This window comes from Kibdelosporangium philippinense (assembly GCF_021390435.2).
Classification (GTDB): domain Bacteria; phylum Actinomycetota; class Actinomycetes; order Mycobacteriales; family Pseudonocardiaceae; genus Kibdelosporangium; species Kibdelosporangium philippinense.
In genome coordinates, this window is the sequence record NZ_JAJVCN010000001.1 from 2,922,043 (window position 1) to 2,979,594 (window position 57,552).

50 protein-coding genes are annotated in these 57,552 nt (G+C 64.9%); 29 read left to right on the forward strand and 21 right to left on the reverse strand.

Annotated elements, in window-relative coordinates:
- The first annotated feature begins 237 nt into the window (after positions 1–237).
- Positions 238–1,158, forward strand: coding sequence for a hypothetical protein (locus tag LWC34_RS13395; RefSeq protein WP_233725377.1), 921 nt, complete (start codon positions 238–240; stop codon positions 1,156–1,158).
- 182 nt (positions 1,159–1,340) lie between these two features.
- On the opposite strand, the gene LWC34_RS13400 is transcribed toward LWC34_RS13395, so the two are convergent.
- The 4 genes from LWC34_RS13400 to LWC34_RS13415 form a co-directional block, all read right to left on the reverse strand.
- On the reverse strand, positions 1,341–1,913 hold the full coding sequence (locus LWC34_RS13400; RefSeq protein WP_233725378.1) for a hypothetical protein: 573 nt from the start codon (positions 1,911–1,913) through the stop codon (positions 1,341–1,343).
- Entirely contained in the window at positions 1,910–3,046 is a 1,137-nt protein-coding gene (locus LWC34_RS13405) for a sugar efflux transporter (protein ID WP_233725379.1), read from the reverse strand. Before LWC34_RS13405 ends, LWC34_RS13400 begins: the two co-directional genes overlap by 4 nt.
- Positions 3,047–3,155: 109 nt before the next feature.
- Complete coding sequence (locus LWC34_RS13410) at positions 3,156–4,187, reverse strand: LLM class flavin-dependent oxidoreductase (RefSeq protein WP_233726431.1); 1,032 nt, start codon at positions 4,185–4,187, stop codon at positions 3,156–3,158.
- Between the two features lie 36 nt (positions 4,188–4,223).
- Complete coding sequence (locus LWC34_RS13415; RefSeq protein ID WP_233725380.1) at positions 4,224–4,598, reverse strand: PH domain-containing protein; 375 nt, start codon at positions 4,596–4,598, stop codon at positions 4,224–4,226.
- Between the two features lie 38 nt (positions 4,599–4,636).
- On the opposite strand from LWC34_RS13415, the gene LWC34_RS13420 reads away from it, so the two are divergent.
- Positions 4,637–5,575, forward strand: coding sequence for an HD domain-containing protein (locus LWC34_RS13420; protein ID WP_233725381.1), 939 nt, complete (start codon positions 4,637–4,639; stop codon positions 5,573–5,575).
- Here LWC34_RS13420 and LWC34_RS13425 read toward each other — a convergent pair.
- Positions 5,572–6,480, reverse strand: a complete 909-nt coding sequence (locus tag LWC34_RS13425) for an ADP-ribosylglycohydrolase family protein (protein WP_233725382.1) — start codon at positions 6,478–6,480, stop codon at positions 5,572–5,574. The two genes, LWC34_RS13420 and LWC34_RS13425, sit on opposite strands and share 4 nt — an antisense overlap.
- Positions 6,481–6,491: 11 nt before the next feature.
- On the reverse strand, positions 6,492–7,451 hold the full coding sequence (locus LWC34_RS13430; RefSeq protein WP_233725383.1) for a hypothetical protein: 960 nt from the start codon (positions 7,449–7,451) through the stop codon (positions 6,492–6,494).
- Between the two features lie 28 nt (positions 7,452–7,479).
- Here LWC34_RS13430 and LWC34_RS13435 point away from each other — a divergent pair, with 28 nt between their 5' ends.
- Entirely contained in the window at positions 7,480–7,854 is a 375-nt protein-coding gene (locus tag LWC34_RS13435; protein ID WP_233725384.1) for a YchJ family protein, read from the forward strand.
- On the opposite strand, the gene LWC34_RS13440 is transcribed toward LWC34_RS13435, so the two are convergent.
- Positions 7,844–9,031 (reverse strand): BNR-4 repeat-containing protein, encoded by a 1,188-nt coding sequence (locus tag LWC34_RS13440; RefSeq protein WP_233725385.1) that lies wholly within the window; start codon positions 9,029–9,031, stop codon positions 7,844–7,846. The two genes, LWC34_RS13435 and LWC34_RS13440, sit on opposite strands and share 11 nt — an antisense overlap.
- A 238-nt stretch (positions 9,032–9,269) precedes the next feature.
- Here LWC34_RS13440 and LWC34_RS13445 point away from each other — a divergent pair, with 238 nt between their 5' ends.
- Positions 9,270–9,662, forward strand: a complete 393-nt coding sequence (locus tag LWC34_RS13445; protein ID WP_372496484.1) for a PGPGW domain-containing protein — start codon at positions 9,270–9,272, stop codon at positions 9,660–9,662.
- Between the two features lie 124 nt (positions 9,663–9,786).
- Here the strand turns inward: LWC34_RS13445 and LWC34_RS13450 are convergent, their stop codons facing one another.
- Entirely contained in the window at positions 9,787–10,878 is a 1,092-nt protein-coding gene (locus tag LWC34_RS13450) for a chymotrypsin family serine protease (protein ID WP_233725386.1), read from the reverse strand.
- A gap of 224 nt (positions 10,879–11,102) precedes the next feature.
- A complete protein-coding gene (locus LWC34_RS13455) occupies positions 11,103–12,335 on the reverse strand; it encodes an IS110 family RNA-guided transposase (RefSeq protein WP_233723301.1) in 1,233 nt (410 codons plus the stop codon).
- Between the two features lie 204 nt (positions 12,336–12,539).
- Here LWC34_RS13455 and LWC34_RS13460 point away from each other — a divergent pair, with 204 nt between their 5' ends.
- From LWC34_RS13460 to LWC34_RS13475, 4 genes are read left to right on the forward strand one after another with little or no spacing between them, the layout of a single operon-like run.
- Positions 12,540–15,818 carry a DUF4132 domain-containing protein gene (locus LWC34_RS13460; protein ID WP_233725387.1) on the forward strand — a complete coding sequence of 1,093 codons (3,279 nt, stop codon included), beginning with the start codon at positions 12,540–12,542 and terminating at the stop codon, positions 15,816–15,818.
- A 7-nt stretch (positions 15,819–15,825) separates the two neighbouring features.
- Positions 15,826–19,083, forward strand: a complete 3,258-nt coding sequence (locus LWC34_RS13465; protein WP_233725388.1) for a DUF4132 domain-containing protein — start codon at positions 15,826–15,828, stop codon at positions 19,081–19,083.
- The gene (locus LWC34_RS13470) at positions 19,076–20,164 is read left to right on the forward strand and encodes an ATP-binding protein (protein ID WP_233725389.1); all 1,089 of its coding nucleotides are present in this window, start codon (positions 19,076–19,078) and stop codon (positions 20,162–20,164) included. The genes LWC34_RS13465 and LWC34_RS13470 overlap by 8 nt, the downstream gene beginning before the upstream one ends.
- Positions 20,161–22,071 carry a DUF5682 family protein gene (locus tag LWC34_RS13475; RefSeq protein ID WP_233725390.1) on the forward strand — a complete coding sequence of 637 codons (1,911 nt, stop codon included), beginning with the start codon at positions 20,161–20,163 and terminating at the stop codon, positions 22,069–22,071. Before LWC34_RS13470 ends, LWC34_RS13475 begins: the two co-directional genes overlap by 4 nt.
- Here LWC34_RS13475 and LWC34_RS13480 read toward each other — a convergent pair.
- Entirely contained in the window at positions 21,989–22,840 is an 852-nt protein-coding gene (locus LWC34_RS13480; protein ID WP_233722595.1) for an IS5 family transposase, read from the reverse strand. The two genes, LWC34_RS13475 and LWC34_RS13480, sit on opposite strands and share 83 nt — an antisense overlap.
- 3 nt (positions 22,841–22,843) lie before the next feature.
- Here LWC34_RS13480 and LWC34_RS13485 point away from each other — a divergent pair, with 3 nt between their 5' ends.
- The 7 genes from LWC34_RS13485 (at position 22,844) to LWC34_RS13515 (ending at position 29,808) form a co-directional block, all read left to right on the forward strand.
- On the forward strand, positions 22,844–23,320 hold the full coding sequence (locus LWC34_RS13485) for a DUF5682 family protein (protein ID WP_233725391.1): 477 nt from the start codon (positions 22,844–22,846) through the stop codon (positions 23,318–23,320).
- Entirely contained in the window at positions 23,317–24,420 is a 1,104-nt protein-coding gene (locus tag LWC34_RS13490; RefSeq protein WP_233725392.1) for a VWA domain-containing protein, read from the forward strand. The genes LWC34_RS13485 and LWC34_RS13490 overlap by 4 nt, the downstream gene beginning before the upstream one ends.
- 66 nt (positions 24,421–24,486) lie before the next feature.
- Positions 24,487–26,079, forward strand: a complete 1,593-nt coding sequence (locus tag LWC34_RS13495; protein WP_233725393.1) for an IS1182 family transposase — start codon at positions 24,487–24,489, stop codon at positions 26,077–26,079.
- Between the two features lie 202 nt (positions 26,080–26,281).
- Complete coding sequence (locus tag LWC34_RS13500) at positions 26,282–28,027, forward strand: YehQ family protein (RefSeq protein WP_233725394.1); 1,746 nt, start codon at positions 26,282–26,284, stop codon at positions 28,025–28,027.
- Between the two features lie 80 nt (positions 28,028–28,107).
- Positions 28,108–28,419, forward strand: coding sequence for a nuclear transport factor 2 family protein (locus tag LWC34_RS13505; RefSeq protein WP_233726433.1), 312 nt, complete (start codon positions 28,108–28,110; stop codon positions 28,417–28,419).
- 1 nt (position 28,420) lies between these two features.
- Positions 28,421–28,960, forward strand: a complete 540-nt coding sequence (locus tag LWC34_RS13510) for a hypothetical protein (RefSeq protein WP_233725395.1) — start codon at positions 28,421–28,423, stop codon at positions 28,958–28,960.
- A gap of 74 nt (positions 28,961–29,034) precedes the next feature.
- Entirely contained in the window at positions 29,035–29,808 is a 774-nt protein-coding gene (locus LWC34_RS13515; protein ID WP_233725396.1) for a DUF2199 domain-containing protein, read from the forward strand.
- A gap of 294 nt (positions 29,809–30,102) precedes the next feature.
- Here LWC34_RS13515 and LWC34_RS13520 read toward each other — a convergent pair whose 3' ends face one another.
- Positions 30,103–30,663: a DUF742 domain-containing protein gene (locus LWC34_RS13520; RefSeq protein ID WP_233725397.1), complete on the reverse strand. Its 561-nt coding sequence runs from the start codon at positions 30,661–30,663 to the stop codon at positions 30,103–30,105.
- A gap of 150 nt (positions 30,664–30,813) precedes the next feature.
- Complete coding sequence (locus tag LWC34_RS13525) at positions 30,814–32,517, reverse strand: Hsp70 family protein (RefSeq protein WP_233725398.1); 1,704 nt, start codon at positions 32,515–32,517, stop codon at positions 30,814–30,816.
- A 215-nt stretch (positions 32,518–32,732) separates the two neighbouring features.
- Between LWC34_RS13525 and LWC34_RS13530 the strand changes: the two genes are divergently transcribed.
- From LWC34_RS13530 to LWC34_RS13550, 5 genes are all read left to right on the forward strand, one after another.
- Entirely contained in the window at positions 32,733–33,650 is a 918-nt protein-coding gene (locus tag LWC34_RS13530; protein ID WP_233725399.1) for an IniB N-terminal domain-containing protein, read from the forward strand.
- Positions 33,650–35,227, forward strand: a complete 1,578-nt coding sequence (locus tag LWC34_RS13535) for a dynamin family protein (RefSeq protein ID WP_233725400.1) — start codon at positions 33,650–33,652, stop codon at positions 35,225–35,227. Before LWC34_RS13530 ends, LWC34_RS13535 begins: the two co-directional genes overlap by 1 nt.
- A complete protein-coding gene (locus LWC34_RS13540; RefSeq protein WP_233725401.1) occupies positions 35,224–36,303 on the forward strand; it encodes a hypothetical protein in 1,080 nt (359 codons plus the stop codon). The genes LWC34_RS13535 and LWC34_RS13540 overlap by 4 nt, the downstream gene beginning before the upstream one ends.
- 81 nt (positions 36,304–36,384) lie before the next feature.
- Entirely contained in the window at positions 36,385–38,676 is a 2,292-nt protein-coding gene (locus LWC34_RS13545; RefSeq protein ID WP_233725402.1) for a helix-turn-helix transcriptional regulator, read from the forward strand.
- A 144-nt stretch (positions 38,677–38,820) separates the two neighbouring features.
- Positions 38,821–39,564 (forward strand): 3-oxoacyl-ACP reductase family protein, encoded by a 744-nt coding sequence (locus LWC34_RS13550; protein ID WP_233725403.1) that lies wholly within the window; start codon positions 38,821–38,823, stop codon positions 39,562–39,564.
- Between the two features lie 51 nt (positions 39,565–39,615).
- Here the strand turns inward: LWC34_RS13550 and LWC34_RS13555 are convergent, their stop codons facing one another.
- On the reverse strand, positions 39,616–40,239 hold the full coding sequence (locus LWC34_RS13555; protein ID WP_233725404.1) for a hypothetical protein: 624 nt from the start codon (positions 40,237–40,239) through the stop codon (positions 39,616–39,618).
- Between the two features lie 147 nt (positions 40,240–40,386).
- On the opposite strand from LWC34_RS13555, the gene LWC34_RS13560 reads away from it, so the two are divergent.
- Together LWC34_RS13560 and LWC34_RS13565 are read left to right on the forward strand one after the other, a co-directional pair.
- Positions 40,387–41,871 carry an MFS transporter gene (locus LWC34_RS13560; RefSeq protein WP_233725405.1) on the forward strand — a complete coding sequence of 495 codons (1,485 nt, stop codon included), beginning with the start codon at positions 40,387–40,389 and terminating at the stop codon, positions 41,869–41,871.
- Positions 41,872–41,893: 22 nt separating this feature from the next.
- Complete coding sequence (locus LWC34_RS13565) at positions 41,894–43,186, forward strand: glucose/sorbosone family PQQ-dependent dehydrogenase (RefSeq protein WP_233725406.1); 1,293 nt, start codon at positions 41,894–41,896, stop codon at positions 43,184–43,186.
- Here LWC34_RS13565 and LWC34_RS13570 read toward each other — a convergent pair.
- Genes LWC34_RS13570 through LWC34_RS13580 form a run of 3 tightly spaced genes read right to left on the reverse strand, consistent with a single transcriptional unit; the run spans position 43,175 to position 45,982 of the window.
- Positions 43,175–44,137: an aldose 1-epimerase family protein gene (locus LWC34_RS13570; RefSeq protein WP_233725407.1), complete on the reverse strand. Its 963-nt coding sequence runs from the start codon at positions 44,135–44,137 to the stop codon at positions 43,175–43,177. The genes LWC34_RS13565 and LWC34_RS13570 overlap by 12 nt on opposite strands.
- Positions 44,138–44,177: 40 nt before the next feature.
- The gene (locus tag LWC34_RS13575) at positions 44,178–44,843 is read right to left on the reverse strand and encodes a response regulator (protein WP_233725408.1); all 666 of its coding nucleotides are present in this window, start codon (positions 44,841–44,843) and stop codon (positions 44,178–44,180) included.
- Positions 44,840–45,982 carry a sensor histidine kinase gene (locus LWC34_RS13580; protein WP_233725409.1) on the reverse strand — a complete coding sequence of 381 codons (1,143 nt, stop codon included), beginning with the start codon at positions 45,980–45,982 and terminating at the stop codon, positions 44,840–44,842. The genes LWC34_RS13575 and LWC34_RS13580 overlap by 4 nt, the downstream gene beginning before the upstream one ends.
- Before the next feature lie 152 nt (positions 45,983–46,134).
- On the opposite strand from LWC34_RS13580, the gene LWC34_RS13585 reads away from it, so the two are divergent.
- The 3 genes from LWC34_RS13585 to LWC34_RS13595 all read left to right on the forward strand — a co-directional run bounded on the left by LWC34_RS13585 (position 46,135) and on the right by LWC34_RS13595 (position 49,890).
- Positions 46,135–46,878 carry an ABC transporter ATP-binding protein gene (locus LWC34_RS13585; protein WP_233726434.1) on the forward strand — a complete coding sequence of 248 codons (744 nt, stop codon included), beginning with the start codon at positions 46,135–46,137 and terminating at the stop codon, positions 46,876–46,878.
- A complete protein-coding gene (locus LWC34_RS13590) occupies positions 46,878–49,301 on the forward strand; it encodes an ABC transporter permease (protein WP_233725410.1) in 2,424 nt (807 codons plus the stop codon). Before LWC34_RS13585 ends, LWC34_RS13590 begins: the two co-directional genes overlap by 1 nt.
- 160 nt (positions 49,302–49,461) lie before the next feature.
- Positions 49,462–49,890 (forward strand): GMC oxidoreductase, encoded by a 429-nt coding sequence (locus LWC34_RS13595; RefSeq protein ID WP_233725411.1) that lies wholly within the window; start codon positions 49,462–49,464, stop codon positions 49,888–49,890.
- Here the strand turns inward: LWC34_RS13595 and LWC34_RS13600 are convergent.
- Positions 49,877–51,877 (reverse strand): neutral/alkaline ceramidase, encoded by a 2,001-nt coding sequence (locus LWC34_RS13600; RefSeq protein WP_233725412.1) that lies wholly within the window; start codon positions 51,875–51,877, stop codon positions 49,877–49,879. The two genes, LWC34_RS13595 and LWC34_RS13600, sit on opposite strands and share 14 nt — an antisense overlap.
- Positions 51,878–52,351: 474 nt before the next feature.
- Between LWC34_RS13600 and LWC34_RS13605 the strand changes: the two genes are divergently transcribed.
- Together LWC34_RS13605 and LWC34_RS13610 are read left to right on the forward strand one after the other, a co-directional pair.
- Positions 52,352–52,975, forward strand: a complete 624-nt coding sequence (locus LWC34_RS13605; protein WP_233725413.1) for a pyridoxamine 5'-phosphate oxidase family protein — start codon at positions 52,352–52,354, stop codon at positions 52,973–52,975.
- Between the two features lie 103 nt (positions 52,976–53,078).
- Positions 53,079–54,104, forward strand: a complete 1,026-nt coding sequence (locus LWC34_RS13610) for a glycosyl hydrolase family 18 protein (RefSeq protein WP_233725414.1) — start codon at positions 53,079–53,081, stop codon at positions 54,102–54,104.
- Here the strand turns inward: LWC34_RS13610 and LWC34_RS13615 are convergent.
- Together LWC34_RS13615 and LWC34_RS13620 are read right to left on the reverse strand one after the other, a co-directional pair.
- On the reverse strand, positions 54,094–54,696 hold the full coding sequence (locus tag LWC34_RS13615) for an alpha/beta hydrolase (protein ID WP_233725415.1): 603 nt from the start codon (positions 54,694–54,696) through the stop codon (positions 54,094–54,096). The genes LWC34_RS13610 and LWC34_RS13615 overlap by 11 nt on opposite strands.
- Entirely contained in the window at positions 54,693–55,676 is a 984-nt protein-coding gene (locus LWC34_RS13620; protein WP_233725416.1) for a ring-cleaving dioxygenase, read from the reverse strand. Before LWC34_RS13620 ends, LWC34_RS13615 begins: the two co-directional genes overlap by 4 nt.
- Positions 55,677–55,771: 95 nt before the next feature.
- Here LWC34_RS13620 and LWC34_RS13625 point away from each other — a divergent pair, with 95 nt between their 5' ends.
- Positions 55,772–56,227, forward strand: coding sequence for a MarR family winged helix-turn-helix transcriptional regulator (locus LWC34_RS13625; protein ID WP_233725417.1), 456 nt, complete (start codon positions 55,772–55,774; stop codon positions 56,225–56,227).
- Between the two features lie 43 nt (positions 56,228–56,270).
- Positions 56,271–56,741, forward strand: coding sequence for an ATP-binding protein (locus tag LWC34_RS13630; RefSeq protein ID WP_233725418.1), 471 nt, complete (start codon positions 56,271–56,273; stop codon positions 56,739–56,741).
- Here the strand turns inward: LWC34_RS13630 and LWC34_RS13635 are convergent.
- Positions 56,722–57,057 (reverse strand): DUF6292 family protein, encoded by a 336-nt coding sequence (locus LWC34_RS13635; protein ID WP_233725419.1) that lies wholly within the window; start codon positions 57,055–57,057, stop codon positions 56,722–56,724. The genes LWC34_RS13630 and LWC34_RS13635 overlap by 20 nt on opposite strands.
- A 182-nt stretch (positions 57,058–57,239) precedes the next feature.
- Entirely contained in the window at positions 57,240–57,479 is a 240-nt protein-coding gene (locus LWC34_RS13640) for a hypothetical protein (protein WP_233725420.1), read from the reverse strand.
- Between the last annotated feature and the right edge of the window lie 73 nt (positions 57,480–57,552).

The window sequence follows — 57,552 nt, forward strand, 5'->3', positions numbered from 1 at the left end:
CACTTGACGCAGGGTCACGCGCGTCGGTAGTGTCCGATCCGCGACGGAGCAGTTTCCCGCCGGCTGACACCCGAGTGAAAATGACGGTTACCGAAAGCTCGAGTGCGACGTTTTCGCTCGGAGGCACGCACTGGGGGTGCCTCCGAGCGTGACGCCGCAACCGCGAAACGGGTGAATTCACCGATCGTTTGTCGCTGCCGTTGATGCTGTCGGTACCTGCGCGTAGCGTCACTGGATGTGACCAGCTTTGATCATGCCGAAGCCGAGGTTCATCGTCTGATCAAGGACTACACCGGGATATTGCCGCGGGCCCGGCTCAGTCAGCTGACCGGCGCCTCGGCGATGCTGAGCGATCAGCTCGCCCACGAAACCCGGCAGGCCAAGGTACGCGACTTGCACGCCCTGGCGGGCCGCCTCGGCGTCTTACTCGCCTACACCCGGCAAGATCTCGGCGACGCAGGCGAAGGCGGTCGTCAGGCGAAGCTGGCCGGGCAACACGCGGCCTTGGCAGGTCACGATGAGCTACGAGTGCACGCGAAGACCGTGCACGCCAACATCCTGTTCTGGCACGAGAAGCCAGCCGCCGCATTGGCCTTGGTCGAGCCCGAGTTGCCGACGGCGCCAGCGGCAAGGCAGGCCGGTCTGCTCTACAACCAAGCGCGCGCCTTGGCGGCCATTGGCAACCGTGACGGTGCCTTGGAGGCGCTCGTCCAAGCGCAGGGCTACGTCGACCTTGCGCCATCGGACTCGTTGTGGGGTGGGACGTCCTTCGAGTGGCGCCCGGCGTCCGGCTTGCTGCTGGCGGCATCGACCCATGTGCGGCTCGGCAACGGGGCCGCGGCGGCTGAACTGGCCGAGCAGTGCCTCGTGGCGTACCAGTCGCGGCCACGCGGCGAGAAGCCGAGCAACGCGGATGTCCGCGCGTTGCTGGAATTGATCGCTGCCCGGGTGCTCACCGAAGATCTCGACGCCGCCGCCGAAGCACTACGTCCGGTTTGCGAGCTTGAACCGGAACGCCGGACCGAAAGACTTGTCCGGCGGGTGGAGTTCGTAGAGCGCACAGTGGCCGCGTCTCGCTTCGCGCACACGCCCGAAGCACGCGCTCTGGTCGAGCAGACGCGGGATTTCACGCGTCACACGCTGCGGGGCCTGAAATAAAAAAGGGTGTCGCGCTCAACCAGCCTGGGGGTTACCGGGAGCGCGACACTGATGAAACGGTATCCCCACAGACGGTTCTTGTCCACTCCCTAGCGATCACCGGTCCGTCACAGTTTTCAACGGACCCTTCTGACCTGTGCGAAGCGCTGGCAGAAAGTAGCCATCCACCCTCATAGCGCCCCTTAGTGAAACGATTCGATGGCCGCGAGAGCCAATGCGATCGATTGCCTGGCTTGTGTCCAACTGCGGACGAAGGGGAACGATTCAACCGCGTCGCGCGGCTTCGATGTAGGAAGCGATGTTCCGGGCGTCCGGGATCTGAACCAGCTGCATCCGCCGGTGCGTCGCACCGGGCCCCCGAAACGCCACAGCACCGCCTGAGCCACCGCGCTCGGCGGCCCGAAGCTCACGGTTCCCACGCCACTGGCGCGTTGCTGATTAACCACCGGGGCGGCAAGGAGGCTCAGTGCGACCTCCTCGACGCCCTTGCTGCTTCGGGTGAGCACCCGTTGGTTGGTGAGCACATACGTGACTGCGATCGATCGCTTACGGACGAGGAACAGCGCCACTGGCAGGCAAGCGATCAACGAGAAGGACGCTGCGGCCGTGCCAAGGAAGACGATCGCGAAGCCGAGGCAGTAGAGCAAGAACAGGCAAGCGGCGCCGTCGATCCAGTCGATCGGTGCCTGGCGGGCAGGTTTGCCCGTCCAGAGCACCTTTTCGCCGCTGTGCAGTACTCCCGCGCCGAGACTCATGCCCGGGCTATCGCACCTCGCTTGCGGCCGAGGAACAGCGCGGCGATGCCGAGCGCGGACACGATCAGGCTCATCAGGTACGCCGAGCGGTAGCCGATATCGGACGCCAGACCCAGCAGCGGCCCAGCGAGCATGATCCCGACGGTCAGCGTGTTGGTGTACAAAGTGGTCGCGAAACCGGGCCGATTCGGTGCCAGCGACTGGAAGTACGTGATGCCGGTACCCATCACCGCGGAGATCACGATCGCACTGAGGACCTGCAGCAGCAGGATCTGCCACACGGCACTGGTCATCACCATCAGGCCTTGGTACACCAACGCGACCGAGCCGCCGAGTATGACGATCATGCGCTGGTCGTATTTGACCGCCAGCGCGCCGAACCACAGGATCAGCGGGATCTCCAGCGCCGCGCACAGGCCGAGGACAAGCCCGGCGTCACCGGCGCTGCCGTGCAGGACGTTGGTGATGTACAGCGGCATCGCGCTCACGCCGAGCCCGGAAGCCCCTTGCAGCAGCACGAAACCGATACTCGCGAAGATCACCTGCCGGTTGAGCAGCCCGCCCTCGCCGTCTTCGCTCTTGACCTGAGCCTGCATGCCGAGTTCAGGCAGACGGATCGTCACCGCCGCCACGATCAGGTAGAACACGGTTGAGGCGACGAACAGCCCGGTGAAGCCGTACGCGGAGACGATCACGCCAGCCAACGGCGGGCCGCCGACCCACGCCAGCGACAGCACCGTGCGCAGGATGCTGACAACGAACGGTGCCTTCGTGGCGTTGGTGCGTTCCGTCGACTGCCGTCCGTACGCGAATGTCTGCGCGAGCAATGACCCTGCGATCGCGAGCAACGTGACGGACGTGCCGAGCAGTATCCAGTAGTTACGGACGACGATGAACAGCGCCATCCCTGCGGCACCGGAGATTGCTCCGATCACCAACAGGTTTCGCCGGACCGCGCGTGCGTCCGACAGCCGGCCGAGCAGGGTGCCGACGATGAGCCCGGCCACCGGCGAGACGAACATGAAGCTGCCGAGGGCGGCCGGGCTCGCCTTGACCTCGTTGGTCAGGAACAGCCCCATGAACGGCATCGTCAGCGACATCGCGGTGCCGACGAACAGGGTCACCGTCGCCATCGGGAGGAGGGTTCGGAAACGGAGCGGGGATGGGATCACGCTCGCAGTAGTCACCCGATCATCCCTACTGGACCGATGCCCGCTGGTCCACACCATTTAGCCGATTCAGTCAGCTGAACTCGGCCTTCACCTGGGGAAGGACCTCGGTACCGAGCAGCTCGATGGCATTCATCACAACCGGATGTGGCACGCCGGACCAGTCCATCTGCATGGCGTACCGGTCCGCGCCGACGAGCTTGCCGACCGTGATCAACCGGTCCGCGATCTCCTGCGGGCTGCCGACCAGAAGCGAGTTCGCGTCCCTCGCGTACTCGTCGTAGTGCGCCCGCGTCGGCAACGGCCAGCCGCGCGCCTTGGAGCCGTACTTCATGGTTTCCATCCAGTACGGGAAGAACGTCTCCTTGGCATCTTGGGAGTTCTTGGAGATCAAACCGACCCCGCCCATGGTGACGTGCAGGTCCTCCGGCGCGTGCTCGCCCGCCTCACCGGCCCGGCGATACAGGTCGACCAGTGGCTTGAACCGCTCCGGCTGGCCGCCGATCACCGCGTACACCACCGGAAGCCCCAGCAATCCGGTGCGGATCGACGATTCAGGATTGCCGCCCGTGCCGATCGAGATCCGCAGTCGGCGGTTGTACGGCCTCGGCAGCACGCGGACGTTCTCCAGTGGCTCACGGAACTTGCCGGACCACGTGATCGGGTCTTGGCGGTCGAGGTGCAGCAGCAGGGCCAGCTTCTCCTCGAACAGTTCGTCGTAGTCCTCGAGCTTGGCGCCGAAGAGGGGGAACGACTCGGTGAACGAACCACGTCCAGCGAGCAGTTCGGCACGCCCGCGGCTGAGTTGGTCGAGCGTGGTGAACTGCTGGTAGACCCGGACCGGGTCCTCGGTGCTCAGCACGGTCACCGCGCTGGAGAGCGTGATGTTCTCGGTGACGCTCGCGGCCGCCGCCAGAACCGTGCCTGGATTGGAGATGGCGAAGTTCTCCAGGTGGTGCTCGCCGAGGCCGTAGAAGGACAGACCGAGTTCGTCGGCGAGTTTGATCCGCTCGATGGTCTGTGCGAGCGTGTCGGCCACCGAAACCTGCTCGCCGGTGGTCGGGTCAGGTGTGCGGTCGCCGAAACTGTAGATGCCAAGCTCCATGGCTGTCGTCAACAAGTAAGAATCGGTGACTATTCCCTATAACGCCTCAGTCGCGATCAGGTGCGAGATCTGCCGGACGTCCGCGCCGCCGCGGAACTCGAGCCGGACGTTGCCAAGCCCGCTGAACCACAGGTCAAGCTCGGCATCGAGGTCGAACGTGCCAGCGGTCTCGATGGAGAACGCCTGGATCTTGCGGTACGGAAGGGACGTGAAGTCCTTCTTCTTACCCGTGACGCCCTGCACGTTGACCGCGATCAACCGCTTGGTGGTGAACACGACGAAGTCACGGACCGTCTTGAAGCAGAACACAATCTGTTCGCCCGGGATGATCAGCGGAGCGACGTCCCGTGCGACATTCTCGTTGCGGACAGGCGTGAGCTTGAAAACGGAGTTCTTCTGGAAGTCGATCACACTATCGAGCGTACGGACTTTTCGGACAGGAGGTATGGATGGCCGTCGGAGGCATCCTCGGCCGCGGCGGACGCTACCGAGACCCGATGTGGGAACTGGAAGTTCGGCTGACGCCGCTCGAGCAACACCTGCTGCGAACCTGGGAACTGCGGCGACTGCAATTCATCGCGCACGGTGGAGCGTCAGCGCTGACGACACACCAGACGTACACTCGCCTCGAGCACAGTCTCGGGCTGTTCGCCCTGGCCGCGCACTTCGCTCCTACCGACTGGGCGGCAAGGGTTTCCGCGCTGCTGCACGACATCGGGCATCTGCCCTTCAGTCATACTCTCGAAGGGTTGGCTGGGCTGCATCACCATCGCCTTGGGGAGCAACGGATGCAGAGCTTGGGACCGTTGTTGGCTTCGCACGGGATGTCTGTGGATGAGGTGCTGGCTATCGAGTCCGGATCGCGGCCTTCGGTGTTGCGCGGGGAACGTGGCCTGAAGTTGGACCACTTGGAGTCCTTCCTGCGAAGCGGGCGTGCGCATGGGCGTCTGACGGAGTCCCCGCCGGAAACCCTTCGGCGCCTGTGGGTTTCCTCGGGAGCTGTGCACACCGATTTGGCGACGGCGAAGTATTTGGGCGAACTGGCGATCGGTGAGGCGCAGTACCTGTGTTCGTGGGAGGACGCCGTGGCCAATGGCGTTATGCGTGGCCTGGTTGCTTTGGTGCTGGACGACGTGCTCGACCGGATCCCGCAGATGACCGACGACGAACTGTGGTCGGTGCTGCTGTCCGACCCTCGAACATCCCTGGACGCGCAACGGCTGCGCCGAGATCCGTTGGGCTGGGAGATCACTGTGGACGAAGGATATCCGTACGAGGTAGCCAAGTTGTACCTGACTACGGCATGTGTGGATGGCGTCCCCATTGAGCTCCCAGCCTCGGAACTTCCTAGCCTGCCATGGAAATGCCGAATCGCTTGGCGTTCTTAGGAGTTCAAGCGCTCTGCGAGGTCGACGAGTTCAGGCAGCCGCAGGACCCGGTCACCCGCTCCCGGCAAAGGAACGTGCAGTTTCGTTGTCCAACGGTCAGGAATCGCGCCGATGCCGTACACGGCACCAGCCAAGCCACCGGTCACCGCGCCGACCGTGTCGGTGTCGTGGCCGAGATCGACCGCGGTCCGAATGGCATCCTCGAACGTCGACGTATGCCGCAGTACCCAGACGGCCGAGCCAAGGCACGGCCAGATGGCGCCGTTGGACTCGGTCGCCATGCGGGGATGCCAGTCCGGGCTCAGAACCGTCGCGTACTTCTCGCGGTACGCGGGTTCGGTCGCTGCCAACGCATCCGGGATGGCATCGAGCGGATCGCCGCCATCCAACGCGACCCGGATCAGGTCGTGGAAGATCGCCGTGCCCTCCCATGCAGCCGGGTCGCCGTGCGTCAACGCCGCGATCTTGCGTGCGGCATCCATTGTGGACTCCCGGTGCGCGAAGTACACCGCTGACGTCACCGCTCGCATCAGGCAGCCGTTGCCTGCCGCGCGCATGGTGAACTCGAAGTGGACCTGCGCGGCCTTGTCCCACGGGTGTCCGTTGGTAAGCACGTCCTCGGTCTGGATACCGACGTCCATCGGGTCGGCGGCGCACCAGCGCTGGAAGCGGTCGAAGATGTCCGGCAGGTCGAGTCCGCCGCGTTCGAGCAGCGATTCACCTACGTGCACGGCCATCTGCGTGTCGTCGGTGGCTTCGCCGGGTTCCCAGCTTCCACCGCCGTTCATCTCGTCCGTGCCAGTCGCTGAGAATGTTCCGGCCGCCAGGAACTCGAACGGCGCGCCAAGTGCGTCACCTACCGCTGTTCCAACGATGGCGCCGATGGCGCGGTCGACCCGGTTCATGAGCGGGAAGACTAGTGGGCCTCGGCGAGTACGGCCTCCATGATTTTCGTTGGCAGCGCCGGATTCGCCGCCGCCGCTTCGGCCACCAGAAGATCCGGATCGTCCAGCAGGTCCGTGATCACCTCGGACGGCAGGTTCGGGTGCCGGGCCGCGTGCCTGCGTGCGGGCTGCGTTCGCAGGCACAGCATGAGCGTGTCCGCTTCTGTGTTCGGGTGCTGGGCGACCTGAGGACTGGTAGACCCCGCGCGCTGCACCAGGTCGTGCAGGAGCGCGGGGGAGCAGTGCGGGTTCTTGGCGGCGACGAGCGCGTGAACCACCCGTGGCTCCGGATCGGCGACGAGCCGGGAGATCACGTCACGAGGCAACCCCGTGTGCGGCGCGACCAGGGCGCGTATCTGCCATGCGCGTGACGATGCGAGGAGCCGTAGCTCGGCACGGTTCGCGGAGGCGATGCGCGGCAGCAGAACGTGCGGCAACTTGACCGACACCGCGATGTCGGACAGCAGCTTGAGCGGGACCGTCGGATTCCACGCGAGCTCGGGCCGTACGGCACGGTCGTTCGCCAGCGTCCACAACAGATGCTCCGGGACCGCAGGGTTACGGGAGAGGTACAACCGCACCCATAGCCGGTCGTCGGTGACCAGTTGTTCGTACGTCGCCTCCGGCAAGTCTGTCCTGCGGGCCATGGTCTCTGCCACGGTTTCGATCACCGGGGCGTCGGCCAGGTCCGACATGTCCAGTGTGGGTGCACCGAACAGGTCCGGCCCGGTGTCGAGTTCGCCGCTGGTCACCGCGACCAGCTTGTCAAGCAGATGCCCTGGCAGATTCGGGTTGTCGGCCAGTCCACAGAGGTGCGCGAGGTATCTGTCCTCGTCCGGCACGGTCGCCTCCGCTCGGTGGATGCCGGTCAGCCGACCGGGTCCGCCCCATGCGGAACGTTCCAGAATGCCCGTGGCCCTGCGCGACAACAACCGCCATTCGTACTAGTAGCATTGTCGGGTGCCAGCTTCGTGTCCTTGTGGTCTTGGCAAGCCGTACGCCGACTGCTGCGGCGTGTTCCATCGTGCGGAAGCAGCCGCCACCACGGCGGAGTTGCTGATGCGCTCGCGTTACAGCGCCTACGCCGTCGGCGACAAGGACTACTTGCTCCGGACGTGGCATTCGACGACGCGCCCGAAGACGCTCGATTTCGACCCCGGCCTGCGCTGGACGCGGCTGGAGATCGTCGGCACGACCGGTGGCAGCCCGTTCCACAAGGTCGGCACGGTCGAGTTCAACGCCCACTACCAGGCGAACGGCCGCGCCGACCGTATGCACGAGAACAGCTCGTTCTCCCGCGAGGACGGGCAGTGGATGTACGTGGCTAGTTGCTGATCGCGAAGATCGGCCACCGTCCAGTGTGGACATCCTTGCGGGTCGCGTAGTGGATCGTGCTGGCGATGACGCTGATTCCGCCGCGCTTTTCCACGAAGTTGGCGTAGAACACCGTGTCCGCACCGCCGCTGAACGGCACGGTGACGTCGAAGACCGGTGTTTGGCCCGCTGACGGGTTCCAGCGTTTGGCGATCAGCCTGCGGCTGTCGGCCGTCGCGTAGACGAACTCGACGGCATCACCGCTGGTCACGATGTCTTTGAACAGCGAAGTTGTGGTGTCGATCGTGGTGCTGGTCCACGAACTGCCAGCCCATCGGGCGAGGACGATCCGCCTGCTGTTGGCCGTGTGCACGCCATAACCGAGCACAACCGTGCCGTCCTGCATCGGTACTGCGACAGGGTTTTCTTCAGGCAGCGTCTTGTCTGCTGGCAGGTCGTTCGGGTTTGTGGTCACGACCGATGCCTGGTTGAGTTCGCCGCCGGTGATGCCCGCGCCGAGGTTGGTCCCGCCGACCGTGCGCATGGTCGAGTCGGCGGTGTTGAAGTAGGCGACATAGATGTTCTTACCGCCGCCGTTATGGCCTTTCGGGCCGCCGTGCTGTGACCATGTTATGTAGATCCGGCCGTCCCGTTCGTACACGCCGAACGCGTACACCTCGGCGAATTTATCGGCACTCTTGCCGGAATCGATGATGGTCTGCGGCGCGCTCCACGTTTGACCGGAGTTCGTCGACTTGATCACCCGATAGATCCGGTACGGCCAGGAAAGATCGGTGTTCTGGCTGTAGAAGACGTAAATTGTCGACCCGATGACGATGGGTTCGGGATATGTGTTCCTGTCGGTGCTGATCCGGCGGTTCGCCCACGTTCCGGTGATCGATCGTGGCGAGGGCGACGTGTACATCTGCATGCTCGAGGTATGCGTCGCCTGGAAGATCGCCAGCCGCCCGTCGGAGAGTTGTCGCAGGACAGGGTAGTCGTGGTAGGCGTTGGAGTGCGTCAGGTTGAGCGTGGCGACCTTGACGGCTGCCGACCACGACGAGCTGGCGTGGTTGTAGGCCTTGATGTAGATGTCGTGATTCGTCCCCGAATAGGTAACGAAGGTTTGATTGACGGTCGAATCGTAAACGGCGGCGCCGTTCGTACGCAGACAACCGTAGATGGATTGCGTTGTCACGGTATCGATGGTCGCTGCGGACGCGCTCGGTACCGGAATGACCATGGCGATTATCGCGGCCATTGTCAGAACGAAGGAGCGTAGTGCAGGGGGCACGGCGGACCTCCACGCTTCGTTGCGTCAATTGAAAAACGCTACCCCGGTGGAATGTGATCGGGCAATGTTCCCGGCCAGCGGGTCGGTTCACATTCCTGAATTCCGTGATGCGGATGCCCGTGCCGCGGACGACAATCATGGGGTGAAACGCGTGACGCTCACGATCATCGGCGCGGCACTCCTGATCATCGGAGCCGCGATGCTCGTCCTGCCAGGACCGGGACTGCTGCTCGTGCTCGCCGGTCTGCTGGTCCTCGCATCGGAGTTTCCCGCGCTGGGGAAGTACATCGACCCGGTCCGCGACCGAGCGATGAAAGCCGCGGAAGACAGTGTCGCGACACCGTTCCGAATCGTGTGGTCGGTGCTCGCGGGCTTGGCCCTGATCGCGGCAGGCATCGTCTGGGGATTGGTCGACAGCCTGCCACTGAGCGGCTGGAGCACCGGCTCAGGCCTGATCCTCTCGGGCATCGTGCTGCTCGTCCTACTGGCCTGGAGCTACCGCCGGGTCAAAGCCAAGAGAAAAACCCAAACCTAAAGCCGTGTCCACCGTCGCGGAACACCGTGTCCACCGTTCCGGAACACCGAAATTCCCGCGCCGCGCGCTACCGCCGAGTGAAGGCAAAGCGGGCGCAGGGCTGAGTACCCTGCGCCCACCTTGGCTAGATGATGATCCCGAAGTCTCGGTTGGCCGTGGCGAAGTCCTGGAAGCCAAGGCGCGCACCGGCTGTACGCGTGACCGTGCCATTGGCGATCACGCCGCCGGAGGTGTTCGAGTAGACCGAGCCGCCGCTGTCACCGCCGCGCGCCGCGGGCTGGCCTTGGGTCTGCTCGGCTTCGACGAGGTCTTCGGCGTCCTGCCAGAAGAAGATCACCTTCAGGTTGCACACCGGGCCGCCGACCTGCTCGGCACTGGTCAGGCCGGACTGGCAGAGCAACTGGCCGACGAACACGTGGCCCCAGTTGACCACGGTGACAGTCGTGTTGCTGTTGCCGTCGCCGACGTACATCCGGTTGGTGGAACTGGATGTAGGGATCAGCGAGATGTCGTGGTCGTCGCGCGTGGCACCCACGTTGCCGATGAACTGGCCCGCGCGATCGGCGATCCGATGCCCCGATTGGCCGCAGTGTTCGGCCGAAAGCACGAACCGCGCGCCCGCGTTGTTCCGGACGCCGAAACCGGATGTGCAGACCGTTCCCGCGGTTTGGTTCCACGTTCCCGCGCCGCCTTTCCATGGCGGTGTGTCATCCTTTCGAGAGGTTGTCTTCATTGGTTCTTCGTGGCTGATCCTGATCGGCACATCGGATTGGATCGCGGTCAAGCTGGTGACGGCTCCCGGGTAGGCTGCGAGGACCAGTCCGCTGCCGTCACCTGGATTTTTCACGCCATAAATCCCGGATTCGGGATGCGCCTTACGCCACGCTTCGAGCTTTTTCGCCGCCGCGGTCAACTCGAGCTGAGAATGCGCGGCCGTGCCGACCCGCACCGGTGTGCGCCGGACGATGCCGCTGATGGCAGGGGGTACGTCGCCCTTCCACCACAGGTTGACGTGATGGTCGGCCAGTGTGATTCCACCGAAGCCGGAGTGCTTGACCGCTTCGGCCCGTAACACTTCGGCCGCAGCGACGAGTGGCCGTTGTTGAAGCGACTTCAACTCGCCTTCGGACAACTTAGTTTGGCTGGCATACGAACTAACTCCGCCAATTGTCAGCGACGCGGTCAACGCGATGGACAGTAACATCCCAATACGCATGGAAGGACACCTCGCCTGCAGGGGTTGACGAGTGACAATGCCTTCCCATATTGGCAAATTCCCCACCTTTCCACAATTGGCAGAACCGGACAGGAACCGCATGGGCAGGCCAGGCCATCCGGGATTGTCGGACCCCTGCCGTACGGTGCACCGCAACATCGCATCGACTGAGGGGGATTCCCAATGAAGTTGTCAAGTAGTTGGGAGCTGCGGTGGTGAGGGGGTCACGCTGCCGTTGCGGCGGGGGTTGCTTGGTAGGTGGTGCCGTCGCGCAGCAGTGCCCACAAGACGTTCAGCCGGCGGCGTGCCAGGGCGAGGACGGCCTGGGTGTGTCGTTTGCCTTCGGCTCGTTTGCGGTCGTAGTAGGTCCGCGAGGCGGGGCAACAGCGGATGCTGACCATGGCGGAAAGGTAGAACACGCGCAGCAGGCGTCTGCTGTAGCGGCGGGGGCGGTGCAGGTTGCCGTTGACCCGGCCGGAATCGCGGGGTACTGGTGCGAGTCCGGCGACGCCGGCCAGCCGGTTGGGACTGCCGAAAGCGGTCATGTCGCCGCCGGTGTAGGCGAGGAACTCGGCGGCGAGCTGGATGCCGAAGCCGGGCAGGCTGAGGATCACGTCGGCGTGTTTGTGCTGGCGAAACCGGCTCTCGATCAAGGTGTCGATCTCGCTGATCTCCTCGTCGAGAGTCATCACCCCCTTCGCCAGCCGCGCGACCATCGCGGCGGCCAGGTCTTGTCCGGTGATGGTGGTGTGTTGCGCGTTGGCGGCGTTCAGCGCGGTCTGGGCGACGGTGCTGGGGTTGCGGACTTTTCGGTTGCGCAGCCAGGTTTCCAAGCGGTTGGCACCGATTCGTCGCAATGCCGCAGGGGTTTGGTAGGCGGTCAGCAGCACCAGGGCGGCTTTGGAGGTGCTGTAGTCGAAGGCGCGTTCCAGGGCCGGGAAGTAGTCCAGCAGTTGCGCGCGCAGCCGGTTGATGGTGCGGGTGCGGTCGGCGACCAGATCGGCCCGGCGGCTGGTCAGGATCCGCAGTTCGACGCTGACCGGGTCGCCGGTGTGCACGACGTGCAGATCGTGGCGCATCCGGGCCTGGTCGGCGATCACGGCGGCGTCCTTGGCGTCGGTTTTGCCGTCTCCGCGGTACATGCCGGCCGCGTAGTGGACGGTGCGCCCGGGGATGTAAAGCAACCGCTGGTCGTGGTTGACCAGCAAGGCGATCAGCAACGCCGCCCCGCCGGAGTTGAGATCGACCGCCCAGGTCAGCTCTCCATCCAACTCGTCTGCCAGCGCGGTGACCTCGCCGACCAACTCCAGCAGCGGAGCCTCGTCGTTGGCCACCCGCCGCGACAACAGCCGCTTGCCGGCGGCGTCGATCACCACGCAGTGGTGATGGGTCTTGCCGGCATCGATGCCTGCCCATACTCCGGGCACGAGCGTCACCTTCCTGTTCGTCAGGTTCATGGTCCCAGCAAACGACCACGCCGTCGTGTCCTTACACAGCGATTTGTTCGCGCATCCCAATTAGCGGTCGGGTCGTCGTGGGGTGCTGGGCGGCCAATCCCCCTGGGCCATCCACGGCGGACGCATGGAAGCCATACCCAGCACCCCTGGGTCGTCGGAACCCTACGACCAGCCCCGATCGACACAGGAAGAAGGTAAGGTCACATGGACGAGGACATGTTTGTTATGCCCGCGGCGTGGAAGCGCTACGCGTACCCACGCCGCGATCGCGGAACATCTGAATACCGGCCGGACAAGCAGGCGATCGCGACAGGGGCGGCGTTGCTGGACAAGCTGCGCACAAGCCTTGAGCGCACCTTCGGCTATCCACGTTCCGATCAGACGCTGGCCGACGCGGGCCGCACGTACCTGAAAGGCGAACCGACGCCGATCGGTGCGGCGGTGGTCCGGATGGCCGCGACAGCGGACAACGTCGACCAAGACGACGTGAGCACCCTGGTTCATTACTGGATTGCCGAGCACGGTGTCGCGTTCGCCGCTGCCGCCGCGGCCAGCTGCGCGAAGGTACACATGTGCGTTGAGCCGATGGCACAAAGACATTGGCAGAACAACGAATGGCGCGCGAACTGGGTGGTCCCGCAGACGACCGGCATCTCGCGGCAAGACCATTGGGTCATGATCGGCGTCGATGAGGTCCGGCGGGCCCTGGCTGCCGCGAGCGACGCCGAGTACGCCGCTGCCGAAGCCGCGCTTGAACCACTCGGCGGGCCCGGGGTGGCGGATGGGTTGCGGGCGTTCATCATGCCGACGCGGTCCGACTGGGTCCGCGAGGCGCTCAGCGGAAACACGGCTCACCAGCTGTGGCTGCACATGGCATGCTCGGTCGGGACGCCTGAAGATCTGGCCATGCTGCCCGGGTCGCATGCGATCGGCTTCAACAAATCGGCCGCCTACTCCGTCCTCGACGCTGTCGGAACCGCGATCGCGCCAAGACTCGCGACCGAGCTCGACCAGTACCAGTACGCCGAACTGCGCAAGCGCGCGCTGGCTATCCTCGCGGTGTTGCCGACCGACGAGGCGTTCACGATCCTGCTCGATCGCCTTGATCAGCCCAAAGTCCAAGCAGCGCTGCACTCGGCCATGAAGACGTTCCCGCACCGCGCGGCCCGACTGCTGGCCGCCAGGGCAGGCGAAGACCCGCAGGCGCGAACGTTGTTCCAGGCGCACCTGAAAGGCAACCCAGACCTTGAGCTGCCCGGGGAAGTGCGAGCAGTCGCGGACGCACTGGACATCGGCGCGGACACGTTGCCGGACGCGCCTGCGGACATGCTCCCGCCGCTGCTGGTCGATCCACCATGGACCCGACCGCGTAAGAAGGCCAAAGCGGTGGTCGTGACCGGACTCGAAGCACCCGAACCCGCGATCTCCTGGGCACCGGGCGAGCAGGAGCAGTGGGCGGCCGTGCACGGCTACTGGGACAACTGGTGCGACGACAACTGGCCGAAGAATCTGGAGCTCTACCGCACAGGCAAACGCGACCGCCACGACAGATACCACCAGTCGGGGTTCTTCGCGCGCGGGCCGGAAGAGATGATCCGGCCGTTGCTGGCCGAGTGGAAGCCCGAGCACGACCACTGGGTCGAAGAGTGGGGAAAGGTCGTCGTCGCGAAGTACGGCCTTGACGCGCTGCCAGCCATGATGCGGATCGCGCCGGTGGCAACGCCGTCGAGCATCGAGTTGCTGTCGCCGATCGTGTCGGCCGAAATCGCGGTGCTGATGGCTGGCCGGTTCGTTCGTTTGAAGTCTGGCCGTAAGTTCACGATGGACTGGTTCGCCCGGCACGGCGGCGCAGCGGTCCGGATGCTGATCCCGGCCGCACTCGGCAAACCCGGGAGCGCTCGTCAGAACGCCGAGGCGGCCCTGCGCTACCTCGGCACGCAAGGCCACGATCTTGTTGCCATCGCGGGGGAGTACGGCGAAAAGGCCCGTGAAGGCATCCAAGCGCTGGTTGACGTGGACGAGACCGAGATATTGCCCGCGAAGATGCCATCACCGGGCACGTGGGCCGATCCTCATGTCCTGCCACAGATCCGGCTGCGCGACGGGCAGCACGCGTTGCCGACCGAAGCCGTCAGCCACCTGCTGATGACGGCCGTCCTTTCCAAGCCTGATGCGGTGTACGCGGGTCTGCCCATCGCGCGAGACGCCTGTGATCGGCAGTCGTTGGCGTCCTTCGCGTGGAGCCTGTTCGAGCTGTGGGTGCAAGCGGGCGCGCCATCCAAGGACAGCTGGGCGCTCAACGCCCTTGGGTGGTTCGGCAACGACGACACTGTGCGCGCGTTGTCGCCACTGATCCGTCAGTGGCCAGGGGAGAGTCAGCATCAGCGCGCTGTCGCCGGGCTCGACGTGCTCGCTGAGATCGGCAGCGAGGTGGCGTTGGCGCACCTCAATGGCATCGCGGAGAAAGTGAAGTTCAAGGCTTTGAAGGCTCGTGCGCAGGAGAAGGTCGCCGCGATCGCGGCCCAGTTGGGGTTGAGCCGCGATCAGTTGGCCGATCGTCTCGTGCCGCGGCTCGGGCTGGATGAGGTCACACCGCTAACGATCGACTACGGCACCCGGACATTCACCGTCGGTTTCGATGAGCAGCTCAAGCCGTACGTGGTCGACGCGGATGGCAAGCGCCGCAAGGACTTGCCGAAGCCGGGAGCCAAAGACGACCAGGAACTCGCGACGGCCGAATACAAGCGATACGCCACGTTGAAGAAGGACGTGCGGACGGTCGCGGCTGACCAGATCCACCGCCTGGAAACGGCCCTGGTCAACCAGCGAACATGGACAGCAGCCGAGTTCCACGACTTATTGGCTGGCCATCCCTTGCTGTGGCACATAGTCCGAAGGCTAGTGTGGAGCACCGACGCGGGCAAGACGTTCCGCCTCGCCGAGGATCGCACACTCGCCAACGCCGAGGACGACACCTTCGTGCTGCCGGAGGATGCGGTGGTCCGTCTGGCCCACCCGGTGCTGCTCGACGAGGACACACTGGCCGCGTGGGGCGAAATATTCGCGGACTACGAGATCCTGCAGCCATTCACACAACTGGGCAGGCCGGTGCAGAAGGTAGACGAGGCCACCACGTTCGACGCGGCACTGTACAAGTACAGCGACATGGTGGTGCCGGTGGGCAAACTGCTTGGCCTGACCAAGCGAGGCTGGGTCCGCGGCGACCCACAGGACGGGGGCGTCGAAGGCTGGATCACCCGTCCGCTGCCAACCGGTGGCGCGATCGTCGCGGGCCTGGAGCCGGGCATCGTTGTAGGGGGCGTCAACGAGTACCCGGAGCAGACACTCCGCGGATTGTCCTTCTCAGCGAACGTTGACGGCTACGACTACTGGTCGCCACCGAAGAACAAACCTGCGACGCCCGAACTTGACGCTGTCACGGTCTCGGAAGTCCTGTCCGAACTAGCTTCCCTGAACGACTGAGAGCGACATGGACGAGAACACGTTCGAGATGCCAGCAGCGTGGAGACGTCACACGTACCCACGCCGCGATCGAGGGACACCCGCGTTCCAACCGGACAACCAGGAGATCGCCAAGGGGGCAGCGTTACTGGAGTCGCTGCGCACCGGACTTGATGAGGTCTTCGACGAGCCACGTTCAGACAAGACGTTGGCCGACGCGGGACGAGCCTATCTCGCGGGCGAGCCGATGGCGATCGGTGCGGCGGTGGTCCGGATGACCGCCTCGGCCACCCGGATGGAGAACGTGACCCCGCTCGTTCATCACTGGATCGCCGAGCATGGCGTTGTTTTCGCCGCTGAGGCGGCGCTGTCCTGTCCTAAGGTGCAGGTATCTGTCGACTATTTCTCGATGGGTGCGAAAAGCAATCGCGGTTCGGCTGCGGTTTGGGTAGAGCCGCAGTCGACTACGTACTCACGGCGCAACCACAGAGAGGTAACGGTAGGTACTAAGCTCCTCAGGAGGGCGCTCGCTGCCGCGAGCGAAGCCGAGTACGCGGCCGCCGAGGCCAAGCTGGATTCGCTTGGCGGGTTTACGAGCGCGAACGTGATACGGGCGTACCTCATGCCAACCCGATCTGACTGGGTGAGCGAGGCTCTACAAGAGACGGTCGATCTCGAACTGTGGTGGCTGTTGGCGTACAGCGTCAGCACGCCGGAAGACCTCGCGATCCTTCCTCGGACACACGCGATCGGGTACCACGCGGACCTCGTCTACACCGTCCTGGACGCTGTTGGCACCGCGATCGTGCCGAGGCTCGCGGAGGAGTTGGACGGGTACAACGACATCGACATGCGCAAGCGGTCGTTGGCCATCCTGGCTGCCATACCAACCGACGAGGCGTTCACGGCCATGCTCGATCGGTTGGCGCAGGACAAGGTCCAGTCGGCGCTGGTCACCGCGATGAGGGCGTTCCCACAGCGTGCTGCTCGCCTGTTGGCGGCGAGAGCCAACGACGACATCCGCATCCGCGGGTTGCTTGAGCAGCACCTGAGAGCCAACCCCGATCTCGAGTTGCCCGAAAAGGTGCGGGCGATCGCGGACACACTCGATCTACGGGCGGAGTCGGTGCCTGTCGCGCCCGCCGACTTGTTGCCGCCGTTGCTCGTCGACCCGCCATGGAAGCGGCCAACCAAGCAGGTGAAGCAGGTCGTTGTCACCGGACTCGACGCGCCAGAGCCGGTGATCTCGTGGGCGCCCGGCGAGCGCGAGCAGTGGGCCGCTGTGCGCGGCTATTGGGACAGCTGGTGTGACGACGACTGGCCAAAGAACCTGGAGGTTTACCGTCAAGGTAAGCAATCCAACAGCAGGACATACAACCCGTCCACGTTCTTCGCGCGCGGGCCCGAGGAGATGATCCGCCCGCTGCTCGCTGGGTGGTCGCCGCCGTCCTACTCCGTGGACGAATGGGGCAAGGTGATCGTAGCGAAGTATGGCCTTGACGCGCTGCCCGCGATGATGCGGATCGCGCCAACCGGCACGCTGTCGAGCATCGAGTTGTTGCTGCCGTACGCATCGATCGAGGTCGCCGAGGTGATGGCGGACCGGTTCTGCAATCGCAAAAGTGTCCGCAGAGTGGCGATGGATTGGCTTATCCGTCATGGCGTGACAGCGGCTCGGATGCTGATCCCGGCCGCGCTGGGTGCTGCTGGTGACGCAAGGAAGAACGCCGAAGCAGCCCTGCGGTTCATCGCCACACAGGGCCACGACCTCGTGGCCGCTGCCAGCGAGTTTGGAACGCAGGCCCAGGACGGCATCCGCACGTTGGTCGAGGTGGACCTGATCGAAGTACTGCCCGCCAAGCTGCCGAAGTTGGGTGCGTGGGCCGATCCGAAGATGATGCCGCAGGTCCGGATGCGCGACGGCCAGCACGCGTTGCCACCGGACGCGGTCGGCCATCTGCTCATGACGATGGCCCTGTCCAAACCTGGCGATGTGTACGCGGGCCTTCCGATCGTGCGGGACATGTGCGATCCATCCGCGCTTTCCTCGTTCGCGTGGAGCGTCTTCGAGCTATGGCTGCAGGCCGACTCACCGTCGAAAGACAGCTGGGCGCTCCACGCGCTCGGGTGGTTCGGTGACGACGACACCGTCCGCACCCTGTCGCCCCTCATCCGGCGATGGCCGGGGGAGAGTCAGCATCAGCGTGCTGTTACCGGGCTCGACGTGCTCGCTGAGATCGGCAGCGAGGTGGCGTTGGCGCACCTCAATGGCATCGCGGAGAAGGTGAAGTTCAAGGCTTTGAAGGCCCGTGCGCGGGAGAAGGTGGCGGCCATCGCGGCGCAGCTGGGGCTCAGTCGCGATCAGTTGGCCGATCGTCTCGTGCCGCGGCTCGGGCTGGACGAGGCCACGTCGCTAACGATCGACTACGGCACCCGGACATTCACTGTCGGTTTCGATGAGCAGCTCAAGCCCTACGTGGTCGACGCGGATGGCAAGCGGCGCAAGGACTTGCCGAAGCCGGGAGCCAAAGACGACCAAGAGCTCTCGAAGGCCGAGTACAAGCGATACGCCGCGCTCAAGAAGGACGTGCGGACGGTCGCCTCCGACCAGATCCACCGCCTGGAAACGGCCCTGGTCAACCAGCGCACATGGACCGCGACCGAGTTCCACGACTTACTCGCGGGGCATCCCTTGCTATGGCACATAGTGCGAAGGCTGGTGTGGATGACCGACGCGGGCCATTCGTTCCGTCTGGCTGAGGACCGCACGCTGGCCAACGCCGAGGATGACATCTTCCTGCTGCCGGGGGATGCGGAGGTCCGCCTGGCCCATCCGGTGTTGCTTGATGCGGAGACGCTGGCGGCTTGGGGCGAGGTGTTCGCGGATTACGAGATCCTGCAGCCGTTCCCGCAACTGGGCAGGCCGGTAGCCAACGTCGACTCGCTGCCTGCGGCTTTGGCTCAGTACACCGGCGCGGTGGTCCCGGTGGGCAAGCTGCTCGGCCTGACCAAACGTGGCTGGGAACGCGGCCAGCCGCAGGACGCGGGAGTGGAATGCTGGATCCTGCGTCCGCTGCCATCCGGCGGAGCGATCGCCGTGGGCCTCGAACCTGGCATCGCGGCCGGCGCGGTCAATGAGTACCCGGAGCAGAAACTCGCTGGTCTCACGTACTCGCCAAGCGGAACGGGTTACGAGTACTGGTCGTCCACGGCGACGAACGTGCCCGACCTTGACCAGGTCACGGTCTCTGAAATCCTGTCCGAGCTGGCTTCCCTCATTGACTGAGAGCATTTCGTTGAGCGACAACAACTCCCTTCAGCGGCCGCCCGCGGAGGTCCGGTACGCCGATGAGCTGGCCAGGCTGCGCGCGGATGACAACGGCCCGCGCCCACCGGGCTGGGCGATGAGCCTGCAGGCGGCCCGCCGGTTCATCATCGGCGACAAGGACATCAGCCGCAAGTTCGTCGGCGATCCATCCCTTGTGGACAGAGCATTGGTCACGCTGGCGACGAGCCGGGGCCTGATGCTCGTCGGCGAGCCCGGCACGGCCAAATCCTTGCTGTCGGAGCTCATCGCGGCCGCCGTCAGCGGCGAATCCACGCTGACGATCCAGGGCGGCGCGGCCACAACCGAGGGCCAGATCAAGTACTCGTGGAACTACGCGTTGCTCGTGTCGGAAGGCCCATCGACCCGCTCGCTGGTGCCCGCGCCGATGTTGCGGGGCATGGCCGAGGGCAAAATCGTCCGGTTCGAGGAGATCACCCGGTGTCCCCTCGAAGTCCAGGACTCGATGCTTTCTCTGCTGTCCGAACGGGTTCTGGCGATTCCGGAGCTGACCGGGCCGGACAGCATGGTGTTCGCAACGGCCGGGTTCAACGTGATCGCCACCGCCAACACGCGTGACCGTGGCGTGAACGAGATGAGCGCCGCGCTCAAGAGACGGTTCAATTTCGAGACGGTGTTCCCGATCCCGGACTTCCAAACCGAACTGAGCCTGGTCGAGCAGGAAGCGAGCAAACTGCTGGCCCATTCCGGTGTCGAGCTGCCGCCACGCCGTGACGTCCTGGAAGTCTTGGTCCAGACGTTCCGCGACCTGCGGGACGGCAACGACAGCGGCAGGATGTCCACGGTCATGAGCACCGCCGAGGCAGTGTCGGTCGCGCACGCGGTTGGGTTACGTGGCTGGTTTCTGCGCGGCGAGGAGGGCAATCCGGCGGACGTGGTCGAGTGCCTCGCGGGCACAGCGGCGAAGGACAACGCCGAAGACCTGGCCCGGTTGCGTCGTTACCTCGAGCAACACGCCGCCCGCCGAAAAGGCGAGCAATGGCAGGCGCTGCACCAGGCCCGGCACCTGCTGCCAGGATGAACACGACGTTCATCGGCGTCCGCCACCACAGTCCCGCGTGCGCACGGCTGGTCGCCGAGACCATCGAGCGGCTGAACCCCGCCTACGTGCTGATCGAGGGACCGGCGGACGTCAACGACCGGCTGGACGAGCTCCTGCTCGGCCACGAGCTGCCGATCGCGATCTTCAGCTACGACGACGGCCACGCGTCCTGGACGCCGTTCTGCGACTACTCCCCGGAATGGGTGGCGTTGACGGTCGGCCGCGCGTGCGGTGCGGACGTCCGGTTCATCGACCTGCCCGCGTGGCACCCGGCGTTCGCGTGGCGCAGCAACCGCTACGCCGACGCCGAGCTGCGTTATGCCGAGGTGACCGAACGGCTGTGTCGTGAGTTCGCCGCCGACAACGTGGATACGTTGTGGGACCAGATGTTCGAGGCGGACCCGGACGACATCGCGGAGCGGCTCGCCCAGTACTTCGACCTTGTGCGCGGTGCAGCGTCGGCGGACGAAGGCGACGCGGAACGCGAAGAGTACATGGCCCGCTGGATCCGCGCGGCCGCGCACGACGCGGGCGACCGCCCGGTCGTCGTGGTCACCGGCGGTTTCCACACGCCCGCGCTGAAGTCGTTGACTACGTCTGGAGGAGTGGATTGGCCGGAGGTTCCACGGTCTTCCGGGATGAGCTATCTGGTGCCGTACTCACACCAGCGGCTGGACGCGTTCACTGGCTACCAGTCAGGGATGCCGTCGCCCGAGTACTACCACAGGGTCTGGACGGATGGCCTGGCCAAAGCGGCTGACGGGCTCGTGGAGTCCGTTGTGGAACGTTTGCGAGGCCTCAAGCAGCCGGTGTCCACTGCGGACTTGATCGCAGCGCGAACCCTGGCGACCGGGCTCGCGAGGCTGCGTGGCCACGTGTATCCGGCCCGCACAGACGTCCTCGACGGTTTGGTCAGCGCGCTCGTGGCGGAAGATTTGTCACAGCCGCCGCCGTGGACGCGCCGCGGGCCGCTCCTGCCTGGCGCACATCCCGCGTTGGTGCAGATGGTAGCGGCGCTGAGCGGCGAACGGGTCGGCACACTGCACCCGGAGACGCCTGCGCCGCCGCTGGTCACGGCGGTGCTTGAGGAGTTGCGGACGTTAGAACTCGATGGCAAGGGCGAGGTCAGGCTCGCGCTCACGGATCCGGATGGGATGGTCCGCAGCCGCGTATTGCACCGCCTGCGTGTGCTCCAAGTTCCGGGGTTTCGACGGCTAGCAGGTCCCTTGTCGGGCGCGGACCCAGTGCTGGACGAGCGCTGGCGATTGACTCCATGCGAAGAACGAGTGGGGGCATTGATCGAGGCCGCGCAGTACGGCGGCACGCTCGCCGAAGCAGCCGGTGGCGCGCTGGAGCGCCGGATCCCGAAGGCGTCGATAGCCGATCTGACCGGGATCCTGTTCGACGCGGCGCTATGCGGGATCACCACGTTGTCCGGTGACGTGATCAGCACCCTGGCCAAGCGGGTGCAGGACGCGAGCGAAGTGGAAGTCTTGGGCGTTGTGCTCGCGGGTGTCCTTGGCTTGTGGCGGCACGACAGGCTGTTCGGCACGGCCCAGGATCCAGTGCTGGGCGCGGTGATCGACGCGTCCACGGCCAGGATCCTGTGGCTCGTCGAGGGGCTGCACAGTGGCCCGGCGCCCGCTGACGATGGGCGGTTGAGGGCCCTGATCGCGACACGGGACGCGGTCGTGCACGCGCAGTCTGTCCTGTCGATGCAGCGCACCGATGTCCAGGGCGTCGCGCGTCGGATCGCCAGCGACGCCGCGGCCCCGCCAGATCTAAGAGGGCATCTGATCTTAGTTAGGCAAGAATGTCTGCTTTGGGTGGATCGTTTCGCCAGGTTTGGGTGGATTCCCCGGTCAGGGTGCGGCTCATTATGTTAGTCATCGCCCAGTGGACCATCGTGCGCGACCGCTGGGGCAGGGCTTCGTAGTCGCGCGCGAGTCGGCGGTGTTGCATCAGCCAGCCCAGACTGCGCTCCACTACCCACCGCCGGGGCAACACGTGGAATCCCTTGGCAGAAGGGCGTTTGACGACCTCAACCCGGATACCCCGCTGGGCTCCATGACGGATGACTGTGTTGTTGTAGCCGCCGTCCACCCATGCCGCCGACACGGTCGGATGCGCAGCGGCGAGATGATCGAGAACCTGTTGCCCGCCAGCGGAATCCTGCACCGACGCCGCGGTCACGATTACCGCCAGCAGCAGGCCGAGCACATCGGTGGCGATGTGCCGTTTGCGGCCCTTGATCTTCTTGCCCGCGTCGATACCCTGACTGGATTCGCTGACATTGCAGGAGGTTTTCACGCTCTGCGAGTCGATGATCGCCGCCGTCGGGGCAGCAGCGCGGCCTTTCGCGACGCGGACTTGGTCACGCAACAGGTCATGCAGCGTTTCCGTTGTGCCATCGGCTTCCCACTTGGCGTAGTAGTCATAAACCGTCTTGCAGGGCGGGAAGTCGTGCGGCAGATACTCCCAGGCGATCCCGGTCCGGCACACGTACAGGATCGCGTTCACGATCTCCCGCAAGTCATGCACGCGCATCACGGTTCCCGGCCCACGCCGGGCAGCACGCCACGCCGTCAGCGTTGGCTCGATCAACGCCCAGCGAGCATCGGACAAGTCGCTGCGGTACGCACGCCGGGACCCCACAAGTTGATCAAGGTATCAGCCGTCACCCGACACAGACATATCGCCCCAACCAAGATCAGATGCCCTCTAAGAGGTGCGGCGCTCGGACTTGGCTGGGCGCTGGGTGAACTGCCCGACGTCGAGCGAGCCCTGCGGGGGATGGCCGCGCCGAACACGCTGGGGGACTGGCTGGCTGGGCTGTTCGCGCTGGCCCGTGAAGACGTCCTGCGCAGTGACCACGTCGTCGGCGTGTTGGACGAGTTGGTGCACGCGATGACCGAGTTCGACTTCCTGGTCGCCCTGCCCGCGTTGCGCCTGGCGTTCGCCTACTTCCCGCCCCTGGAACGAGAAGCCATCGCCGAACGTGTCCTCGCGCATCGTGGCAAGTCAGGCTCAGCGCGCTCGTTGCTGCGCCTGGACGTGGACCCGCTCGTGGTCGCCGAAGCGATGGCGCTCGACCAGCGCGTGGACGATCTATTGGTGCGAGAAGGACTGTCATGACCGACATGGAACGCTGGCGGCTGATTCTGGGAGAGCCCGCAGGTGCATGTACCGGCGGGCTGGGTGACAAGGCCGCCCGGCAAGACGCCGCATTGGACTGGTTGTACGGACGCGACGGTGACCTGGCTGAGCGGGATGTGCGAACCGGCGGCACCGGCGACTCCGTCATGCGGACCGTCGACTGGCTTGACGAGGTCCACCAGCTCTTCCCGCGAGAGACGATCGAGCGGCTGGAGCGCGACGCCGTCGAGAAGTACGAGATCGTCGACGTCGTCACCGATCCCGCTGTGCTGCAACGAGTCGAGCCCAACCAGGCGCTGCTGCGGGCGGTCCTGCGGACGAAGCACCTGATGAATCCAACCGTGCTCGCGATGGCCCGGCGGATCGTGGAAGCTGTTGTGCGACAACTGATGGAGAAGCTGGCGACAGAGATCCGCCAGTCGTTCTCCGGTGCCAGGTCCCGGCGCCCGTCGATCCACAAGAACTCACGTAACTTCGACTTCAAGGCCACGATCCGGGCGAACCTGGCGCATTACCGGCCAGACGAGCAGCGGATCGCGATCGAGAAGCCCAAGTTCGTCTCCCGTACCCGCCGCCACGTCGAACAATGGCAGGTGGTCCTGCTCGTGGACCAGTCGGGTTCGATGGCGAACTCGGTGATCCACTCGGCGGTCACGGCCTCGTGCCTGTGGAGCCTGCCAGGGCTGCGGACACACCTGGTCGCGTTCGACACCAACGTCGTGGACCTGACGTCTGACGTGACGGACCCGGTCGAGCTTTTGATGAAGGTGCAGCTCGGCGGCGGCACGGACATCGCACGCGCGGTGAAGTACGGCGCGAGCCTGGTCGACAACCCGCGCCGCGCGATCGTTGCCGTGATCACCGACTTCTACGAGGGCGGCGACCCAGAGAGCCTGGTGCGCACGGTCCGAAGGCTCGTCGAGCAAGGAACGCACGTCTTGGGGCTCGCGGCGCTTGATGAGGAGGCGGCACCGGACTATGACCGCGCGCTTGCGCAGCGCCTGACAAACGTGGGCGCCCATGTAGGCGCGATGACGCCGGGTCAATTGGCCGAGTTCGTCGCGGAGAAGCTGGCATGACTAGGAGGCCGCTGAATAATCGGCGTGTCGCCCCAGGATGTGGGTTTGAGCTGGGAGAATCGTTTCATGCAGGGTGTGGAGCGTGGTGATCGGGAGCTGCTGGACGCGGAGGCGCTGGTCGGTCATCTGGTCCCGGCGGGGAGCATGTTCGCGTTCCTGGCCGGGCATCGCCGGAATCTGTTCCCCGATGGAGAGTTCGAGGATCTGTTCCCCTCGGGCAAGGGACGGCCCTCGATCCCGGCGTCGGTGATGGCCTCCATCCTGGTGTTGCAGACCCTGCATGATCTCTCGGATCGGGAGACCGCTGAGGCGGCCCGGTGTGACCTGCGGTGGAAGGTCGCGACCGGGATGGCATTGGACGACAAGGGATTCGACCCCTCGACGCTGGTGTACTGGCGCAAACGACTGGCCACCTCGGGGCGGCCGCATCGGATCAACGACGCGGTGCGCACGGTCGTCGAGGAGACCGGGATCCTGCGTGGCCGCCGCAAGCGGGCGGTGGATTCCACGATCCTGGCCGACGCGGTCGCCACCCAGGACACCATCACCCAGCTGATCTCGGCGATCCGGCGGGTGGATCGGCAGGTGCCCGGCGCGGCGGAGCAGATCGCGAAGGTGTGTACCGGCCATGACTACAGTCGGCCGGACAAGCCGAGGATCGACTGGGACGACCCGGCCGCCAGGGACGCGCTGGTCTCCGCGCTGGTCAACGATGCGAACGCGCTGGTGGCGGCGCTGGCCGATACCGAACTGGAAGGCGACGCGGAGTTCGCGTTGGCGTTGCTGGCGTTGGTCGCCGGTCAGGATGCCGAGCCCGCCGAGGGCAGTGACGGCACTGATGGGCGGTGGCGGATCGCCCGCAAGGTCGCCCCGGACCGGGTGGTGTCCACAGTGGATCCGGATGCGCGGCATACCCGCAAGTCCCCGGAGAACCGGCGGGACGGGTATCGGGCGCACGTGGCGGCCGAGCCCGAGACCGGGATCGTCACCGACGAGAAGGTGACCACGGCCGCCGGCACGGAGAACTCCGACCCCGCTGTGGCCGAGGAGTTCCTCGACGCCGAGGACGGCAAGCGCGCGTGGTACGGCGATTCCGCCTATGGCACAGGGGATCTACGCGGTGGGATCGACGATGCCGGGCATGAGGCGGTGATCAAGCCCAAGCCGCTGCGGGCTCCGGTCGAGGGCGGATTCACCGTGGACGACTTCACCGTGGACGACTTCACCGTGGACGACTTCACCGTGGACGAGCAAGCGGGCACGGTCACCTGCCCCAACGACATCACCCGCCCGATCAGCCGGACCCGGGTCGCCACCTTTGGCGCTCTCTGTCGTGCCTGCTCACTGCGTGCACAGTGCACCACGTCCAAGACCGGCCGTAAAATCGTTCTGCACCCACGAGATGACCTGCTGCGCCAAGCCCGACGCGACTGGGCGGACAAGCCCGAACTGCGCGAGAGCTACAGGACGTTCCGCCCCAACGTGGAACGGGTCATCTCCCAGATCGCCAGCCGCGGTGGCCGACGTCTCAAACTCCGATATCTAGGCACCGGCAAGAACAACGCCTGGCTCAAACGCCGCACCGCAGCCTTGAACCTCCGCAACCTCATCGGTCGCGGCCTGACCCATACGGCGGGCGCTTGGACCCTGGCTACCTGAGGGAAACCACGGCCCAACCCCCAGTCTTGGGGATTGTGAACCTCGTCGAGCAACCGCCCTGGGCTCCCTGAACGCCCAGCATCGCCCATGAATCAGCAAGGCCCAGGTCCTCGCCTGCCATCACTCGGTGACAACCAACCCGCAAACCACCCTAATTCAGCGGCCTCCTAGACCCGATTTACTCGCCCTTACGCCGGACAGTTTGGCCGCGCTGGCCAACCGTGGACTGGTCAAGCGTGCGATGAAGGACCTCGACGCGGGCACAGGGCCGGCGGTCGAGGTCGCGGACGGCACGGTCCGTGGCACGTTCGCTGACGGCGTCGTGTCCTCGCTGCCGCCAGGTGTGACGCTCGACGCCGCACCGTGCAGCTGCGGCGCGACCAGCGTGTGTAGACACCGTGTAGCGCTTGTCCTGGCGTACCAACGTGACGCACCAGCCGCGGAGGACACCCAGTGGTCGCCGGGTTCGGTCACGGACGAGGAACTGGAAACGCGGTTCGGCAAACGCACCATGCAACAGGCCCTCCGCACATTGCGCGCTGGCTACGCGGCCACGGTACGCAGGCCAGCGACGGTCGAGTTGCCCACGTGCACAGTTCGGTTCCTGGTCCCGGGCGATTTGGGATACGTCCACACCGACGCCTCTGCCAACCACCGAGACGAGTCGATTGTGCTTGCCGTGTGGGCGTTCCGTGGCGCGGAAGGTCTCACGGGCGATGTGAAGCTCGACGTTGGTGGAGGCCAGGTCGAGGCCAGCGACCTGAGCCAGCTGCATGACCTGCTCGCCCAGTTGTTGACTGACGGCGCCGTGCACGCTGGCCCCGTTCTGGATGCGGCGTGGCGCCGGGTCCAGCGGGACCTGACCGCGCAGCACCTGCACTGGCCCGCCGCTGCGGTCGAGGACCTGATCGACCAACTGGATGCGTACCGCAACCGCAGCGCCAGATATCGCGCCGAGCGCTTCGCCGAGCTGATCACCGAACTGCACGCGCGTAGCTGCGGCACGGGCCCGCGCTCGGAGGTGCTCGGCACGGACGAGCCTGCGGAGACGCCTCTGCGTCGCGTGCGCCTGACCGCGTTGGGATGCCGGGCGCACGAGCAGACGGCTGACGTGTACTTCGCGTCGGGCGACATGGTCCTCGTACACCGTGACGCGCCTATGCGGACCGCGACCCGCACGGCCGTGGCCAATGTCGTCTCGGAGTCGGTCTCACGCAGCGCGAGCCGCGTGCTTCGCCTGCGCGCGGGCCGTGTAGGCAAGACGTCCGTCACGCCGGTAGGGACTTCGTGGCAGCAGCTGCCCGAGCCGCTGTTGGTACGCGACCTGGTTGCGTGCGCTGAGTCACTGGGCGCGCTCCCGCCGCGCGTGGTGCGTGCGCGCGTCGCGGCTGAGCTTGTGCGTGTTGTAGAGATCGCGAAGGTCCACAACATTGGCTACGACCCGGCGACGCAACAGCTCGACGCCGTCGTCGCCGACGCAGCGGGTACGACTGCCATGGTTTCGGCGACTTATCGAGGCGTACGCCCGCAGTCCCTCGACGCGCTAGCCAAGGCTCTTGGAGAAGAGCCGACGCACATCAGCGGCACTTTGCGCCGCGTCCGGGGCACGATCGTGATCGACCCGCTGGCCGTCCTGACACCGTCCGGCGTGGTCGTGCCCGATCTCGCCACCGCGGCCTCGGCCCACCTACCCAGTTCGACGTCCACACCAGACCCGATCAGCTCCGCTGTGGACGATGCCATGACGGTCCTCGCCGAGGCCGCCCATCGCGGCCTTCGCGACGTGCCGCCGAGCCTGCGCGCCCGGCTGACCGAGCTCGCCGACGACCTGCACCGCGTCGGCCTGCGTACACCATCTGACCTGGTCAGAACCTTCGTCGACAGTCCGCGACCGGCGAGGTGGCTGGCCGCGTACCTCCGCCTGCTGGTGACCGCGGAGCTTAGGTAAAGCAGCAATTTCACGAAAGACAAAACACCGCCACCAGGATGCGCGGCGGCCCGGATAGGTCCATGCTGTCACGCGTGAGTATGGATCCAGCTGTGCGTGCGGCGATCGACGCCGCGAACAAGAACGACATCACCGAGTTCCTCGCGTGCTTCACCGAGAACGGTGTGGTCGACGACTGGGGCCGCGAGTTCCGTGGCGCCAAGCGGATCACCGAGTGGAGCGACAACGAGTTCATCGGCAAGCAGGTCAGCCTCGACGTGACGGACGTCGAGGAGCGCGACGGCGAAGTCGTGGTGACCGCACAGGTCGGTGGGAACGGCTTCAACGGCCCAAGCCACTTCTCGTTCAGGGTCGACGGGGACAAGGTCTCCAGGATGACCATCCGGGCCTGACGTGCGCCTGCCTCGCTTCCTGCTCGCCGGGATCCTGCTGTACGTGTCGCTGTTCGCGTTGACCGCGCTGTTCACAACCCCGGTCGGTGCCATCGCGGCGATCCTGTTCTGGCCGTTGTGGTATGCGATCGCGACCGTCAACGCGGCCGTGGGTGTGTTCGCCGCTGGTTACAAAGTCAGCGAAGAAGCCACCGTGATGCTGCCGGTGTTCGGCATCCCCGCACTGGTCGCTGGCTTCGGCTGGTTCGCCAGCGCACAGTGGTGGAACGACGGCCCGTTGGTCCATAGTGGACGAACGTTCATCGTTCTCGGCACCGGAATAGTGCTGTGGCTGGCGATCCGGGTGCTGACCGGCCTGCTCACCCCGAAGCCCAGCGGAACCGCGGCGGCCGTGTTCATGCCGCTGTGGCTGCTGTTCTGCATCGGCAATCTCGTGGTGGGGGTTGTCGTTGCTGGCTACTCGGTCGGCGAGGAGATCCCCATCCTCCTGCTCAACTTCGCCGTGCCCGCAGCGGTATCCGTACTGGCCCTGCGCTTCTGAGAAAACCCCTCGTGAGTGGTTAGCCGTGTTCTAACCCTGCTAACCACTCACGAGGTTCTACTAGGGTCTGCGGCATGACTGAGTGGATCTTGGACGAGGAGCTGCCTCGGTGCGGCTGCTGCGGTGATCTGATGGACACGGCCGACCAGATCGACTTCGCCTTCGACATGCCGGACGTTGCCCACGAACCAGATGCCGAGGTGGAGGAGGTGACGTCCCGCCTTGTGCGAGTCCGGGGTGCGGGCGGGTTCGTTCGTTGTGTGATGCCTGTCGCGCTTACAGGAGACGTGCGACTGTGGCTCGGGGTATGGGTGCGCGTCAGTGACACTGATTTCGATTACGTGGTGACCGTGTGGTCCAAAGAGGAGTATCGCGAGCTTGCGGTGCAGGGGACCCTGGCCAATCTGGTGATGCCGTGGGGTTACGAGATACGTGAGGCTCCGCTGACCGCCACCGTGCGCGAGGCCAGCCAGCTTCCGCACGCGGACACCTCCGAACATCCGATGTTGCACCGAGTCCTGACCGAGGTGTGGAATCGTGATGCCGTACTGAGCCGCTTTGCGGATGCTGTGCCGGTGAGTTTCCGTGAACACATCGGCGACCACTGGGCCATCGAACGGTCATCCGGATTGTCCGCGAGGAAGGTCGGCCGGACCGTGGAGTTCAGTAGCCGGTTCCGGACTGTCCTCATTGACCAGTTCAACGACGAGGCTGGTCGGTCGGTTGACGAGTTTCTCAAGGTGATACTTGCCGGAGGGCCGGAGGGCCGGAGGTGCCGGACGAGCAGATGTCTCTGGAGCGCAAGGGTGACGAGCTTCGGCACGCGCGGTGGCTGGAGACCATTGTAGACGGTGATCCGCAGTACGAGGTCCACTGTTTCGTGGTCCGCCCGGGAGCCATGTTGCGAGCGGTGTGCATCCACGAAGCGCCCGCCCATGACAAATGGGCCATGCACGTCTTCAACTCGATGACCTACCGTCCATAACCCACGCCGTGTCCACCGTTCCAGCACACCGTGTCCACCGTTGCGGCACACCGAAATACACACCGGCATGCCGGGCTGGACACTTCATGCTTCTGGAAAGGTCATTTCGGTGTGCCGGAAAGGTGGACACACCCTTCAGGAAAGGTGGACACGACGGTTAGAGGCGGAGCAACCCTTGGTGGACCCTTTCCAATAGGTCCATTGAGGGACGGTTGTCCACTAGTTCCAGTTCGTGTACGTGAATAAGGCCCAGTTCCACCACGTCGGCGATCAGGACCCTGGCCGCGCCCAGCGGGAGTCCAAGGTGGACAGCGAGCTCCGCGGTCGATTGGGGGGTGTGGCAGGCGACGCAGATCGCTCGGTGGTCGGCACGCAGAGTGTTCAGGTCTGTCTGCCATCCGGGTGAATACGACAGCAGGGTCTCAAGTTCGAGTGAGTGCACTGGGCGGGTGCGCCCGCCGGTGCGGGTGTAGGGGCGGACCAGTCTGCGGGGTTCGGCCTCTGCCTCTTCGGCCGGTTCGCTCAGTAGCTCGTCCTCCCACGATGGGATGACCGGCTCCATGTGTGGCTGGGTCGGCGGCTGGTCTTGAGCTGCTTTTTCTTTGCGCACTGGGACTTTCTCCACCGACGAACGTAGTTGGAAGTCATGATCGGCCCAGGTTTGGTAGTCGCCCCAGCCTCCGAAGAACAATCCACTGAGCTGACCGTCGTCGCCCATGGCGGACTCTCACCACCCGCGTTCGTCGAACGAAGGGTGTGAGTTTAGGTTGGTTTCAGATTGTGACGCAATGGTTCATCTGGCTTTTCGTTTGACTAGACCAGTTGGTTAGTTTGTCACGTACCACGGTAGCAGTGGATCTTCGGTTCGTCATGGCGAAGATGGCGGCGGTGTGTCGCTCGGCGGGTCGGCTGACGAAGCCGGTGGGGGCGGATTCTCCTGCGTGGGCGGCATTTCCTCAGCCGGTGGCGGTGGATCGCTCGCAGGCGGGTCACCCGTCGGTGGGTCACTGGCTGGGGGCGGCACGCTCGCGGGTGGTTCGCTGCCCGGTGGCGGTGGTTCACCCTGCGACGGCAGTTGGTTTTCTGCGGATGCCGGTTGATCGGACGCCGGAGCATCGGACGAAGGCCCTGCCCCGGAGACGGCATCGCCGCGGGCTTCCGCACCGGGATTTCCGGTGGCACCTGGTTGTTTCGCGTCTGGTGCCGATTCGGGATCGTCCGAATCCGCAGCGCCGCCGGGTCGATCCTGCGGATTGCGTTTCTTGGTGGTTCCCGGTTGCTGGGTCGGCTTCCCGGCCTGTGTGCCAGGCTGACCGGCGTGCGCGGGCGCCGTACCGTCCTTTGTGGTCGTTTCGGTGTCGGACGTGAAGGGCGACGGGATCACGGCCAGCGCCAGCGCCAGCATGGCGAACGTGCCAAGGACCAGCTTCGTCCGGCGCAGGCGGGTGCGGGGCCTCTTCAACTCCGGCGGGTCGAGGTCGTGGTCCGGCCGTCGCGGTGACGGGATCAGTCTGTCCTCATCGGACAGCAGTGACCGATGTGCGGCGAGTGCGGCGCCCATCGCGACGACGCCCTTCGGGTCTGCGTCCACGGCGACTGGGCGGCCGAGCTTGGCTGAGATCAACCGTCCGGCCAGTGGGATCCGGGACGACCCGCCCACCAGCAACACCGAGTCCACGTCGGCGTTACACAGGCCAGCCGACGCGATGGCCCGACCAAGTGCTTGGACGGTGTCGGCAAGAACCGGCTCGATCAACCCCTCGAACTGTGACCGAGCCAGCCGGACCTGCGTGCCAATGCCCGGCAACAGCACCGGGATAGCGGCTTCGGTGTCGACCGACAGTGCCTCTTTGGCTTCGGTGCACTCACGACGCAACCGAGCCATCGCGACCGAATCGGTCAGCCCGGAATCCGGCACCGAAGCAAGCACATGCTCGACAATTGCGTCGTCGAAGTCGACGCCGCCGAGGCGGTCAAGTCCTTCCGGTGTGCCCAGTAGTTCGAAATCTCCGGACTTCGTCTTGTGGACGACGGCGGCATCGAACGTGCCACCGCCGAGGTCGTAGACCGCGATCGTGGTCCCGGGATCGACGCGCTCGGCAGAGGCGTACTGCATGGCGGCGGCCTGCGGCTCGGTCAGCAAAACGACGTCTTCGTCCAGCACGCTGCGAAGTAGTTCCGCGCGGTGCGGGCCCCAGGACGCGGGGTGGGTCACCGCGATCGCGTCCGGTGGTTCGCCCTCACGTTCGATGACTCGGTCGATGACCCAGCGCACCAGGCACGCCAGCAGTTCGTGCGCCTCGTGCGGTGTTTCGCCCACCACGATGGGAATCTCGTCGCCGACACGCCGTTTGAACTCGCGGACAACGGATTCGGGATCGGTCAGTGCCCGTCTCTCCGCGACCTCGCCGACCAGCGTCATGTCGTCCGCCATGAACAGTACGGACGGTACGCTGCTCGATCTTGTGCCGAGCTGAACGAGTTCGGTGTGGACTGTCCTATCTGGAGATTCACGGCAGATCGCGGCGGCGGTGAACGTGGTGCCGAGGTCGATCCCGAGTCGATACGGCATGCCAATCCCTCCTCAGAGACGAGGCGTCGATGGGATCGCACTCGCGGCGCGAGTGCTAGCGGGTTCGGTGAGATAGCGGGGGATTCCCCTAAACCCCCAATCCGGCCATGAGGGATCGGGGTGCGGGCGAACCGGTGATCGTCCCCGATGAACAACCGCGGGCCCGCTGCCTACCGTTGTGGCTCTCCCCGGTCCCCACGACATTGGAGCCGAACATGAAAAGCTTGCTCGAGTTCATTCTGTCGCTGCTGCGTGACCCTGGGTTCCAGGCCGAGTTCCGCAGCGATCCCGCTGGTACGTTGGAAAAACACGGGTTCGAAGGACTGTGCGGCCAGGATGTCGCGGACGTCCTGCCGCTCGTGATCGACAACAGTCGTGTCTCGCTTGACCGGTCCTACGAGACCGGCAACAACAACGTCATGGTCGTACCGCCTCCGCCGTCGCCGCATCCGATGCCTGGTGAGCACGGCATGCACTCTGTGGTGAAGCAGTTCGACTACATCACGAACACGTATGTCTACAACGACAGCCACAACACCGTGCTGGACAACTCCGTGAACCAGAACATCTGGGCGCACGGCCATGTGTACCAGTGGTTCGACAACGATCCAGTTGTAGCGTCCGGAGATGGCGCTGTCGCCGCGGGCGACGACGTCGACGACGTGAACACCGGCGACATCGACACCGACCATGGCAGCGCGGTCGCGGTTGGCGGTAACGCCACTGGGTCCAACGACGACTTTTCCACCGACGCGAACGTCCACAATTTCGGGTCGGGCGAGGTCGGGGTTGCCAGCAACGGCAGCACTGTGAGCCAGAACGACTCGTCGGACTCGCACGACGACATCAACTCGCACAACGATTCCCACGACGACATCAATTCCCACAACGACATCGACTCGCATGACGACATCGCCTCCCACAACGATGTCGACTCGCACGATGACATCGGCTCCTACAACGACGTCAACTCCAACAACGATTCGCACGACGACGTCGGTTCGTTCAACGATGTCGACTCGCATGACGACATCAACTCGAACAACGACAACAACGATCTCAATTCCAACAACGACATCAACTCCAACAATGACATTGCGTCGAACAATGACGCGCTGATCATCATCCCGTGATGTTCCTGGCGGGGGAGGAAGCCATGCCGACCGTCATCGAAGTGATCGACACCGCGATCACGGCGGCTGACGCCTACCACCGCGAAGACCTCGTCGCCCGGCTCCGCCAGAGCCGGGCGCGGGTACTGTCGCAGGAAGTGCAGGTGCTCGTCGTTGGCGAGTTCAACCAGGGCAAGAGCTACCTGGTCAACGCGTTGGTCGGTACCCCGGTCTGCCCGGTCGCCGACGACATCAGTCCGGCGGTCACCACAACTGTCCGATTCGCCTCAGAACCGGAGGCCTTCCTGGTCACGGGCGATTCACGCGAGCCTATCGAGCACGTGGCCGATATTCGTTCCGGCACTGTCGAAGTAAGACTGCCAAGGAGCGTTCTGGACGGCGGGCTGACCCTTGTGGACAGTCCTGGCCCTGAACCCTGTGACGCCATCTTGATCGTGTCCGACTCGTCCAGTGAGTACACCGACACCGAGCTGGACCTGATCAAGCAAGCGCAGCTGCTTGCGCCCGTGGTGATCTGTGTACTGTCCAAGATGGATCTTTATCCGGCCTGGCGTGACGTGGCCGAGCTGAACCGGGCCAAGATCGATCCGCCGCTCGTGCCGGTGTCCGCTGAGCTGAGGATGCACGCGATGGCCACGGGCGACGCACAGCTCAACGAGGAATCGGGTTTTCCCGAGCTGCTGCGGGTGTTGCGAGACGCGCTGGCCCGGCGGTCGGCCGTGTACGACGTCCTTGCGGCGACCGACGACCTGATCTCGATGATGACCGACGAGCTGGAGTCGTTGCGGTCCGACACTTTCGATCCTCGATCGATCCGGTGGCAGCAGACGTTGAACGACGGGATCACGGACCTCATCGCCGACATCGACCACGACCTGCGTGACCGGCTCAGGGACGTGCTGCGGGTCGCCGAGGCCGAGCTGGACGCGGTCGACCCGGCCAAAGTCGGCGACGAGTTCGCGGAGTGGTTGCAGCAGAAGGAACTCGAATGCACCTCCGCGACCTTCGCGTGGATGATGACCCGCGCCCGTTGGCTGGCTGGACATGTGGCCGAGCAGTTCGGTGATGGCCGTGTCCTTCCCGAAATCCGCGAGGCGCCGGAGCTGACGGATGCTGTCAGTGAGTACGCGCAGGGTGAACCGGAAAAGTTCGGGCTCGGCCAGAAGCTGATCGTGGGCATGCGCGGCGGTTACGGTGGCACGCTGATGATCGGCATGGCGAGCACGATCGTCGGCGTCGCGATGATCAACCCGCTGTCCATAGGCGCGGGACTCCTGTTGGGTGGCAAGACTGTGCAGGAGGAACGTAAGAGGCTGTTGCAGCGTCGGCAGGCTGATGCGAAGGCAGCGCTGCGCAAGCATGTTGACGACGTGATCTTTCAGGCAGGCAAGCAAAGCCGTGACCGTCTGCGGGAGATCCAGCGGACCTTGCGTGACCACTTCGCCGCTCATGCCGAGCAGATGCATCGGTCCATGGTGGACGCTGCCGCGGACCGCAAGACCCGGATGCGGGACCTGAACGCCGAGCTCGCGCGGGTGCGCGAGTTGGCGCGGGCGGCACGGGAGGTGGCGGCGTGAACCTGGAACATCGGGTACGCGACCTGTTGCGGCGGGTCCGTGACGCTTATCCAGGTGCTGCCATCGACCGGCGGCTGGCCAGGATGAACGAGCCGATCCATGTCGCCGTCGTCGGGACGCAGGGAAAGTCCACTTTGGTCAAGGCGCTCGCGGACCAGCCGTTCCGCGTCGGACTGGACGAGGACGCCGACGCGGTGATCTACCTGATGGCCCACACACCGGATGTGCGGCCGTTGACCGAGTACCAGGACCAGAGCGTGATCGGAGTCCTGGCGCGCGCGGACGAGATCGGCGGTGGCAGGCTCGACGCGTTGACCTCCGCCCGCCAGGTCGCACGCCGGTATGCCGCCGATCCCCGGCTGCGAGGCGTGTGCCAGACCGTTGTCCCGGTCGCGGGCCTTCTCGCCCACACGGCCAAGACGCTTCGGCAGGACGAGGTGGATGTGTTCATCGATCTCGTGTCGCGCCCGCGCGCTGAGATTGATTCACATCTGTTGTCATCCGATCGAGTGAAGACGATTGCAGCCGGGTTGCTCGACCGGTTCGGCCTTTTCGGCATCCGATTGGGCGTCACGCTGGTAAGACAGGGATTTTCCACGCGGGACAAACTGGCCGTGGAACTGATCAGGCGAAGTGGCCTCGGCGAGCTGTGCCAGCAGCTGGACACACATTTCTGCGAACGTTCTCAGTTGCTGAAGTCCCGCTCGACGCTGATCTTCATCAACGCTTTCCTGCGACAAAGACCGAATCCGGGTCTGCGGGCCGATGTGGAGCGGCTGATGGCGAGCGCGCACGAGTTCGTCGAGGTCAGGCTGTTGGACGCGGTCCGGGCCGGGCAGATTGGGATGCCGGATGATGTGGCTGCCGAGGCCGAGCGGCTCCTTGGCGGCGATGGGGCGGCAATCGGATCACGATTGGGTCTGCGCGGCGATCCGGTGCGACAGCGGGAGATCGCGCTGCGAACTCTCGGCAAGTGGCGTGTGCGGGCCGAAAATCCCGTGGCCGGGCGGCAATTCGTGGATGCCGCCCGGGTGATTGTCCGAACGTGTGAAGGCATGGTGGCGCGCCTGTCCTGATTACGATCGAGCATCCAGCCATGGCGCGTTTTCTATCCTTGGGGTAGAAATCTCCTGCTCAATTCTCGGATAGGCGGGAATATGCACACCTTGTCGGCAAGAGTGGCCACGGACCCATCGGCACCGCTGCGGCTGGCGGTGGTAGCCCCAGGCGGATACGGCAAAACCAGGTTGCTGCGTGAGCTGGCGAAGGCCTATCACGCGGCCGGGGTCGAAGTGGTCACGGACTGGCCGACGACAGGTGCTGACGACTGGCGCCGAGCCGTGATGCTCGTCGACGATGCTCACCTCTTGCCGGGGACGCAGTTGCGGATGCTGCGGGAGATGCCGTGCCCTCGGCTGGTGATCGCTTGTCGTCCGTGGCCGCAGTCGCCGGAGCTTGCCGATTTGGTGCATGTGCTTGACCGAGGGAATCTGTCCTCTTGGGACATTCAGGACGTCCGGCAGATCTGTCCGCCGGTTGCGGACACCGTGCATGCTTTGACCGATGGAGTGCCGCGGTGGGTTGTCCGGCTGGCTGAAGCCGGTGGCCAGGTGACGCCCGCGGTGATGCAGTATCTGAGGTACGAGCTGGAATCCTTGGGCGACGATGTGGTGAGTTACCTGGTCGCGGCGCGATCGGGACTGGGTAACCGGATTGATGTGCTCAGCTCGCTGTTGGGGTACGGCAGCGATGGCGTGGCTGAGGTGATGCGGGCGGCTCGGGCGACCGGTTTCGTTGGGCCTTCTGGTTCGGTTATTCCCTTGTGCTCTCTGGCTTTGGCGAAGGTTGTGCCTGCTGAGCATTACCTTGGGGTGTTGCAGCGGCTTGCGGTGTTGCAGCTGGATCGGGCCGAGCCGGTCTTGCCGTTCGCGCGATCCCTTGTGGGCAGTGGCGCCACAGGGTCCACAGTGGCCACTGTGTTGTCGACGGCCGCCCATGAGGTCGTCGCCGACAATCCCGCTTTGGCGGCCGAGTTGTTTGGTGCTGCCGTGTCCGCTGGGCAGCCTTTGTCCGGTGTCATTACGGATTGGGCCCGTGCGGCTGCGTTGTCTGGAGATCTCGACACCGCTTTGCGGCTGGCGGATCAGGCGATTTTGGCCCAGAACCACGCTGGAGCTTCGATCGCGGGTGCCGCGTTGGCTCACCGCGGCCAGTGGGCTCGATGTGCTCAACTTTATGGCTGGGCGCGGGAAAGCTCGTTCGCGCAGATCGCTTCGATCGCCGTGGGCTCGTTGGCGACCGTGCCTTCGTCTCGAGTTGATCGCCCACCGACGGCGCTCGATGGCGCGGCGGCGCTGATGGCCGACGGGATCCGGCAGTCTGTTTCCGGTGATCCTTCTTCCGCGCTTTCCTGCTTGGTTCAGGCGTCAGCCTTGCTCGAGCCAGCTGGCCGGGACGCGTTGGTTCCGGACAGTCCCGCCGCGCTGGCCGCGTTGGTCGCCATCCATAGCGGATCGCTCGATCTCGCTTCGTCTCTTGTGGACGCGGCTGTGGCTGGCCGGATGGGCGGGGACGTGATGCGCGTCCGGCATCGGCAGTTGCTTGCGTGGATCCGGATGATGCGTGGCCAGTTCGCCGACGCTGCTCAACTGATCGATGGGTTAGCGGTCCGTGAACCGCGTGATCAGCTTTTTCAAACCGCTTTGCGGGTCGGGTTGGCTAGACGGTCTGGTGACGCGGTGACTTTGCGTCGCGTGTGGACAGATGTGTCGGCGTGTTTGGTTCGACACCCGGTTGACCTGTTCACGCTGTTGCCTGTGGCGGAGTTCATTGTGACTGGTGCTCGGTTGCGTGACCCGGCACGGCTTGTCGATGCTTTCGCTTTGGTGGACAAGCTGGGTAACCCGCCACTGTGGACTGGGCCCGTGCACTGGGCCAGTGTCCAGGCTGCGATCGTCTCCGAGAACCTTCCCGCGGCCGAGTCACACATCATGGCGCTTGCCCTGAACCCGACGCCGTATGGCACGGCGTTGACCCAGGCCGCGAGGTGCTGGGTGGACGTGTGCTCAGGCCGGGTTGAGGCTGAAGTGGTGATGGCGTGCGCCCAAGGGCTGCGCGATGTTGGGCATTGGTGGGACAGCGGCCGGTTGGCGAGCGAAGCAGCTTTGCGCACACAGGACCGGAAGGCCATGGTCAGCTTGCTTGACTGCGCCCGTCACCTGCGGCCCCGGCAGCAGTCTTCACCCGAGGTCAGCCCGCTCAGCGACCGGGAACAAGAGGTCGCCGAGCTGGTGATCCAAGGAATGACGTACAAACAAATCGGCGACAAGCTCTTCATTTCCGCGAAGACGGTCGAGCACCACATGGCTCGAATCCGCCACCGGCTCGGCGCGAGCAACCGCAGTGAGCTGATCACGCAATTGCGCGCGCTGGCCAAGGTGAAGTCTTAGTTTCGCGTACGTCCGGCATGAGTACTACCAGCAGGGACAGGCTAGGGGACGGCCGAACTCGTAGCATCACGAGTAAAGGGGAAGCGGGAATGAGTCCCGCTAGGACAGTTGCTTGAGTGACACGCAGTTCGAAAGGCTGATGACATGTCGGTACCACTTGCAGGTCGGCGCGTGCTGGTGACCGGGGCTTCGCGCGGGATCGGTGCGGCGATCGTGCGACGAGTCGCGGGGGACGGCGCCTCGGTCGCCTTCACGTACAGCGACTCGGCCGACGCGGCTGAGAAGCTCGTGGCCGAGGTCGCCGAATCCGGGGGAACGGTGGTCGCGATCCAGGCCGACAGCGCTGACCCCGAGCAGGTCGCCAGGTCGATCGACGAGACCGTCACCCAGTTGGGCGGCTTGGACGTTCTCGTCAACAACGCTGGCATTCTCCCCGCCGCTCCCATCGAGACGCTGACCATCGAGCAGTTCGACCGGTTGGTCGCCATCAACATCCGGAGCGTCTTCGCCGCGACCAAGGCGGCTCTGCCGCATCTGGACAGCACAGGTCGCATCATCAACATTGGCAGCATCAATGCCGACCGGGTGCCCCTTTCCGGGATGTCGATCTACGCGATGTCAAAGGCGGCGGTCGCCGGAATGACGCGCGCGCTGGCCCGTGAACTCGGGCCCCGCGGCATCACGGTCAACAACCTTCAGGTGGGTCCCACCGTGACCGACATGACCGCTGAGGAAGGCGAGATCGCGGACACGCTGCGCGGGGTGATGGCACTCGGGCGTTTGGGTCAGCCGCACGAGGTTGCCAGTGTCGTCAGCTACCTGGCGGGGCCGGAGTCGGGCTTCGTCACTGGCGCCAACTGGAACGTCGACGGCGGCTTCACCGTCTGATTCCTCAACAGCCCGGCCCGCTACCTCAGTGGCGGGCCGTGCCTTGTGACGTCAGCTGGTCGGTGGGGGAGCCGTGGTTGTCCGGTTCGCGACCACCTGTTTGATCTTCTGGCACTCCGGGGCCTGCGCGGCCGCCTGTTCCATCTGCGGTGTGTTCAGCGCGGGCTGGCTGAGCGGGTTCTTGGAGGCGGCGAGGTTGACCATTTCCTTGTTGACCTCTTGCACCGCCGTGGTCATCGCCTTCTGGTTGGTCATGTCCACCGCGTCGAGCTTCGCCTTGTTCGTGTCCACGGCCTGCTTCATCTGAGCGAAGGTCGCGCGCAGGTCGTCAACCGTTGCCTGGCCGTCCGGGATGGCTGCCGGGTTGACGTCGTTGAGGCCTTCGGTGGCGTCACGCAGGCCGTCGGACACCTTCGCCAGCTGGACCTTGTACGAGTTCACCGCGGCCGCTGGGCTGCTTGTGTCTGGGCGGGCGCCTGCCGCGGGCACGACGAACTCGGCCACGGCGTCGCACACGTCATCCGCGAAGTCGATTTGGGCCGGGTTCGGGGCGGCGGCCGGGGTGTTGGTGTTCGGTGCCGGGTTCGGGCCAGCGGGCTGTTGCTGGCCGCCGCCGTTGCAAGCCGTCAGAACCAACGCCGTGACCAGCGCGGGGACGGCGATCAGGCGCCGCATGAGTACTCCTTGTCTGCTGTTCGTTGCTCGACAACGGGGTTCCCGTCGAAAACTTTCTCAATCTTTTCTCCCGCCGATGTCGATCTGGCCAGCCGGAGATCGACGACTGGCTGAGGACCCACCAAACACACCAGAGGGAGAACGAGCATGAAGGCGGGACGACGCGAGTGGCTGGGACTGGCGGTACTCGCATTTCCGACACTGCTGCTGTCGCTCGACATGAGCGTGCTGCACCTCGCGGTTCCGCATCTGGCCGCTGACCTGCGGCCGAGCAGCAGCCAGCTGTTGTGGATCATCGACATCTACGGCTTTCTGGTAGCCGGGTTCCTTGTCACGATGGGCACCCTCGGCGACCGGATCGGCAGGCGGAAACTCCTGATGATCGGCGGCGCGGCCTTCGGGGTCGCCTCGATTGTGGCCGCGTTCGCCTCCAGTGCCGAAATGCTGATCGCGGCACGTGCGGTTCTCGGCATCGCGGGCGCCACGCTCATGCCGTCGACCTTGGCATTGATCAGCAACATGTTCCAGGACGCCAAGCAGCGCGGCACGGCCATCGCGGTGTGGATGAGCTGCTTCATGGGCGGCATGGTGATCGGGCCGGTCGTCGGTGGCCTGCTGCTGGAGAACTTCCATTGGGGCACGGTCTTCCTGCTCGCCGTTCCGGTGATGGTGCTGCTGCTGGTCACCGCACCGAAGCTGCTGCCGGAGTACAAGGACGAGTCGGCCGGGCGGCTCGACCTGGTCAGCGTCGGCCTGTCGCTTGGCGCGATCCTGCCGGTGATCTACGGCCTGAAGGAGATCGCCAAAGACGGCCTCGGCCTGGTCAACGTCATCGTGCTGATCGCGGGCCTGCTGGTCGGGTCGGTGTTCGTGAAACGGCAGCGCACGCTGGCCACCCCGATGCTGGACCTGGCGCTGTTCAAGGTCCGCCAGTTCAGCGCGGCACTGAGCATCGTGGCCGTCGGCGCGCTCACCATGGGCGGGTTGTTCCTGCTGGTGAGCCAGTACCTGCAGCTGGTCGCCGGGTTGGACGCGGCCGAGGCCGGGTTGTGGCTGGTGCCGCAGGCGATCGCCGTGGTTGTCGGTTCGCTGATCGCTCCGAAGCTGGCGCAGCGGTTCCGTCCCGAGTTCGTGCTCGGCTTCGGAATGCTGGTCGCGGCCGGTGGGATCTTGTTGTTCACGCAGGCTGAGGGCCCTGGTGGGCTGATCGCGGTCGTCGTGGGGCTGTGCGTCGCCGCGTTCGGCATGGGACCGCAGGGCGTGCTGTGCACCGAAATGGTCGTCAGCTCCGTGCCGCCGCGTAAGGCGGGTGCCGCGTCGGCGATGTCCGAGACGGTCGCCGAGTTCGGGATCGCGATGGGAATCGCGGTGTTCGGCAGTGTCGCCACGGCGATCTACCAGTCCGAGGTTCCCGCAGGTTCGCCGGACAGCCTGGCAGGTGCGGTGGACGCGGCTCAGCAGCTCCCGCCGTCGGCCGCCGAGAACTTGGTTGGTGTGGCGCGGGAGGCGTTCACGTCAGGTCTGCACACAGTGGCTGGCATTGGCGCCACGATCGTCGTTGCCTTCGCGGTCGTCGGGATGATCGCGCTGCGAAAGAAGTCCGAAAAAGGCAGGGACCTGGTGCACAGTTGATCAATCTGGTACCTGGTGGGGCATGCGAACACCTGCACTGGTCCTCGCGGCGGCACTGACCGCCACGCTGCCGCTCTCCGCGGACGCTGAGCCGTCGTCGGAGAGCGGCAGCTTTCGTGTGGTGGCCACTGGTTTGGCGGGTCCGTACGAGATCACCCTCGGGCCGGACGGGATGCTCTGGACAACCGAGAAGGCCGGTCGGCGAGTGTTGCGGATCGACCCGAAGACAGGGGACAAGCACGTCGCCGCGACCATTCCGGACGCCGTGTACTCGGGGCAAGCGGGCGTGCTCGGGATGGCACTGCGGCTGCCGGATGTTTTCGTCGCCTACACGCATGCTTCAGGGGCCAAGATCGTCAAGTTCACCTACCAGGATGGACAGTTACGCGATCCGGTCGACGTGATCGCCGGTATGCCGGGTGGGACGGATCACCAATCGGCGCGACTGGTGATCGGCCCGGACAGCAAGCTGTACTACACAATCGGCGACCAAGGCGCGAACCAGTTCGCCCAGATGTGCAAACCCATTGAGGCCCAACGACTGCCTGCCTCGCCGGACGACCGAGACGCCTATCGCGGGAAAGTGTTGCGCCTCAACCTGGATGGCTCGATCCCCGCGGACAACCCTGTGCTTGCTGGGGTTCGCAGCCATGTTTACACCTACGGGCATCGCAACGCGCAAGGCCTGGTGTTCGGGCCGACCGGGATTCTGTACTCCAGCGAGCAGGGCCCGAAGACTGACGACGAAGTGAACATCATCGCGCGCGGCAAGAATTACGGCTGGCCGCACGTCGCCGGACACCGTGACGACAAGGCTTACGTCTACGGCAACTGGTCGGCCGCTCCGGACTGCGCAGACCTGAACTATGACGACTTCGATTTCCCGTCTTCCGTGCCGCAGGCGACGGAATCCTCGTGGCATAACGGTTTCGTGCCGCCGATCAAGACCTTCTACACGGTCCCGAGCTCGCACAACTTCATGGACGACAAGTGCGCGGATGGCGAGCAGTGGTACATCTGCTGGCCGACCGTGGCCCCGGCGAGCCTGGACTACGTCAACCGAAGCCTGTTGATGCCTGCCCTGAAGGACGGCACTGTCCACCGGTTGCGGCTCAGCCCTGACGGCACCCGGGTGACTTCGGTCTCGCCGCTTTTCCGGACTGTCAACCGATACCGGGACACCGCGGTCAGCTCTGACGGCAAGACGGTCTACGTCGCCACGGACAACGTCGGCCAGACAAGGGACGCCGACGGAAAACCCACCGACGCCCTCGCCAATCCCGGCTCGATCCTCGAGTTCAAGCTAGATTCGTAGCCCCCAGCTGCCACGATACGTCTGGCCGGGTTCGAGCGTGATCAGCCCGTCGCCGGAGTTGAAAGCGTTGGGCGCGGACGTCATGGGTTCGATACTGATGCCGGAGCGTGCGGGCCGTTCCGGCGCGCCGTCATCGGTGTAGACCTGGATGAACTTGTGCGTATCGTCGACCCAGACTTGGATCTGGTTGACCGACACCGTCGCTACACCGTCCTTTCTGGTCAGGTCGGTGTAGCAGGTGTTGAGCTTGGCCGTGCCAACGAGTTTCGGGGTACGGAAGTCGCACGGCGTGCCGTCCACATTGGCCCGTCCGATCGGGATCAGCATGTCGTTGGTGGTGAGATATGTGTGCGCGGGAACGGTCAACGTGCTGGCGTCGACGTCGACCTTGAAGTAGGGGTGATAGCCGGTTCCCAAGGGCGCGGGCTGATTTCCCGCGTTGCGTGCGGTCAGGGTGACGTGCACGCCGTGGTTTCGCAGGGCGTATTCCAACTGGAACTGCAGTGTGAACGAGTATCCGTACTGCGGGTGGAGCGTGTAGGCCAGGGTGACGCGGTCCCTGTCGTGCCTCACCGGTACCCACGGAACCCAGCTGACCAGGCCGTGAATGGCGTGCCCGCTCCAGTTCTCGCTCGCGGGTGTCTGATATTCGGTGCCTCTGAAGGTGTATGTGGCGCTGTCGATCCGGTTTGCCCATGGCAGCAGGACTTTGCCGAAGAAGCTGTCCCCGAGCTGGTCGGCCGGGTGGGTGAGCAGGAGTTCACGGCCGTCCACCTGCCAGGACCTGAGCGTGGCCCCGACTTCGGTGACCACAAGCTTGTGCTTGCCGCTCGCGATCGGGAACTGCCGCCCGCTCGGCAGCACCGCTTCCTGCGCGGACGCGGCGGCAGGTAAGGCAAACGGAGCAACTGCGGCCGCGGCGATGACGCCACGGCGGGAGATTTCCGACATAGCACCATACTTCCGGATAAGGTGCCGCATGGCGATCGACCTAGGAGGTCACGACTCCGGTTCGCCAGGCCCACGCGGCAACCTCGACGCGGTTGCGGACCCCGAGTTTCCGATACACATTGGCCAAATGCGTCTTCACGGTCGCCTGCGTCACGTACAACTCGTCGGCGACCTCCTCATTCGTCTTCCCCAGCGCCACCAGCTTCACCACGCCCAACTCCCGCTCGGTCAGCGGCTCAAGCAGCGGCTGCTCGACAACCTCAGAAGGCTCACCGCGCTGCGGAGCCAAATGCGACAACAACCGCACAGTCACCGCAGGCGAGATCAACTGGTTCCCACGTGCCGCCGCCCGCACGGCCTCAACGAGCAAAGCCGGGGACATGTCCTTCAGCAAGAACCCCGACGCGCCATTACGCAACGCCCGGTAGACGTATTCGTCAAGGTCGAAAGTGGTCGCGATCAGGACATTGAGCGGTTCACGGACGCCCGGCCCGGCCAGCAGCCTTGTCGCTTCCAGACCGTCCAGTTTGGGCATCCGGATATCAAGCAGGCACACGTCCGGCCGTAGCCTGCGGGCTTCCGCCACCGCTGCCTCGCCGTCGCCGACCGAGGCCACTACTTCCATGTCCGGCTGGGAGTCGAGGATCATCCGGAACGCCGATCGCATCATCTCCTGGTCGTCGGCGATCAGCACACGGATCGTCATGCCCTAGATGATGGCAGTACGGCCGTGACCGCCCAGCCGGTACCTGTCGATCCGGCCGACAGGCTCCCGCCAACGGACTCGACACGCTCGGCGAGTCCCACTAGTCCAAAACCGCCGCTGGGCAGGCCGTTCGACGAGGCGATGCCGTCGTTGGTCACGGTGATCCGCACCGATTCGCCGGATTCGCGGGCGCTGACGTCCACCATGGTCACCTCGGCCGCGTGCCGAAGGATGTTGGTCAATGACTCCTGGACAACGTGCTTCGCCGCGTCGAGGGTCCCTTGTGGCAGGTCACGTACCGCGACATCCGGGTCGATCGACACCGAGACGGGCGGACCGGCGAAATTCTCAACGGCTCCGGCCACGACCGAGTCCAATGTCTGATGTGGACGAACCGGGGCCGTGTCGTCCCTGAGGACTGTGATCATGCTGCGCATCGACACGAGCGCCTCCGATCCGGCCTTCTCGATCCCGGCGAGCATGTCGTCGAGGGCCTGTGGGGAGGGCGCCATGCCCGCCGCCGTCGTGAACCGGACGGCCTTGGCCTGCGCGACGATCGCGGTGACGTGGTGTGCGACGAAATCGTGCAGGTCACGGGCGTATTCCAGGCGCTGGGTCTGTCTGGCCAGCTCGAATCCCACGTTGCGCTGCCGGTCGTGCAGCCGCATGTACATGCCAACCAGCACAAGGAACGCCCCGCCGAACACGATGGCGACGATGAAGTACTCGATGCGGTCCCACTCCGCCAGCCGCAAGGGCAATATCGGAGCGGCGGCAAACAACAGTGCCGTCAGCGCGACCGCGGGCAGCGGCCGGAACTGGAGCACCACCCTGACCACGAGGATGCCAAGTCCGAGTAGTTCGATCATGCCGAACGTGTTGTCCGGCGGCACCGGCAGCAGTGTGCAGATGATCGTGAACCCGATGGAGACCAGCGCGATCCCGGCGACCACCGAGGCGGACAACGTCGGCATCAACACCGTGGCCAGTGGCAACAGGCCACACAGCACGATGCCGATCGCGCCAGGCACCGACTCGACCGAGAGCCCCTCGAAGATGTCGATGATCACGGCGGCGACGAGGAACATGGCGGTGACGATGCGCTGTACCCAGGTCATACGGTCGAAGATGCCCAGCATGGCGGCAACGCTACGACACGTATTGACTCAGCGGCCTCATCCTTTCGGCTGAGCGGCGCCTTCTTCACTCGCCTGTGTGGTTGATCCATCGGAGGATGACTTTGCCCAAGATCGAACCCGTCAAGGTTCAGCTCGACGAGAACGGTGTGTTGATGGATCAGCGAACGGTCGCCGTGGCCGATCAGCTCGGCAAGGTCTACGGAACAGGCCAGGCAGCCGTGACGGCGCTTGGCGGGGTGTCGGCGCAGTTCCGGCGGGGCGAGTTCACGGCGGTGATGGGGCCATCCGGTTCGGGCAAATCGACGTTCATGCACTGTCTGGCCAGTTTGGACACTCCGACGTCCGGCCGCGCGTGGATCGGCGGCGTCGACCTGTCCTCGCTGTCCGAGGCGAAGCTCACGCGGTTGCGGCGGGACAAGATCGGGTTCATCTTCCAGTCGTTCAACCTGCTGCCCACGCTGACCGCGTGGGAGAACATCGTGCTGCCACTGTCACTGGCCGACCAGAAGCCGGATCCAGTGTGGACCAAGCAGGTCATCGACGCGGTCGGGCTCGCCGACCGGCTCACGCATCGTCCCGCTGAGTTGTCCGGTGGGCAGCAGCAGCGTGTCGCGTGTGCTCGCGCCCTGGTTTCCCGGCCTGAGCTGATCGTCGCGGACGAGCCGACCGGTAACCTCGACTCCCGTACCGGCGCGCAAATCCTTGGCCTGCTGCAGATGTGCGCACGCCAATGGGGACAGACAGTCGTGATGGTCACGCACGACCCGCTCGCCGCGGGATACGCCGACCGCGTGCTGTTCCTGGCTGATGGGCGTCTGGTCGACGAGATGGCCCAGCCGACCGCGGACCGCGTTCTGGACCGGATGCGCCGGTTCGACGCGCAGGCGGTGCGCTGATGTTGCGGATGGCGGTTCGTTCGATCCTCGCCAACAAGGTCCGTTTCCTGCTGCCGGTTCTGGCCGTCATGATCGGCGTCGCCTTCGTCGTCGGCTCGCTGCTGTACGGCTCGTCGGTGCAGAAGGCCCTTGATGGCGTTCAGCCGGACTATTCGGTGAGAATCGAGGTGCGGCAGGATGTCGAAGCTGGCATCACCCCCGATGTGATGGCGAAGCTGCGTAATGTCGCTGGTGCGAAGGAAGTCGTGCCGGTTGCCGAAGGACCCGCGTTCGTTGTGGACAAAAAGGGTGCTTTGGTCGGCCCGCCGTACTATGCGAGCGGTGTCACGTTCGACCCGGTCAATTACAAGCTGACCTCGGGCCAAACACCCAACGGCGTCAACGAGGTCGCGCTCGATGACTGGACCGCGCAGCGTACCGGCTACAAGGTCGGCGACCAGGTCCGGATCGTCGTCGCGGGCGTTGCCAAGACTGTCAACGTGGCCGGGATTTTCTCCGCCTCGGACCAGCGAATCACCCAAGGTGGCACGCTCACCGCGTTCGACGACAAGTCGGCGCGCGCTGTCTTCGGCAAGACACCGGACAGCTACACGGCGGTCAAATTCATTGCCGCGCCAGGAACTTCCGAGTCCACATTGGCCGCGAACGTCGAGGCTATCGCGCCACAGGACGACTACATCTACGACACGGCAAGCGAAACCATCAAGCTCACCAGCGACTCGAAGATCACCGAGATCTTGCTGAGCTTTGCGGGTATCGCGCTGTTCGTCTCGATCTTCCTGGTGGCCAACACGTTCACCATGTTGGCTGCGGCACGTTCCCGTGAGCACGCGTTGTTGCGTGCGGTGGGTGCGGAACGCCGGTACGTGCTGCGAATGGTCTTGGCAGAGGCTGTGGTTCTGGGACTCATTGCGACCGTTCTCGGTTACCTGCTTGGCATCGGGGTCGGTGCGTCGTTGGGCTCGTTGTTCACCGTCAACGACGGGCCGCCGATGGCCCTTGAGGTGTTCGGCGTCGGACCTGTGCTGGCCGCGTTGGGCGTCGGGATCGGCGTGACGATCCTCGCCGCGTACATCCCGGCTCGGCGCGCTGCGGCTGTCCCGCCGATCGCGGCGCTGCGGACCGGCTTGGCGCCGACGAGCAAGTCGTTGCGGCGTCGCAATATCGCGGGTTTCGTGGTGACTGCTCTTGGTGTTCTGGCCACGATCGCTGCCACCGAGTCACAGGACCTGATCTACCTCGGCGCTCCGCTGCTGCTGATCGGGCTGATCATCCTCACGCCGCTGTTCGGTGTCGGGCTGGCGGCGGTGCTGCGTGGCCCGATGACGCGCATCGCTGGTGTCCGAGGAACGTTGGCTGTGGAGAACACTCGACGTAACCCGCGCCGCACAGGCACGACCGCTGGTGCGTTGATAATCGGTCTCGCCATTTGCGCCGCGGTGACGGTTCCGGTCGCGTCACTGCGCGCTGAAGAGGCCAAACGCGCGGACACCGGCGACAGCGCGGACGTCCGGATCAGTGCCGTCGACTTCTACGCCAAGATCGGCAAGGACACCGCGACACAGGTCGCGACCGTGCCCGATGTCCAGGCCGTCACGCCGATCATCGGCGTGCCCGTGGGTCCGGAGAATGACCAGGTGAGTGCGGCCGGAGTGGACGCGGCCAAGGTCAGCCAGTTCTTCTCGTTCCCGGTCACTTCAGGCTCGCTGAACAACCTGGCCGACGGGATCGCGGTGAGCAGCAAGGAAGCCCAGGCCCACAACTGGGTGGTCGGGAGTGTCGTGCCGGGCAAGACGGCCTTGCCGGTTGTGGCGATCTTCACCGCGCCGGAGGGATTCGCGTACGGCGCTCTGGTCGGAGCGTCCCAAGCGGACGCTGACGCCACCCCGAGCGCGATCCTGATCAAGACCGCGGCGGGGAAGGCCGAGAGCGTTCAGGCCGGGATCCGGACCTTGCTGGACAACCCGACTCTGGTGGTCCAGACAAAGGCCGAGTACGTCGCGTCCGCTGGCGCTGACCTGGATGTGTTCCTGAACATCCTGTACGCCTTGCTCAGCCTGTCGATCCTGATTGGCGCGCTCGCGGTGGTGAACACCATGACGATGTCCACTTTGGAACGGATCAGGGAGATCGGCCTGCTGCGGGCGGTCGGCCTTGGCCGCGGTCAGGTCGGCACGATTCTCCGGCTGGAATCCGTGATCATCGCGGTGCTTGGCGCGATCGCTGGCCTTGCCGCCGGATGCGTGATCGGTGCGGCGGCCGTTGACAGCCTCGGCGGAAGCACTGCGGTTGTGCTGCCGTGGGATCGGCTTGGGTTGTTCGTCGCTTTGACCGTGGCGATCGGCATTGTCGCGGCGCTGTGGCCCGCGTGGAAAGCGAGCCGGGTGCCGATCCTGCAGGCGATCCACTCTGACACCGAGTAAAAACCCTCGTGAGTGGTTATGCCTGTTAGAACTGGCATAACCACTCACGAGTCGTTGGCCAGCTTGTCCAGCCGACCTGCAGATCCTTTTCGTGGACGCGCCCGGCCATATCGTCGACGGCCTTTCGTCCGACCAGGGCTATACAATCGGCGTTTCGCTCATGCAACCGTACAGCCGTGGCACAGTCCGATTGGCGAATGGCGATCCAGCGTCCGCGCCCGTGCTCGACCCGAACTACTTCGGCGACGAACGGGATATGGCCACGATGCTCGCCGGGATGAACATTGCCCGGGAAATCGGTCAGGCTCCAGCGTTGGCGCCCTGGCGCGGCGAAGAGCTCGCACCAGGGCCCAAAGAGGACAGTCGTGAGTACGTCCGCCGGACGCTCGCGTCGTACTGCCATCCCGTCGGCACGTGCAAGATGGGCACCGACGATCAGTCCGTTGTGGATCCCGACCTGTGTGTGTACGGAGTCGACGGCCTGAGGATCGCGGACGCTTCCGTGATTCCCGCGATCCCTTCGGCCAACACAGTTGCCACTGTCTATGTCATCGCTGAACGCGCGGCGGAGTTGATCAGTTCACGGTGAACGTGTTCGTGGTGCCGGTCAGCGGGGAAATGGCGCCGGTCCACCCGTTCTTCCAGTCTCCATTGTGGACGATCCGGTACGTGCCAGCCGGTGTGCCGGTCGGAATGGTCCACGTGATGTTGGCCTCGGAGTTGGCGACGCCGACCCGCTTCCAGTGGTACCTCGTCGACCAGTCGCCGTCGTCCGCGACCCGGGTCCACGTTCCGTTGACAAGTTGTTGCACCTCAAGGAATGTCCCGTTGCGGTGCAAGTTGTTCTTCGGGTGGCCGGTGACGAACACGGTGTCGACCGTCTGGCCAGCCTGGTAGGTCGCCGCCGGTTGCTTCAGCACCTGACCGAAGTTCTGGCCAGGGGCCTTGTCGTCGAACACGACACCGGTCTGCAGGTTGATGTCCGTGAACGGCGGCTTGGTCGGCGTCGGCCCGGCGGTCAGTGCGGACCCGGCCTTCATCGACGCGGCAAGCGCAGCGAACTCCTGCTGATATGCCGGAGTCGTGTTGCGACCGAACAAAGTGGACCCGCCCTCGTACTGCTGCAGGTCGTACTCCTCAGGCGTGGTCACGTACTGGCTGTACTCGTTGGCGTAACCCTGGATGAGGACGTTCTCGATCGGCACGCCGAGTTCCTGCGCGACACTGCGACGGATCCGCAGACCGGCGACAATCGTGACTTCGCCGGGCGCGGCGACCAGGTGCAACTGGCCGAGCTTGACGATCTGCAGCGGCACGATGTTCGGTGTCGCCTGGATGATCCCGGTCGGCACGAGGGACGCCTTCGGGTACTGGCAGTCACGAAGCCATTGCGGTACTTCCATTTGCAGCGGCTCGAAGAGCTTCTTCCACGGGCTCGTCATGCCTTCGTTGAACAACGGAATCGCGGGGCCGTCCTCGACGCTACCCGCCAGTGTGGACGCACCGACAACACCGGAACAGGTCTTGGCAGCCTTGCCATCGATGGAGTACTTGGCGCCGACCGTCGTGTTGCCCATGTCGATGAACCGCATCCGGTAGTCCACCGCGCCGCTGATCGGCGACTGCGGTCCGTTGTAGACCTCCTGCGCCTTGCGGTTCTGCCGCTCGCCAATGATCCGGGTGTTCTCTACATCGTTCTCGGTCGGCCCGGAACCCGGCTTGAGGTTCAGGTTCGGTGACATGTCACCGGCATTGGTGTTCGGGAACGCCGCGACGAATCCCGGCTTGTTCTCCAGGTACCGCACGCCTTCGTCGTCATGCTCCCACTGGTACGCCGCGTAACCCTTGTTGTCCGGGCTGATCAGCGTGTTCGCGTTGGTCATCGAGGTGTTGTGGGTGGCGAACCAGTTGATCGCGCCCACATCGTTGTTGCCCTGCTTGAGCCGTAGCACGGTCATCGACGGGTCGATGGCGTTGGGGAAGAAAGCCCTGTCCGACGCGGCATTCGCGTTGAACGCCACCCGCGACCGGTTCACGCTCGCATTGGTCAGCTCACCACGGCCGATCGACATCGACCCAGGCTTGAGATCCTCGTGTGCCTCGACGATCGACTCGACGATGCCATCGGTGATGGCATTCAGCGTCTGCGGCTGCATCCCGAGGATGGAGAGGTTGTAGGCGATGTTGTGCGAGAAGCCGCCAGGGCCCGCGTGCGTGTGCGTCGCGGAGAGAAGCAGGTTCTCCTTGGTGTAGAGCTCGCCGTACTTCGGCTTGAGCTTCGCCAGCACGGCCTCCTGGACCGCGCGGAAGATCATCGCGAGATCGGCGTTGACGTAGGCGACCCGCTTGTTCGACTCGCGGTCGACCACGATGTAGGCACGAGAGCGTTGCCGCTGGTGAATGCCGGTGGTCTTCTGGTCGAAACTGGAGTACCCCATCATGCCGTTCTCCGCGGCGGGCCCGGTGACATCGGAGATGCCACGCCCGATCAGGTACGGCTCGGGCGCAGCGGTCGCCGGTAGTCCCGTGAACACCAGCGCGGCCGCGAGCACCGCCAGCATGCCCGACCTTCGCATCCCAACCTCCTGGCCTTACCGTGGATATACGCGAAAGGAATTCACCTTTCGGGCACCGTAGGTGATCTAGACCACTGCTGGCAAGACACAAAGTGATCAAGGGTGTACGGACGGGCGCAATTGCCTGACCGAATGGTGGAGGATCAGGGCTTTGCTGCCCGATTGACGCGATTACTCGAGGCCCTTGAGCTGGCTCCGGCGAGCCTGCCGGATGCGGCGGCGGTGCTGGCCGGGGCAGAGCCGAGCCCGGAACTGTTTCTTGCTCTCGCCCGGTCGATGCCGCAACAGCAACGCACTGGTCCTCCCAGCGACCCTCGGAGGCGCGAGCAGTACCTGCCAGGCTTCGGTGGTGTGCTCCTTCGCCTGTTGCGCAACAGAAACCTTGGGTGTGGATGGAGCGGGTCAAGTACTCGTCGCCGCGTGAAGGGGGTGAAACCGGCTGAAACTGTCGGTCGGGGTGAGTAGCCTGCGGGTATGGCGACGACGGAGATCAAGACCCTTGACCAGCTGCGGGAACTTACCGGTGAGCCAGCCGAGCGGGCCAAGCGCAAGATCATTGATCGCATCGATGACCATGCGCGGACCTTGATCGCGCATTCGCCGCTCGTGTTGTTGGCGACAGCGTCGGCGGAGGGGACGTGTGATGTGTCGCCGCGGGGCGATCCGGCGGGCTCGGTACTTGTCCTGGATGATCAGACTCTGGTCATCGCAGATCGGCCGGGTAACAAGCTGCATGACAGCTTGACCAACATCATCGTGAATCCGCATGTCGGGCTGCTCTTTGTCGTCCCGGCGATGAACGAGACGCTTCGGGTCAACGGGCGCGCCAAGCTCGTGTCCGACGCGCCGTTCTTCGAATCCTTGGTGGTCAAGGGCAAACGGCCGGACTTGGCCATCGTTGTCGAGGTCCAACAGCTCTACATGCACTGTGCCAAGGCGTTTTTGCGGTCAGGTCTGTGGAACCAGGAGACGTGGCCGGACCGCGCGACGCTGCCGACCCTCGGCACGATCTTCAAGGACCAGATCGCTGACCTCCCGGTAACCGCCGAAGAGCTTGACGCGAGTCTCGAGGAGCGAAACCGGACACTGCAGTACTGATGTCGCGGTCGTCGGGACAGTCGGTGTGTTTTCAGGCAGCGCGTTGTGGTCTAAGGGGTGATCTTTTCCGGCAACGTAAGCACTGTTGAGCAGGCTGTGGGGCATGAGGATTTCCACAGTCGGCGCGATCGTGGCCGTGCTCGTCGCAGGGGTGGCCGGGCAGGCGAGCGCGGGATACGACCAGCCGAGGCCGATCCCGAAGCACGTGCTCGCGCCCTACTTCCAGGCCTATCTGCCGGGCGATCCCGGTGATCTCGCGGAGAAGTCCGGCGCACGCTACCTGAACCTGTCGTTCCTGCACACGAACAAGCCGGGGGAGTGCGAGGTCTACTGGAACGGCGTCCCGGCCGCGCAACCCGGCTATCTCGAGGGAATCGCGAAGATCCGCCGAAACGGTGGCGACGTCATCCCCGCGTTCGGAGGGGCGTACGCGGGGGAGACCCACACCGAGATCGCGGACAGCTGCGCGGACATAGACGCGATCGCGGCGGCGTACCAGAAGACCGTGACCACGTACAACGTCAGCCGTCTCGACATGGACATCGAAGGCGACTCCTTGTACAACACCGCCGCGATCGACCGTCGCAACAAGGCGCTGCGTAAGGCGCAGGACTGGGCCAAGGGGCAAAACAGGCCGCTGGAGATCGTCTACACGATCGGGACCGGGCCGCACGAGCCCAATCTCGACGGCATCAAGCTCGTCCGCAACGCCATAGAGAACGGCGTCGACGTACGCATGGTCAACATCATGACCTTCGACTTCTTCGACAACAAGCAGCACGACATGGCACAGGACGCGATGACTGCGGGCGAAGCTCTGGTCAAGCAGCTCAAAGAGCTGTACCCGAGCAAGAGCAACGCCCAGCTGTGGAACATGGTCGGTATCACCGCGATGGTTGGCCTCGACGACTACGGCGCCAACGGCGAGACTGGCCCCAAAGAGGTCTTCACGCCAGCCAATGCCATCGAAGTCACGGTATGGGCGTGGCTCAAGGGCATCGGACAGCTGTCGTTCTGGGCCCTGGCCCGGGACAACGGGAATTGTCCCGGTGAGCACAAAGAGGACTGTTCCGGAGTCGAACAGGCGCCGTGGCAATACACCCGCACAATGCGGCTGTTCACGCACTAAGCCATCGGCGAGCCTTTTCCACAGCTTCCAGGGTGATCTGGTGGCCGCCGGGGTGACGGTGCACGGTGACATCCACCGACCGTTCCCGCAAGCGCGCCACCAGGTCCTCATTGGACTCAAGCGGTGCCATCGGGTCACGAGTCCCGTTGGACAAGAACACCCTGCTACCGGTGAGATCCAAAGCCGGGGGAGAAGGGACCGGCAACATGGAGGCGAACGCGACCATCTCGGTCAACGCATCCGGTCGCAGCAAAACCGTTGCCACGCCGATGTTCGCGCCGTTGGAGAACCCGACACCGACAAGGCGACGATCCGCTAGGTCGTACTGTTTGACCGCCGAAACCACGAAGTCGGCTAGCTCATTGGAGCGGTAAACCACATCCTCGTGGTCGAAAACGCCTTCCCGAAGCCGACGAAACCACCGAGGCATACCATTCTCGCGAACCTGACCAGCGGGCGCGAGAATGGCCGAGCCTGGACTGAGCTCCCTGGCGAGACCAATGAGGTCGGACGGAGTGCCGCCCGTGCCATGTAACAACAACAGCACGGGCTTGTCCGAATCGCCTTGCTCATAAAGGTGTTCGAGGCTCATCGCGTCGCCAATTTCTCGGCAACCGCCGGGTTGTTCTCGTCCGGCAGGTTCAGTTTCACCAGACCGGCCGCGATCTCGTCACGGTTGGGCTCCAGCCACGGCGGCAGCTTCAGCGCGCGACCAAGCTCAAGCAGTGGTTCGTCCACAGTGAACCCGATGTCGTCGGTGGCGACCTCGAACAAGGTGCCGCCCGGCTCACGGAAGTAGATCGAGTGGAAGTACTGCCGGTCCAGGATCGCCGTCACGTTCACGCCGTCGTTCACCAACTCCTCGCGCCAGGCCTGCTGGGTCGCGTCATCCGGCACGCGCCACGCGACGTGGTGCACGGTCCCACCGGCGACCAAACCCCTGGGCGCGCCAGGCGTGACAAGCACATCCACCAACGCTCCGGGGCCGCCGTCTCCTGCGGCAAACCGAAGCCGGTTGCCCTCTTGGTGCTTGAACGTCAGGCCGAGACCATCGGTGAGCATCTTGGCGGTGTCCGCCTCATCAGAAACCGACAGTGTCACGGAGTGTAGACCGCGGATCGCGTGCTCGCCGGGAACCAACGCGGTGTCCCACGGGTTACGTGGGTCGTCCTGCTTGTGCGCGACAAGCGCGATGGTCAGACCGTCCGGGTCGTCGAACGACAGCGTGTCTTCCTGGTCGCGGTTGGTGATACGGCTCGTCCGCACGCCGACCTCGGCCAGGTGCTCGCTCCACCAGCCGATCGAATCGGCGGGCACGGAAAACGCGGTCGTGGTGGCCTGGCCGGTGCCATGGCGGCCGTTGGCGACGTGGTTCCACGGGAAGAACGTCATGATCGTGCCCGGTCGGCCGGCTTCGTCACCGTAGTAAAGGTGGTACACGCCCGGGTCGTCGAAGTTGACCGTCGTCTTCACCAGTCGCAGCCCGAGGGTGCGGGCGTAGAAGTCGACGTTGCGTTGCGGGTTGCTGACGATGGCCGTGACGTGGTGCAGACCGTTCGTCTTGATCGCCATGACTGCCTCCTGGGTCGCTCTCTGAGAAGAATCTAATCCGTAAACATCTTGCGCACAAGATATATTCCAGCGAGCGGTGGCGGTATGGTGTGCCCATGCCGGATATCGGGGACGACGAGATCGTCACGTGGTGGGGCCTGGTGATCGAGGGCTACCAGGCCACGCAGGACCGCCTGCTCGCAGAGATCGCGAGCCGCCTCGGCCTCGCGCCCGGTCCCTTCGACATCCTGCTGCGGCTGCTGCGCTCACCCGGACACCGACTGCCGATGACGCGCCTTGCCAAAGAAGCGGCGCTGAGCAGCGGCGGCTTCACCAAGGTCGCCGACCGGATGGCCGAGGCCGGGCTGATCCGTCGCGAACCAAGCGAAACCGATCGGCGAGTCACGCACGCCGTGCTGACCGACCATGGCCTTGACATGGCTCAACGCGCGAGCAAGCTCACTTCGGAAGTGCTGCGGGAACGCGTATTTAAGCCGTTGGGTCAGAAGCGCTCGACCGAACTCGCCGAGGCGATGCGGACCTTGCGGGCAACTAATGGGGCACAGGAGTAGGGGGAGATCTGCGCGATGAACCGCAGACTGCGAATATACGAACGTGCCCACGGCGTCAGACCCTGATCAGCTGCCCGCGATGGGGCTGCGTTTCGAGCTGACGGCCGAATGGACGGCGCCGTCGCTCGCGCGTAACCGGGTCCGGCAATGGCTTGTGGCGCAGGACTGGTCCGCGGCGGCCGTGGACGATCTCGTCCTGTCGATCAGCGAGGCCGTCAGCAACTCGGTCGAACACGGATACGGCATCGCGGTCGACGGGCCAGTGCAGGACTTGAACAGCGTGGTCGTGGTCGAGGGTTCGGTCGTGGACGAGCCAGGTGGCTACCGGCGGGTCGTGCTCACGGTCGTCGACCACGGGCATTGGCGAGAACCCGACACCGGGCCGACCAACCGGCGCCAAGGCCTGCGGATCATGCGGGCGTGCACCGAGGAGTTGACCGTCACGCATTCGGCGGACGGGACCAAGGTCGTGCTGCGCAGCTGGCCGATCCCGGTCAGCCGGCCTTCTCGTTGAGCGATCCGACGAACCGCAGGACCGTCGCAGGCTCGGGCCGCTCGGGGCCGTACAGCTTGGCGACGATGATCGATTCTTGGCCGTCGCCCGGATCAAGCGCCGCATGCCACCCCGTGCCCTCGTCCCACAGCAGTGCCAGATCCCGGCCGGGAAACTGGTCGAGCCGGTGGTCGAGCGCCATGTAGACCTGGGAAGGTCTGGTGGTGTCGACGCAACACGACTCCATACCGATCCCGAGCCGGGCCGCAACCGACGCCACGTACGCTCGCAGGCCGCGACTGTGCGAGTCGTAGTCGTCCACGAGCGCGTCGTTCATCGCTTCCTCCCATCCACTGGCCACATGAGAACATCCGGCGCCCTTGTCCAAACGGGTCGTGACGATCTACGCAGCTGGACGCCACGACGATGTACGCCCGCCGCGGGAGGGGGGCCGCGGCGGGCGGGGAGATGAACGCGATCCTCCAATCACGGGTGTGCTTGCACTGTCCTTTGTAGAAGTCAGCCTCGTCGAGGCGGTGCGCGTTCCCGTTCCTCCACTGCGCAGGGGATGTTCGGCGACACGACCGGCAACCGGTCGCGCGGCGGCTGCGCAGGCCGATGTGGACGATGGGAACGTGGTGCGGGAGAAGGGAAGTTCGCCTCGACGATGGCGTCGAACTCGGCTCGCAGCCACTCCGGGTCTGCGAGCATGATCTCCGCGAACTCCCGCTGTCGCGGCAACACGCTCCTGTATGGCATTCTCGATCACTCCCAGGATGGCTACACCGGGTCCTTGACCGACATATTTCTTATAACCAGCAACCCCTTGCGG

Bases quoted from the DNA above. Each gene is read 5' to 3' on its own strand.
- LWC34_RS13400 (WP_233725378.1), bottom strand. From the start codon at position 1,913: ATGAGTCTCGGCGCGGGAGTACTGCACAGCGGCGAAAAGGTGCTCTGG.
- LWC34_RS13405 (WP_233725379.1), bottom strand. From the start codon at position 3,046: ATGGCGACGGTGACCCTGTTCGTCGGCACCGCGATGTCGCTGACGATG.
- LWC34_RS13410 (WP_233726431.1), bottom strand. From the start codon at position 4,187: ATGGAGCTTGGCATCTACAGTTTCGGCGACCGCACACCTGACCCGACC.
- LWC34_RS13420 (WP_233725381.1), top strand. From the start codon at position 4,637: ATGGCCGTCGGAGGCATCCTCGGCCGCGGCGGACGCTACCGAGACCCG.
- LWC34_RS13425 (WP_233725382.1), bottom strand. From the start codon at position 6,480: ATGAACCGGGTCGACCGCGCCATCGGCGCCATCGTTGGAACAGCGGTA.
- LWC34_RS13450 (WP_233725386.1), bottom strand. From the start codon at position 10,878: ATGCGTATTGGGATGTTACTGTCCATCGCGTTGACCGCGTCGCTGACA.
- LWC34_RS13455 (WP_233723301.1), bottom strand. From the start codon at position 12,335: ATGAACCTGACGAACAGGAAGGTGACGCTCGTGCCCGGAGTATGGGCA.
- LWC34_RS13460 (WP_233725387.1), top strand. From the start codon at position 12,540: ATGGACGAGGACATGTTTGTTATGCCCGCGGCGTGGAAGCGCTACGCG.
- LWC34_RS13465 (WP_233725388.1), top strand. From the start codon at position 15,826: ATGGACGAGAACACGTTCGAGATGCCAGCAGCGTGGAGACGTCACACG.
- LWC34_RS13475 (WP_233725390.1), top strand. From the start codon at position 20,161: ATGAACACGACGTTCATCGGCGTCCGCCACCACAGTCCCGCGTGCGCA.
- LWC34_RS13490 (WP_233725392.1), top strand. From the start codon at position 23,317: ATGACCGACATGGAACGCTGGCGGCTGATTCTGGGAGAGCCCGCAGGT.
- LWC34_RS13495 (WP_233725393.1), top strand. From the start codon at position 24,487: ATGCAGGGTGTGGAGCGTGGTGATCGGGAGCTGCTGGACGCGGAGGCG.
- LWC34_RS13505 (WP_233726433.1), top strand. From the start codon at position 28,108: ATGGATCCAGCTGTGCGTGCGGCGATCGACGCCGCGAACAAGAACGAC.
- LWC34_RS13515 (WP_233725396.1), top strand. From the start codon at position 29,035: ATGACTGAGTGGATCTTGGACGAGGAGCTGCCTCGGTGCGGCTGCTGC.
- LWC34_RS13520 (WP_233725397.1), bottom strand. From the start codon at position 30,663: ATGGGCGACGACGGTCAGCTCAGTGGATTGTTCTTCGGAGGCTGGGGC.
- LWC34_RS13525 (WP_233725398.1), bottom strand. From the start codon at position 32,517: ATGCCGTATCGACTCGGGATCGACCTCGGCACCACGTTCACCGCCGCC.
- LWC34_RS13530 (WP_233725399.1), top strand. From the start codon at position 32,733: ATGAAAAGCTTGCTCGAGTTCATTCTGTCGCTGCTGCGTGACCCTGGG.
- LWC34_RS13535 (WP_233725400.1), top strand. From the start codon at position 33,650: ATGTTCCTGGCGGGGGAGGAAGCCATGCCGACCGTCATCGAAGTGATC.
- LWC34_RS13545 (WP_233725402.1), top strand. From the start codon at position 36,385: ATGCACACCTTGTCGGCAAGAGTGGCCACGGACCCATCGGCACCGCTG.
- LWC34_RS13550 (WP_233725403.1), top strand. From the start codon at position 38,821: ATGTCGGTACCACTTGCAGGTCGGCGCGTGCTGGTGACCGGGGCTTCG.
- LWC34_RS13555 (WP_233725404.1), bottom strand. From the start codon at position 40,239: ATGCGGCGCCTGATCGCCGTCCCCGCGCTGGTCACGGCGTTGGTTCTG.
- LWC34_RS13560 (WP_233725405.1), top strand. From the start codon at position 40,387: ATGAAGGCGGGACGACGCGAGTGGCTGGGACTGGCGGTACTCGCATTT.
- LWC34_RS13565 (WP_233725406.1), top strand. From the start codon at position 41,894: ATGCGAACACCTGCACTGGTCCTCGCGGCGGCACTGACCGCCACGCTG.
- LWC34_RS13570 (WP_233725407.1), bottom strand. From the start codon at position 44,137: ATGTCGGAAATCTCCCGCCGTGGCGTCATCGCCGCGGCCGCAGTTGCT.
- LWC34_RS13575 (WP_233725408.1), bottom strand. From the start codon at position 44,843: ATGACGATCCGTGTGCTGATCGCCGACGACCAGGAGATGATGCGATCG.
- LWC34_RS13580 (WP_233725409.1), bottom strand. From the start codon at position 45,982: ATGCTGGGCATCTTCGACCGTATGACCTGGGTACAGCGCATCGTCACC.
- LWC34_RS13585 (WP_233726434.1), top strand. From the start codon at position 46,135: ATGGATCAGCGAACGGTCGCCGTGGCCGATCAGCTCGGCAAGGTCTAC.
- LWC34_RS13590 (WP_233725410.1), top strand. From the start codon at position 46,878: ATGTTGCGGATGGCGGTTCGTTCGATCCTCGCCAACAAGGTCCGTTTC.
- LWC34_RS13595 (WP_233725411.1), top strand. From the start codon at position 49,462: ATGCAACCGTACAGCCGTGGCACAGTCCGATTGGCGAATGGCGATCCA.
- LWC34_RS13600 (WP_233725412.1), bottom strand. From the start codon at position 51,877: ATGCGAAGGTCGGGCATGCTGGCGGTGCTCGCGGCCGCGCTGGTGTTC.
- LWC34_RS13605 (WP_233725413.1), top strand. From the start codon at position 52,352: ATGGCGACGACGGAGATCAAGACCCTTGACCAGCTGCGGGAACTTACC.
- LWC34_RS13610 (WP_233725414.1), top strand. From the start codon at position 53,079: ATGAGGATTTCCACAGTCGGCGCGATCGTGGCCGTGCTCGTCGCAGGG.
- LWC34_RS13615 (WP_233725415.1), bottom strand. From the start codon at position 54,696: ATGAGCCTCGAACACCTTTATGAGCAAGGCGATTCGGACAAGCCCGTG.
- LWC34_RS13620 (WP_233725416.1), bottom strand. From the start codon at position 55,676: ATGGCGATCAAGACGAACGGTCTGCACCACGTCACGGCCATCGTCAGC.
- LWC34_RS13625 (WP_233725417.1), top strand. From the start codon at position 55,772: ATGCCGGATATCGGGGACGACGAGATCGTCACGTGGTGGGGCCTGGTG.
- LWC34_RS13635 (WP_233725419.1), bottom strand. From the start codon at position 57,057: ATGAACGACGCGCTCGTGGACGACTACGACTCGCACAGTCGCGGCCTG.
- LWC34_RS13640 (WP_233725420.1), bottom strand. From the start codon at position 57,479: ATGCCATACAGGAGCGTGTTGCCGCGACAGCGGGAGTTCGCGGAGATC.